The organism is Stenotrophomonas sp. YJH_SMC_65, from assembly GCF_059369475.1.
The window spans coordinates 166,089-223,759 of sequence record NZ_JCAFSR010000003.1 but is presented as its reverse complement, the minus strand read 5'-3'; the positions used below and the strand labels follow the sequence as shown (position 1 = coordinate 223,759).

The following is a 57,671-nucleotide window of genomic DNA, read 5'->3' as shown; positions in this document are numbered from 1 at the left end:
AGCCCGGTGCAGTACAACGGCATCGCGGTGGGCTCGATCACCGAACTGAACCTGGTGCCGGACGACCCGCGCCAGGTAGTCGCGCGCATCCGCCTGAACTCCAACACGCCGGTCAAGACCGATACCCGCGCCAAGCTGGCGATCACCAGCCTGACCGGCCCGTCGATCATCCAGCTCAGCGGCGGCACGCCGCAGTCGCCGGCGCTGACCACGGTCAACAAGGACCCGGCACCGATCATCCCGACCACGCCCTCTGCGCTGCAGAACATCACCGACGTCGCCAACCGCATCGTCGAGCGCATGGACCAGATCCTCAGCGACCGCAACGTGGCCTCGATCAACGCGACGCTGGCCAACCTGGAGACGATCAGCGGCGGCCTGGCCGACCGTGACCAGGGCACGCAGGCGCTGCTGCTCAGCGCGCGCGATGCCGCCCGCAGCCTGGACACCACGCTGAAGACCACCAACGGCACCATCGAGCGCCTGGACAGGAACCTGGTGCAGCAGCTGCCTGGCATCATCGACAAGCTCGACGCGACCCTGGCCAAGCTCGACTCGGCCGCCGGCAACGCCGATTCGATCCTTGGCGAGAACCGCGCCGCGATCAACAGCTTCGCCAACGATGGCCTCGGCCAGCTGGGCCCGACGCTGACCGAACTGCGCGGCCTGATCCGCGACCTGCGCCGGGTCAGCGACCGCCTCGAGAACAACCCCGCGCGCTACCTGCTGGGCCGCGACGCACCGAAGGAGTTCGAACCCAAATGAGCCCGACCACCCTTCCGCGCCTGCTGCTGGCCGCTTCGATGGTCACCCTGCTGGGGGGCTGCTCCATCCTCGGCAGCAGCGAGAAAACCGCGGTGACGCTGTACTCGCCGTCCGTGCAGGTCAAGGCGGACCCGGCGTGGCCGCAGGCCAGCTGGCAGCTGGTACTGGCCAAGCCCAGCGCCGCGCGCATGGTCGACAGCCCGCGCATCAATGTGCGGCCGACACCGTCGCAGCTTGAGATCTACAAGGGTGCCAGCTGGGCGCAACCGGCCACCGACATGATCGAAGACACCCTGCTGCGTGGCTTCGAGGATTCCGGCCGCATCCGCGGCGTGGCCCGCAGCACCGCCGGCATCCGCGCCGACTACAAGCTGTCCACCGATGTGCGCCGCTTCGAATCGGATTACCAGGGCCAGGCCACGCCCACCGTGGTGATCGAGGTCAACGCCAAGCTGATCCATGTCGCCGACCAGCGTGTGGTCGCTGACCGCACCTTCCGCCAGGCGCAGCCGGTCGGCAGCACCGACGTACCGGCGGTGACCGCCGCGTTCGAGCGTGGCCTGCAGCAGCTGGCGCAGGACGTGGTGGGCTGGACGCTGCAGAGCGGGCAGGCCGACCAGCCGACCGTTGCGCGCTGATCGCAGCATTCGCCGGGCATGTGGTTACGGGGTCAGGTCCCTTTCGGGCTGGAAAGGGACCTGACCCCTTCTTCGTCAACGCGGCGAAATCCAACGGAAGGTCAGGTTGATCCGCTCGCCGTGCACCCGCGCCATCTTCGGCAGCGCGTGCTGGTAGAAGCGCTGGGTCTGTCCGGCCATCAGCAGCAGGTCGCCGTGGCCCAGCACGAATTCAGCCTTGCGTGCCGGGTCGTCGCGGCGTCGCAGCAGGAATCGGCGCGCCGCGCCCAGGCTCAGCGACGCGATCACCGGGGCCGGACCCAGCTCCGGCTCGTCATCGCTGTGCCAGCCCATGTAGTCACCGCCACCGCGGTAGCGGTTCAGCAGCACGCTGTTGAAGCGGCCGTGGCCTTCGGCTTCCAGGCGCCCGCGCATGGCCTGCAACACCGGCGGCCAGGGGCGCGGCACGAACTCGGCACCGGAATAGCGATAGCGGGCCTGCGGGTCGCCGATCCAGCAGCTCAGCCGCGGCGAGTCCACCCAGTTGCCGAACATGCGGATGCGATGGGTTTCCCAGGGCACTTCGGCCTGCAGCGAATACAGGAGCTGGTCGGCCTCGGCCGCAGCCAGCCATCCCGGCAGGTGCAGGACATCGGCATCGGGCAGGTCGTGGGGGAACAGCATGGTCACACGCTAGCACGCCGCCGTTTGCCGTCATGGCCGCCAGCACCGAAAATGGCGCCATGACCGTTGCCCAGATGCTGATTCCGTCCTACCGCCCGCTGTCGCGAGGCCTCGCCCGATGAGCCTGCGCCAGTCGCTGTTCCCGTTGCTGCGCGCCGTGTTCCGGGCCTTGCCGTTGCCGCAGGCGCAGCGCGACCGGTTGCGCACCCGGCTGTTGGCACGGCATGGCGACTGGGTGCCGCCGCCCCCCAAGGGGCAGCAGGATGAGGGGGGCGCGCGCGCCAATGCCCAGCTGCGCTGGCGTGCCGATGAACCGGCGATCGGCCACGTGCCATGGCGTGAGGGAGCATTGCCGTCACCCATGCCGGCGACGCTGGTCGCTTTCTACCTGCCGCAGTTCCATACCTTCCCGGAGAACGACGCCTGGTGGGGCAAGGGCTTTACCGAGTGGCGCAACGTCACCCGCGCCCTGCCGCAGTTCGAAGGTCACATCCAACCCCGCCTGCCGGCCGACCTCGGCTTTTATGACCTGCGCAACCCGCAGGTGATGCGTGACCAGGCACGCTTGGCTGCGGAGTACGGCATCGGCGCATTCTGCTTCTACTACTATTGGTTCAGCGGCCGCACCCTGATGGAGGACCCGCTGCGTCAATGGCTGGCCGATGACAGCATCGACCTGCCGTTCTGCCTGTGCTGGGCCAACGAGAACTGGGCACGACGCTGGGACGGCCGCGACGACGACATCCTGATCGGCCAGCAGCACAGCGGAGAGGACGATCTGGCCTTCATCGCACATGTCGCGCCCTACCTGCGCGACCGCCGTGCATTGAAGGTCGAGGGTCGGCCGATGCTGCTGGTCTATCGCCCGAACCTGCTGCCCGACGCCCGGGCGACTGCCGAGCGCTGGCGCCGCTGGTGCCGCGACAACGGCGTGGGCGAGATCCACCTGGCCTACGTCCAAGGCTTCGAGCGACCGGATCCGCGCGATATCGGCTTTGATGCCGCCGTCGAATTCCCGCCGAACATGAGTAACCCGCGCTCGTTGTCGGCACAGCAGTGGCTGCTCAATCCTGCCTTCAATGGCGATGTACGCGACTGGCGCGAACTGGCTGCAGAAATCGCAGCGCGGCCGCTTCCGGATTATCCGCTCTATCCCGGCGTGAACCCGGGCTGGGACAACGAGGCGCGTCGTTCCGGCCGCGGCCGCGTGTACCTGCACGCCTCACCCCGTGGCTACCGCGACTGGTTGCGCACCACGATCCATGAACGCCTGGCCCTGGCGCCTGCGCGCCAACGCATGGTCTTCATCAATGCCTGGAACGAATGGGCCGAAGGCGCGGTGCTGGAACCGGATGCCCGGCTTGGGCATGCCTGGCTTGACGCGACGCGCCAAGCGCTGTCCCCGGCTTCGCCCGCCGGCCCCCTGCGGGCCTGCCTGCTGATTCTCATTGATGATCCCGGGCTGATCGCTACAGCTTGCGAGGCCGCCAGCGGCCTGGGCGTGAGCTACCGTGTTTTCATTCCAATGGCGCAGCGCCCTCATGACGCTGCGGTCGATATCATCGGCCATGCGGGCAATGCCCTGTCCAGCATCGTGCAGGTCCTGGAGGCTTTTGGTCCGGATCCATCGTTGCTGGCCTGCTGGCTGGACCTCCGCGGAAGCAGCGAGACAAGACCTCAGCTACCAGGAACGGCCGATCTCGACGCTGTGCTTCAACAGTTCGATGAGCAACCTGCGCTGGGCATGTTCGCGGCATCCACTCCGGAGGCCATCGCCGTTTCACGCCGTCATCTCCGCTGGGCGGCGCGGCTGGGGATGGCCGACGCCCCTACGCCGCAGACAGCAGGCACGATGTGGCTGCGGGCGTCGGCGTTGCGGTCACTGCTGGATGCGCACTGCTATCCCAGTGAGCTGGACAACGACAATGCACTTGATCCGGTCATGCAGTTGCTGCCGGACCTTGTTGCCAACGCCGGCTACGTCGTCGGAGGCGCACAACGCCAACCCTGAGGCTGGCGCTGCGCGGCAACATCATTGTCCTCAACGCCGGAACGCGACGCCGGTCTTTTCCTTCAGCTCTTCATCGCTGACACCCGGCGCGGCCTCCACCAGCAACAGGCCCTTTTCAGTCACGTCGAACACCGCCAGATCGGTGATGATGCGGTCGACCACGCCCACGCCGGTCAACGGCAGCGTGCATTCGGCCAGGATCTTGTGCTCGCCGTTCTTGGCAGTGTGCTCCATCAGCACCACAACGCGCTGCACGCCGGCGACCAGGTCCATTGCCCCGCCCATGCCCTTGACCATCTTGCCGGGCACCATCCAGTTGGCCAGGTCACCCTTGTCGGTGACCTGCATGGCGCCAAGGATGGCCAGGTTCACATGGCCACCGCGAATCATCGCGAAGCTGTCGTGGCTGCCGAAGTAGCTGGCGCCGGCACGCGCCGTAACCGTCTGCTTGCCGGCATTGATCAGGTCCGCGTCGACTTCAGCGTCGGTCGGGAACGGGCCGATGCCGAGCAGGCCGTTCTCCGACTGCAGCCACACATCCACGCCTTCGGGAATGTGATTGGCAACCAGCGTCGGCAGGCCGATGCCCAGGTTCACGTAGGCGCCATCGATCAGCTCCTGGGCGGCGCGTGCCGCCATCTCGTCACGGGTCCACGCCATGTCAGTTGCCCTCCGCGCGGATGGTGCGCTGTTCGATTCGCTTCTCAGGATGCGCGTTGTGCACGATGCGGTGCACATAGATGCCTGGCAGGTGCACCTGGTCCGGGTCGATGGCACCGACCGGCACCACCTCCTCCACTTCCACGATGCAGACCTTGCCGGCCATCGCACAGGCCGGGTTGAAGTTGCGTGCGGTCTTGCGGAACACCAGGTTGCCGGCCTCGTCGGCCTTCCAGGCCTTGACCAGTGCCACATCGGCGCGCAGCGCCGTCTCCATCACGTAGTGCTTGCCGTCGAACTCGCGGGTTTCCTTGCCCTCGGCAACCACCGTGCCATAGCCGGTGGCAGTGAAGAATGCCGGAATACCCGCACCACCGGCACGCAGGCGCTCGGCCAGTGTGCCCTGCGGGTTGAACTCCAGCTCCAGCTCACCAGCCAGAAACTGCCGTTCGAATTCCTTGTTCTCGCCCACGTAGGACGAAATCATTTTCTTGATCTGCCGGGTTTCCAGCAGCTGGCCCAGTCCGAAGCCATCGACACCGGCATTGTTGGAGATCACGGTCAGGCCCTTGACGCCACTGTCGCGCAGCGCAGCGATCAGCGCCTCGGGAATGCCACACAGGCCAAAGCCGCCCACGGCCAGGGTCTGTCCATCGGCGACCACCCCCTGCAGGGCCTCCGTCGCACTGGCGAAGCGCTTGCCGCGCTTTCCGCCGGAAGTCGATTGCTGCATTGCTCTACTGCCCTGCACGTTGAGGATGACCGCATTCTAGCCGGAGGCAACGAAAGAGCTGGATGCGCCGCAGCATTGCCGAGGCATCGCCAAGGGCTGCGTTGCATGGGGGTTTCTCCTGCCGGTGGTGGGCGCGGCGCCCGGCTCGCCCGCACTGATGGCCCGGACCTGCAACGAAGAGGGCCTGCTTCGCGGGACGGACGCGTGGCCGCTGGAAAAGGGTGAACGCTGCCTGTCAGATGTCGCGGCACGCAGCCATGCGGCGACAGGCGCGTCGCCAGGGTGAAATGCTCGGCCAGAAGTTCCTGGCGGGGGGAAGCAACCGCGCCACAAGCCTGCGTCATCCCTGCAGCTGTCCGCGTCCGGCCATCGCCCGCCGGTCCTGCTCCGCCACGTCAAGTACGCCAGCAACGGCGTGATCGCGTTTGGCTGCCAGTGGCAGGAACTCCTGGGGCTGCTGCTGGCTCCCGGCCACTTGACGCAGGCTGGCCTGGCCGTGATCGCCCAGCCAGCGGCCGTTTACCCGCTTGCCAAGCGGTACGGGCGCCCCCGCGTACCCGATACCCCCAGCCAATCACCGGGAGTTGCGGAATGGAAACGATTCCCATACAGGACAAAGGCTACAATCAGTGGCTAAGCTCACATTGGATCTGACCGATGCCCCTGCCCGCCTTCAAGGCCTATGACATCCGCGGCCGCGTGCCGGAAGAACTGAACGAAGACCTGGCACGCCGGATCGGCACGGCCCTGAATGCACAGCTCGCTCCGGGCCCGGTGGTGCTGGGCCACGACGTCCGCCTGACCAGCCCCGCGCTGCAGGACGCGCTGGCGGCCGGCCTGCGCGGTGCCGGCCGCGAAGTCATCGACATCGGCCTGTGTGGCACCGAGGAGGTCTATTTCCAGACCGATCACCTGGGGGCTGCCGGCGGGGTGATGGTCACTGCCAGCCACAATCCAATGGATTACAACGGCATGAAGCTGGTCAAGGAGAACGCCCGGCCGATCAGCTCCGATACCGGCCTGTTCGCGATCTCCGATGCGGTCGCCGCCGATTCATCCGCGGCACAGCCGCCTTGCGCCGGCCAGATCGCCCAGCATGACAAGAGCGCCTACATCCAGCACCTGCTGAGCTACGTTGACACCAGCAAGCTCAAGCCACTGCAGATCGTTGTCAACGCCGGCAACGGCGGCGCCGGTGCCATCGTCGACCTGCTGGCACCGCACCTGCCGTTCGAGTTCATCCGCATCTGCCACGAACCGGACGGCAGCTTCCCCAACGGCATTCCCAATCCACTGTTGCCGGAAAACCGCGCCGCCACCGCCGACGCCGTGCGCGAACATGGCGCGGACTTCGGCATTGCGTGGGATGGCGATTTCGACCGCTGTTTCTTCTTCGACCACAACGGCCGCTTCATCGAGGGCTACTACCTGGTCGGCCTGCTGGCCAAGGCAATCCTCGCCCACCATCCGGGTGGCAAGGTCGTGCATGACCCCCGCCTGGTCTGGAACACCGTGGAGATGGTCGAACAGGCCGGTGGCGTGCCAGTGCTGTGCAAGAGTGGCCACGCCTTCATCAAGGAAAAGATGCGCGCGGAGGATGCCGTGTACGGCGGCGAGATGAGCGCCCACCACTACTTCCGCGAGTTCGCGTATGCCGACTCGGGCATGATTCCGTGGCTGCTGATCGCCCAGCTGGTCTCCGAAAGCGGCCGCTCGCTGGCCGACTGGGTTGAAGACCGCATGGCCGCCTACCCTTGCAGCGGTGAGATCAACTTCAAGGTTGCCGATGCCAAGGCTGCGGTCACACGCGTGATGGAACACTTCGCCGCGCAGTCGCCCGCGCTGGACTACACCGATGGCGTCAGCGCCGATTTCGGCGACTGGCGCTTCAACCTGCGCAGCTCCAACACTGAACCGCTGCTGCGCCTGAATGTGGAATCGCGGGGAGACGCTGCATTGATGCAGGCGCGTACCGACGAGATTTCCTCCCTGCTGCAGAAATAATCAAAGGAAGGCCATGAGCACTATCCAGCCTGTCATCCTGTCCGGTGGCTCCGGTACCCGTCTGTGGCCGCTTTCGCGCGAAGCCTATCCCAAGCAGTTCCTTCCGCTGGCCAGCGAACAGACGATGCTGCAGGCCACCTGGCAGCGGGTGGCGCCGATTGCCGCACGCGGCCCGTTGGTGATTGCCAACGAGGAACACCGCTTTGTTGCCGCCGAGCAGCTGCAGCAGGTTGGCGCCGAGCCAGCCGCGATCATCCTTGAGCCGGTCGGCCGCAACACGGCACCGGCGATCGCGGTGGCCGCGCTGGAAGCCACCCGCGACGGCGGCGACGCGCTGCTGCTGGTGCTGCCCTCCGATCATGTGATCAACAACGAGACTGCATTCCGCAGCGCCGTCCAGGCCGCCGCCGCTGCTGCCGAAGCCGGAAAGCTGGTGACCTTCGGCATCGTGCCGACCGGCCCGGAAACCGGCTACGGCTATATCAAGGCCGCCGATGGCCAGGGCCTGCGCGCGGTCGAGCGCTTCGTCGAGAAGCCCGACCTGGGCACCGCCACCCGCTACGTCAGCAGCGGCCAGTACTACTGGAACAGCGGCATGTTCCTGTTCAAGGCCTCGCGCTACCTGCAGGAGCTGGAACGCTTCCAGCCCGCCATGCTCGCCGGCAGCCGCCAGGCCTGGCAGCAGGCGCGTCGCGATGCCGATTTCACCCGCCTGGACAAGGAGGCCTTCACTGCCGTTCCGTCCGATTCGATCGACTATGCGGTGATGGAGAAGACCGCCGATGCCGTGGTGATTCCACTGGATGCCGGCTGGAACGATGTCGGCTCGTGGACCGCGCTGCGCGATGTCTCGCAGCAGGACGGCGATGGCAACGCCCACCAGGGCGACGTGATCGCCATCGACTGCCGCAACACCTATGCCTACGCACAGCGCCTGGTGGCGCTGGTGGGGCTGGATGACGTGGTGGTGGTGGAAACCGACGACGCGGTGCTGGTCGGCAAGGCGGACCGCATGCAGGAGGTCAAGACCGTAGTGGCGCAGCTGAAGGCCGAAGGCCGCAGCGAGGCCACCTGGCACCGCAAGGTCTATCGCCCGTGGGGTGCCTACGATTCGATCGACAACGGCGAGCGCTTCCAGGTCAAGCGGATCACGGTCAAGCCCGGCGGCACGCTGAGCCTGCAGATGCATCACCATCGCGCCGAACACTGGATCGTGGTCAGCGGCACCGCTGAAGTGACCCGTGGTGACGAGGTGATCCTGCTCAGCGAGAACCAGAGCACCTATATTCCGCTGGGCGTGACCCACCGCCTGCGCAACCCGGGCAAGCTGCCGCTGGAACTGATCGAAGTGCAGTCCGGCAGCTACCTGGGCGAGGATGACATCGTGCGGTTCGAGGATACCTACGGGCGCAGCTGAGGTTTGCCCGGGGTCGGATCCCGTTGCTGCGCAACGGGCTCTGACCCGTTCCTGATCGGCCCGGCAGCGCTGCGTCGCCGGGCTTGGCCCGGCGCTACGGCCGTCAGGCCAGCTCCGCCATCACCCGCTTCAGGCCATCCTGCCAGCTCGGCAGCACGACGCCGAAATCCTGCTGCAGCTTGCGGTTGTCCAGCACCGACCAGGCCGGGCGCCTGGCCGGGGTCGGATACTCGGAACTGGGAATCGCCTCGACCGTCGGCACCTTGGCCAACACGCCGCTGGCCAACGCCTCGGCAAATATGGCCTCGGCAAAGCCATGCCAGCTGGTCTGGCCGCTGGCGGTCAGGTGCCAGGTACCCGACAACTGCCCAGGATGCTGCAGTGCCTGCGCGGTGACATCGGCGATCAACGCGGCCGGCGTCGGTGTACCGATCTGGTCGGCCACCACCCGCAACGCATCGCGCTCGGCGCCCACGCGCAGCATGGTGCGCAGGAAATTCGCGCCGTGCGAGGCATACACCCACGCCGTGCGAAAGATCAGATGGCGGCCACCGGCCGCACGCACCGCGTCCTCGCCATCGCGCTTGCTGGTGCCATACACGCCGAGCGGTGCGGTCGGCTGGTCCTCGCGGTAGGGCGCGCTGCCCTGTCCATCGAACACGTAGTCGGTGGAGTAATGCACGAACGGCACGCCATGCGCCGCACACCAGCGCGCGATCACGCCCGGTGCCTGCGCGTTGGCGGCGAAGGCCGCATCGACGTCCTGTTCGGCGTGATCAACAGCGGTGTAAGCCGCCGCATTGACCACTACCAATGGCTGCACGCGGTCCAGCAATGCCGGCAGGCTGTCGGGCTGGCCGAAATCGGCCGTTTCACAGGTACTTCCGTCGGGCAGTTGGCCGCTGCGCGTGGTTGCAATCACCTTCCCCAGCGGCGCCAGCGCGCGCAGCAACTCCTGGCCCACCTGCCCGTTGCCACCGAACACCAGCACGGTCATGGCACGTAGACCGGCAGGCGATCTTCAGCAATGTCCTTGAGGAACGGCGCGTTCTCGTCCTTGGCCGACAGCGTTGGTGTGCTCACCGGCCAGTCCACCGCGATGTCGGCGTCGTTCCAGCGGACACCTGCATCGAAGTCCTTCAGATAAACCTCGGTGCACAGGTAGCTGAACACCGCACGCTCGGACAACACGGCAAAGCCATGGGCAAAGCCCTCCGGAATCCAGAACTGCTTCTTGTTCTCCGCGCTCAGCACCACCGCTTCCCACTGGCCGAAGGTCGGCGAACCGCGGCGGATATCCACGGCCACGTCGTAGACCTCGCCTTCCAGCACGCTGACCAGCTTGCCCTGCGGCCGCGGCCACTGGTAATGCAGGCCGCGCAGCACGCCCTGTGCGGACGTCGACACGTTGCTCTGCACGAAACGGTCCGGCAGGCCCAGCGCGGCGAAGCGCTCGGCATTCCAGGTTTCGAAGAAATAACCACGGGCATCGCCGAACACCGCCGGCTCGATCACCGCGCAGCCGGGCAACCGGGTTTCAATCACTTTCATGGAACGACTCCACGCACGGCGAGCTTATGCAGGTATTCACCGTAGCTGTTCTTGATCAACGGCGCGGCCAGCGCTTCCAATTGTCCAGCGTTGATCCAGCCCTTGCCGAACGCGATTTCCTCGGGACAGCAGACCTGCAGGCCCTGACGGGTCTGGATCGTCTCGATGAAGTTGGATGCTTCCAGCAGCGACTGGTGGGTACCGGTATCCAGCCACGCATAGCCACGGCCGAGCGCCTCCAGGTGCAGGTCGCCTTCGGCCAGGTAACGCTTGTTGAGATCGGTGATCTCCAGTTCGCCACGCGGTGACGGCTTCAATTCGGCCGCGTAATCGCAGGCCTTGCCGTCATAGAAGTACAGGCCGGTCACCGCATAGTTGGAGCGCGGCTTTTCCGGCTTCTCCACCAGATCGATCACCTTGCCGCCCTGGTCGAACTCGGCCACGCCATACCGTTCCGGGTCATTGACCCAATACCCGAACACGGTCGAGCCGTGCACGCGCTCGTCAGCACGCTTGAGCACCTCGCGCAGGCCGTGGCCGTGGAAGATGTTGTCGCCCAGCACCAGGCAGCTCGGCTTGCCGGCGACGAAGTCGCGGCCGATCAGGTAGGCCTGGGCCAGGCCATCCGGACTCGGCTGCACCGCGTACTGGATGTCCATTCCCCACTGCGAACCGTCGCCCAGCAACTGCTGGAACAGCGCCTGCTCGTGCGGGGTGTTGATGATCAGCACTTCGCGGATGCCCGCCAGCATCAGTACGCTGAGCGGGTAGTAGATCATCGGCTTGTCGTACACCGGCAGCAGCTGCTTGCTGACACCCTTGGTGATTGGATATAGGCGGGTGCCGGAGCCACCGGCGAGGATGATGCCCTTGCGCTGGGTCATGGTGTCTCCTGGGTTCAGTCCGTGGTGCCGATGCGCTGCAGGCGGTAGCTGCCGTCGAGCACGCCGTTGACCCAGTCCTGGTTGTCCAGGTACCAGTCGACGGTGAAGGTGATGCCCTGCTCGAAGGTGTAGGCCGGTTCCCAGCCCAGCTCGTTCTTCAGCTTGGAAGCATCGATCGCATAGCGGCGGTCATGGCCAGGACGGTCGGTGACATAGGTGATCTGGCTGCTGCGCGGCTTGCCGTCCTCGCGCGGACGGCGCTGGTCCAGCAGTGCGCAGATCGCCTGCACCACTTCGATGTTCTGCCTTTCCGAGTTGCCGCCGACGTTGTAGGTCTCGCCGACCTGGCCCTTGGCCAGCACGGTGCGGATCGCTTCGCAGTGGTCGGACACGAACAGCCAGTCGCGCACCTGCTTGCCATCGCCGTACACCGGCAGCGGTTCGCCAGCCAGCGCCTTGGCGATCACCAGCGGGATCAGCTTCTCGGGGAAGTGATACGGGCCGTAGTTGTTGGAGCAGTTGGTGGTCAGCACCGGCAGCCCGTAGGTGTGGTGGAACGCACGCACCAGGTGGTCCGAAGCGGCCTTCGACGCCGAGTACGGCGAATTCGGGGCGTACGGGGTGGTTTCGCTGAACCTGCCGGTCTCGCCCAGGGTGCCATACACCTCATCGGTGGACACATGCAGGAAGCGGAAGGCCGCCCCTTGTTCGGCCGGCAGCGCCTTCCAGTAGTCGCGTACCGCTTCAAGCAAACCCAGGGTGCCCACCACATTGGTCTGGATGAAGGCGCCTGGGCCGTCGATGGAACGGTCCACGTGGCTTTCGGCGGCGAAGTTCAGCACTGCATCGGGCTGGTGCTCGGTCAGCAGGCGGGCGACCAGCGCGCTGTCGCCGATATCGCCCTGCACGAACACATGCTGCGGGTTGCCGTCCAGGCTGGCCAGGGTCTTCAGGTTGCCGGCGTAAGTCAGTGCATCGAGGTTGATGACCTTGACGCCGCGTGCGACGGCCTCGAGAACGAAGTTACCGCCAATGAATCCGGCACCGCCGGTGACGAGCCATGTGGGCACTACCTGTTCTCCTGATTGGTACGGGTTGGGACGTGTCTGCAGCGAAGGGTTCGGAGGACCACGGGATATCAAGCGTTGATCCGGCTGGGCAAGCGTAGCCTGCCCGCGGCGGCAATGATGAACAGCGCCCCTGGGACCAGTGGCAGGAGGTAGCGTCCCTGCCCCTCGAACAGCAGGATCGACACCATTCCCAGGCCAAGTGTGGCCACGGCAAGCCAATGAACGGGCTGCCAGCGGCGCAGGTGGAGGCAGATGCGCAGCAGCGCAACCATCGTCCAGGCCGTCAACGCAATGTTGAGTGCCAGCGTCAACCTACCCAGCCACACCGGAGCACCGCCTCTCTCCAGGAACGGCCAATGCAGGAGGCTGCCGACATCGAACGATCCGCGCACGCGCAGCAGCGCCAACTCCAGGAAGCGGCCGGGGTGTTCGGAAATCCAACGGCGGCCAATTGCTGAGCCAATCACGTCGGCCGCAGGCGTCCAGTGGCGGAGCTTCCAGTCCTCGCTTTCTCCGCTGAAGAACCCTTGGGGAAATCCAGCATCGGCGAACCGGGCCTTGTCGTCAGCCTGGAGGGGGACATCCTTCAAGGGCATCCACCCGCCATGCGCATTGGCATCGTTGTTGTTGACCATCAGCACATACCCGCTGTTTGCACTGACGGGCACAAACTGGCCGAAAAGAACTGCGTTGCGCAGGGTCCACGGCCCCAGTACCAGCAGAAAACCCAGCACCACCATGCTGATCCGCCGCCAGGTGGCGATGCGCATCCCATCACGCAGGAGCAACGCCAGTGCCACGGCTCCCGGCAACGGCAGCATCTGTGGCCGGTTCAACGCGGTAAGTGCCAGCACGGCTCCCAGCAGCAGCCATCGGCCCGGAAAACGCACGACCGCCACAAGCATGCCGAACACGGCAAGGAACAGTGACAGCGATTCGGTACCCAGTACATTGCTGTAGGCGACCAGCGCCGGATGGAATGCCAGCACTGCCAGAGAGGCAACCTGCCAAGCCGGGCGCAGCTGGAGGCGCACCCCCAGACCGACCCACGAAACCAGCGTGCCGGCCCAGAGCAGGACATTGAGAATCTTGCCCGCGCCCACGTTCACGCCGGTGAGCATGAACCAGGCGCCGAGCACTCCGGGGTACAACGGAGGCTGGGACACATAGGGAATGCCTGAAATCCGGAAGCCGCCACCGCTGGCAACGCTGCTGGCAACCTCCAGATAGCGGCCGAAATCGGCAACGGGCTGCAAGGGGATCCATTGCACGAACAGCAGGCGCATGGCCACACCAGCAACGGCAATCGCCAGCAGCAGGCGGTATGGAGGGGGCGAGGTCAATGAAGGCATGTGGCGGGGCAGCGGAACCGGCCGCTAGAGTAGCCACTCAGGCGACGTGGATACAGGACGCCGTTTCACCATACGCATTCGCATGGTCGACAAAGGCCAGTTAGAATCGGGGTCCCACCCCCGAACCGGTTGCTGTGCGAGGACCGGACGTTCTCTCCGTTATTGAAGGACCCCGTACCAGATGAAAATCCTCGTCGCGTACAAGCGCGTGGTGGACTACAACGTCCGCATTCAGGTCAAGCCGGACGGTTCCGGCGTGGTCACCGACGGCGTCAAGCTGTCCCCCAACCCCTTCGATGAAATCGCCCTGGAAGAGGCCCTGCGCCTGCGCGACAAGGGCATCGCCAGCGAAGTCGTGGTCGCCACCATCGCCCCGGCCGATGCCCAGGCGCACCTGCGCAACGGCCTGGCCATGGGCGCCAACCGCGCCGTCCATGTGGTCACCGACCAGGCCATCCAGCCGCTGACCGCCGCGCGCACCCTGCTCAAGCTGATCGAGAAGGAACAGCCGGACCTGGTGATCCTGGGCAAGCAGGCGATCGACGACGACGCCAACCAGACCGGCCAGATGCTGGCGACGCTGTGGGGGCGCCCGCAGGCGACCTTCGCCAGCAAGCTGGACATTGCCGACGGCAAGGCCACGGTGACCCGCGAAGTCGACGCCGGCCTGGAAACGCTGGAAGTCGATCTGCCGGCCGTGGTCACCACCGACCTGCGCCTGAACGAGCCGCGCTTCATCAAGCTGCCGGACATCATGAAGGCCAAGGCCAAGCCGCTGGAGACCCTGCAGCTGGCCGACCTCGGCGTTGAAGCCGCCGACACCTTCAAGACCACCCAGTACGCCGCGCCGTCCAAGCGCAGCAAGGGTGTGATGGTCAAGGACGCGGCCGAACTGGTTGCCGCACTCAAGCAGAAGGGGTTGCTGTAATGAGCAGGATTCTCGTCATCGCCGAGCACCACGACGGCAAGCTCAACGCCGCCACCGCCAAGACCGTCAGCGCTGCTGCCGCCATCAGCGGCGCCAGCATCGACGTGCTGGTGCTGGCCACCGATCCGGCTGCCGTGGCTGCCGAGGCCGCGAAGATCGCTGGCGTCGCCAAGGTCCTGACCGTGGCCAACGCTGCCAACGCGCAGGCCATCGCCCAGGTGCTGGCACCGCAGATCGCGCAGCTGGCCAAGGGTTACACCCACGTGTTCGGCCCGTCGACCACCTTCGGCAAGGACCTGATGCCGTGCGTGGCCGCCCTGCTGGGCGTCAACCAGGTTTCCGACCTGATGAGCGTTGAAGGCAGCCACACCTTCAAGCGCCCGATCTACGCCGGCAACGCGATCATCACCGTGGAAGCCCCGGCCGACCAGATCGTGGTCGCCACCGTGCGTGCCGCCTCGTGGCCGGAAGCCGCCCAGGGCGGCAGCGCGACCATCGAGGCGGCCAGCGTCGATGCTGCCCTGCCGACCCACACCCGCTTCGTCGGCCTCGCCGCTGGTGCCAGCGACCGCCCGGACCTGCAGAGCGCCAAGCGCGTGGTCTCCGGTGGCCGTGGTGTCGGTTCGGAAGAGAACTTCAAGGTCATCTTCCAGCTGGCCGACAAGCTCGGTGCCGCCGTCGGTGCCTCGCGTGCTGCGGTTGATGCCGGCTACGTGCCCAGCGACCTGCAGGTCGGCCAGACCGGCAAGATCATCGCCCCGGAACTTTACGTGGCCGTCGGCATCAGTGGCGCCATCCAGCACCTGACCGGTATCAAGGATGCCGGCACGATCGTCGCGATCAACAAGGATCCGGATTCGCCGATCTTCGAGATTGCCGATATCGGCCTGGTGGGCGATCTGTTTGCAATCCTGCCGGAGCTGGAAAAGGCGCTGTAGTCGAAACCTGCGTAGCAACTCGCAGGGTGGGCAGACATTGCCCACCCTGCCACTCGTCAAAACATGTCGGCATATTGCAACACGCCTTTTGCGCTGTCTTGATTCTGTAGCATTTCCCCTCCCATCGCTCCAACCGGAGGGAGAGAATGCAGATGGCGATGAAATGCCTGTTTTTTGCGGCATGGATCGGAATGCTCGCGTTGCTTGCGCGACATTGCACACATGGACAGCGATGGAAGCTGCTGGTCACTGCGCTCTGCGGAGCACTGCTGGCGATCTGGCTTTTCATTGATGCACTCAGTGGCAACGGCATCGATTACGCCGTGATCTATCATCTGCGCGCAGGCATGCGCGGCGCAGGCGCCGCTGATTTCAGCTTGCCCATCGGCCTGCTTTCGGCAGCACTGGTGGCATGCCTGGCCCTCGCTTTCATGCCCCGCCTGCATTCGGCACGGAGGTGGGCACCCGCCGGTCCCCTGTTCGCGGCTTCTCTGCTGGCGACGCTGGTTTTCAATCCGATCGTCTACGACGTCGCGACACTGGTACGCCAGGATCGGCAGGCACGTCTTGCACCGGCACAAGGGGACCAGTACGTACGTCCCGACGCCCCGCTCGGGAATCACCGCAACGTGGTGATTCTCTACGCCGAAAGCTTCGAGCGCACCTATCTCGATGAGTCGCGATTCCCTGGCCTTGCGCCAGAGTTGAACAAGCTGCGCAGCGAGGCCGTGGATTTCCGGCACGTGGACTCGCGCGAAGGCGGCACGTGGACGATCGCCGGCATGGTCAGTTCCCTGTGCGGCGTCCCCCTTTCCCTCAGCCAGGACGCCAATGGCTATGCAAGCATCGGCCGCTTCCTGCCTGGCGCGTACTGCCTGACCGATCACCTGCGCGAGCGCGGATACGACGTCGAGTTCATCGGAGGCGCCGCTTCTGATTTCGCTGGAAAGGGACAGTTCCTCGCCAGCCACGGCTTCGGCACGGTACGCGATCGCTCCTATTTCAAGAGCCTGAAGCTGGGCGACAACCGTTTCTCGCCATGGGGCGTCCACGATGATGTCCTGTTGGATGCGCTCTGGGACCGCTTCGCTGCGCTCTCGCAGCAGACCACGCCTTTCGCCCTCGTCGGCCTGACTCTGGATACACATCATCCAAGCGGACACATCCCCCATGCCTGCCTCGATGTCGCCTATGAGGGGCTTGGCCAGCGCAGGCCGATGCTCGACGCAATCCATTGCTCGGACCGACTGGTTGCTGATTTCGTACGCCGCATCCGCGCCAGTCCCTACGCTCGCAATACAATCATTGTTGTTGCATCGGACCATCTGGCCCTGCCCAACGACATTGCCGACCTGCTGCGAGATGCTGATCGCAGCAACCTTCTTCTCATGTTCGGCAGCGACCTGCGCGCGAGGCAGGTTGATCGACCCGCGACCACCCTCGATACGGGCGCCTCACTGCTTGATGCCCTGCAAGGGGGAGTGGCACTCGGCTTTGGCCGCTCACAGCTTTCCGTGAAGGGCGCAGGTACTTCATTGAGTGTCCGACCCGGTCGGGAACCAGATGCCAGCGAGGACCACCTGCCAGGTTTCATGGCCTATTCCAGCACGCTATGGGAGCTGGGCCGGATCGACGATCACCTGCAGTTGGTGGATGGCGTCATCCAGTTGGGTAAGCAGACGCTGACTCCGCCCTTGGCCATCGCTGCCGATGACCGCGGCCGAATTGCCCAGCTTGGCACGAACGGCATCCGCTCTGGCCACCTTCTGGCCGGCGGTGATTCCCAGCAGGTCCTCTACATTGATCGTTGCTTTGCGTTCGACGAACGGCAGCCCGCCGATGAGTGGTGCCTGTGGGGGAGCGCTGACGGAACGGCTCGCGTGGTGTCACAACAATCGCTCAAGGCCGGCGCGTTGGTGCCGGAACTGCTGCAGGCTGCACGCGAAGCGCCCCCGGCGTCCCAGCTGCGCAACGATTTCATCATCCGCACCCACTTCGATGCGAGCCATACGATCGTCGGTGAAGCGATGGATGGAAAGCTGTTCTCGCAGGGTGCGGAAGGGACCTTGGCCTATGGCGCCTACCAGGATCTGTGCGCAGGCAACTACACCCTCAGCCTGCAGGGCGTGGCCCACCCCGCCAACGGTGCCTGGGCCGATGTCGTTGCCAGTTACGGGGCACAGACCTACGACCGCCATGCGCTGCTGGACACGGCCGATGGACGTGACGGGACGATGCTGGAAGCCAGGTATGTATTCCCTGAAGACCTGCCCCTGGCTGAAGTCCGTGTCGGCGTATCGCCAGACGCTGCGGTGCGACTGGATGGCTATACCCTGCTGCCTGCCTACGAGGCACTGCCTGTGGGATCGTCGGTGGATTTCAGCGCCGATGCCAGCAATCGTTTCATTTCCTGTGGCTGGCACGGTCCCTCTCCCCAAGGGCGCAGCGTTCGTGGCGCGGCCGCCTCGCTACGACTGCGCCTGCCATCCGAGCCCGCCCGGCTGCAGGCAGTCCTTTCACTGTCGGCGCAGTCACCTCGCGAGCTCACGGTGCTGGCCAACGACGCCCCGCTCGGCTTGCTTCAGATCGAAGCAGGGACGCGTGAATACCCCATCGACCTGGCAGGCCTGTCCAGCGCCGCCGGCGGGCAGCTCACCTTGACGCTGGTGCCTGGACAAACGACCTGCGCTACGGAGGACTGCGAGCTGATTACCCTGCACCGTCTGCACTTGGCCCCGGCTGCGACGGCTCAACCGGCTGCTCCAGCCTGTCCCGGGATGCGCTGCCTTCACGCCCCCGCGCTGGTACCTGAATCTGTCGCAATGTAACTCCCCCTCGTATACTCCCCGCACTATTGGATGAGGGGAACTGCGGCATATGTCGCATCACAATGATGTACCGGCTGGATCCGGTGAGTTGACGCCGGGAGCAGCCCTGTGCGTCGATCTGGACGGGACGCTGCTGCGTAGCGACCTGCTGTACGAATCACTGCTGGCCCTGCTGGCGCGCAACCCGCTGTTTGCTTTGCTGGTACCGTTCTGGCTGCTGCGCGGCAAGGCCTATGTTAAGCGCCAGCTCGCTTCCCGGGTGGCCTTGCAGGTTGAAACCCTGCCATACGATGAGCGTGTCGTGGCCATGCTGCGCGCGACACCGCAGCGTCCGCGTGTCCTGTGCACCGCCTCGGACCGGCTGTTGGTCCAGCCGATCGCCGATCATCTCGGCGTTTTTGACGAGGTCATCGCCAGCGATGGGGCCCGCAATCTGGCCGGGCACGCCAAGGCTGAAGCCCTTGTCGAGCGCTATGGGAAACGGGGGTTCGACTATCTCGGCAACCACCGCGTTGACCTGCCGGTCTGGAAGCACGCCGCAGGTGCTGTCGTCGTCAACGCCACCGGATCGCTGGCAAACCAGGCCCGCGCGCAAACCCGGTTGATCGACCACCTGCCTGGACAGCCCGGAGGGCTCCGCACCTGGATCAAGGCCCTGCGGCTGTACCAGTGGCTGAAGAACCTTCTGGTACTGGTTCCACTGCTTACCGCGCACCGTCTGTTCGAACCAGAAGCCGTAGTAAACGCGGCGCTCGCCTTCCTTGCCTTCGGCCTGTGCGCATCCGGCGTTTACCTGCTGAACGACCTGCTGGATCTGGCGCCAGACCGGCAGCATCCACGGAAGCGGAAGCGACCATTCGCGGCCGGGACCTTGCCCCTGTTTCATGGCCTGGTCGCCACCCCCTTGTTGACACTGGCCGGTTTCGCACTGGCGCTGTGGACAAGTCCTGCGTTTGCACTGGTCCTGCTGATCTACTTCATCACGACCCTGGCCTATTCGTTCACGCTCAAGCGCATCGTGATGATCGATGTCGTGGTGTTGGCGGCGCTTTACACCGTGCGGATCATCGGCGGCGCTTTTGCAATCGATTCGCCACGGTCATTCTGGCTGCTCGCGTTCTCGATGTTCATTTTCCTCAGCCTTGCCCTTCTCAAGCGCTATACCGAACTAACCGCGGCTGCAACGCAGGGAAAGCAGAAAGCCTCCGGTCGCGGATACTCCGTGGCCGATCTGCCGCTGGTGCAGTCATTCGGGACAGCTGCGGGCTACATCGGCGTTCTGGTCTTCGCCCTCTACATCAACAGCCCTGACAGCCTCAGACTGTACGCCACGCCCCAAGTGCTCTGGCTGCTCTGTCCTGTGCTGCTGTACTGGATCAGCCGTGCCTGGTTTGTCGCCCACCGGGGCGACATGCATGATGACCCCATCGTGTTCGCAGCGCGCGACCGCGTCAGCCAGGGCGTCGGCCTCGCCGGGCTGATCATCGTAATGGCGGCGACACGCCACTGGTAATGCCTCCTCATCATTCCAAAGTTGATCGCATGTATCTCAAATTCATCCCACTCATTCTGTTCTCCGTAGCCCTCAATGCGAGTGCGCAGCTTTTCCTTCGCAAAGGCATGCCGAATGTTTCGCTGGTGACCAACCAGGGCGTGCTTGAGCTCGCACAGGGCGCCATCCGCGTTGTCCTCAATCCGTGGGTCTTCAGCGGACTGTCGTGCTATGCGATCAGCATCGTGCTTTGGATGTACGTCCTCTCCAAGGTCCAGGTGAGTTTCGCTTATCCCTTCCTGAGCGTGGGATACGTGATTGTCGTTGGTGCTGCATATCTGTTCTTCCGTGAACCGGTCAGCGTAATGAAGCTGGCTGGAATCGCGCTGATCTGTGCTGGCGTCGTTCTCGTCGCGCGTGGGGGCTGAGCCGTGACCAAGCATATTGTCATTGGTGGCTCAGGCTTCACCGGATCGCATCTCGTCCGGACCCTCCTTGCACAGGGCCAGCAGGTTCAGACCGTTGACCTGCTGCCTCTGCCTGCAGAATTCTCCGGCAGGGTCGTCCATCACCAGCTGGATATTCTGGATACTGCGGCGCTGTCGCGCGTGCCATTGGATGAAGGTGATGTCGTCCACCATCTTGCGGCAAGGCAATTCCATAACGCCGTGCCGGCAAAAGAACAGGACGCCTGGTTCGCCGAGGTCAACGTTACCGGTACAGCCAATGTACTGAAGTGGATGCGTAAACTGCGCCAGCCACGCTTGATCTATACCAGCACGGACATGGTGTACGGGCTGCCGGAATCGCTGCCTGTACCTCCAACGCACCGACGCAACCCGTTGGGGCCGTATGGACGCAGCAAAGCGGCGTCGGAACAGCTGTGCGAACAAGCACGAACCGAGGGCTACCTGATTACCGTCCTGCGTCCACGCATGATTGTGGGCCCCGGACGCTTTGGCATCCTGATCAAGCTGTTCCGGCTGATGGACCTTGGCCTTCCCGTGCCAACCATCGGCAGCGGTCGGAACCGCTACCAGATGATCGCCGTGGAGGATGTCGTCAGCGCAATTCTTGCTGCGGTCGAGAAGGGATTCCCCGCCGTCGCACTGAGCTTGGGATCGGGCGATGCACCACCAGTTCGCCAGTTGCTGCGCAATACGATCAAGCGTATCGGCTCGCGCTCGATTGTAGTGCCGGTACCCGCCAAGCCGTTGAAGATGACCCTGTCGCTTCTGGAAAAGCTGGGCAAACCGCTGCTGCATCGGGAGCAGTATCAGATCGCCGACATCAACTACGTGGTCGACATTGCACCTACGCAGGAAGTTCTGGATTGGCATCCCACACGCAATGACGAGGACATGCTCGTTGCAGCGTACGCACATTACCGGAAGCAGATCTGAATGATCTGCATGGAGGGACCTGGATGGGGTCGCCTCCGTATCACTGGCCTCGCCGGAGAAAAGTCCGGCGAGGCGGGATAGAGATCAGCGCGGCAAACCACCACGATGCTGCCCCAGCAAGGAAATGGCGATGACCTCCTTGCACGGGAGCCGCTGCGATCTACGTCGGGCCGGACGCACTGGCGGCGCCTGATCAGTCATCGCTATAGACGATGACCGCGCCACCCTTTGCATCCTGGAAGAGCCTCAGTCGCCCTTCACCCAGCCCGGTTTCATTCACGGCGTCACCTTCCACCGCCATCGCGCACACTTCTGCCTCGTGCGTCCGGCAATCAACAAAACTCCTGGCCCCGGTAGCCACCACCACCGAATTCATCAAGTATTCGTTGTTGAAAGTGGCAGCTGGCTCTTTGCCACCCGGCATGCGGCCGGAAACCGCCAGTACTGAATACCGGTCTGCCGGCAATGGCAATAGCGTGTGGATCTTCTCAAACAGGAAGGAGGTCGTTTCCACCTGGGTCTGGAGGAACGTACGGGCCTGTGCCTGGAATCCAATACCGCCCGCCAGCAGGAGGAGGAATACGACCGCCCGTGAGATACGATTCCCGCCTCCAAGAAGGCCGAAAAACAGCGCCAGTCCAAGTACCAGCGCGATCAGGCTGCGCGTGGTAATTACTGGTGCCAACGGAATAGAGAATGCGTGGAACGCCGCAGCGACCATTGCGAGCGTCAACAGGATCTGGATTGAACCCTTCCGGCGAACGGCGAATGGAACGAGCAGCAGCACGGTTGCCAACAGCAACCAACCATCCAGGTTCGAGGCCTTGCCAATGGAAGCTACACACTTCCCGAATGATCCAATGACGTAGCTTACGTTCTGCCATAAAGAGGGAAGATCCTTGGCCGGATGTGGCGATCGCCAGTCATCCACCTGCGGACCGAAATGCCCTGCCAGCAGCAGCAGCATCATCGACATGACCAAAGCGCCGAGTACCGCCCCTCCCACCCAGCTGAGCGTGTGTTGCAACCACAACCTCCATCGATCTCGAGCACTCCGCTGTTCGGACGCGAATTCGCCGATGAACAGGAGCGGGACCAGGAAGTAGTAGCTCTGCATCGTCCCGAACAGAAGGATCCCGAGCGCCGCATAGACCGCAACCGGTGCTATCGCCACTCGCCGCGTGACCACCTCGGCCAGGATCAGGACTGCAACTGCCGAGAACGCAGTGGCCGGCCACATGCTTTGTTCCACGACTGGCGGAGAGATCGAAACGACGGCCGAAATGATCAGTGCCAGTGCAACCGACAGGCCTGCGCGGCGCGCAATGCGATAGACCAGCAAAAGATGTGCGGCGATATACGCGGCGAACCAAGCCGACGCGTCAATACTGACAAGCACATCCTTGAAGATGTAGTTCAGCCACCGGCCATCCTGCAACAGCTTCAGCTGGAAATAGTGGTTGTAGTGAACTTCATCGTGACCGAACACATGCAGATTCGATAGTTGGCTATAAGCGGATGCCACGAGCAGCATGGACAGAAGCGCAGCCACCATCTTGAATCCGCCATGGCTCGGGGCATCAGTGCACATCGAGTGCAGCTGCGACCGCGCCCGCCCAGCCAAGTTACTCCAATCCATATCTTCCCCTAACTCCAGATTCGCCCAACTGAATTTGACCGGCCTAGCATCATCCAGGCCGAGGTACCGATGGCGGTGAACGGGCCCAATCGGCTCTTTGACTGCCCTGAAGACGTCGTATCCCGTGCGGAATGCTACTCGACTGGATGATGGCCAAGCCAATCCTTTGTGAGCCAACGGCATGGTTGGGCAGGCCCGCGCGGCTACCTGCAGCCGATCCAGCGAGCGATAGGGCACATTGCCCCATGGACAGTCTCGTGCATCACAGGACTTCACTCCCGATCAGGAATGCAGCAGCAGGTGCCTGAGCCTTTGCACGAATTGACGATGGTCATAGTGTTCCGCCAGGAACAGGCGCGCCTTGGTAGACGCGGCTGACCAAGCCTGGTCGTCTTGATCCAGCGCCTGGATGGCAGCAGCAAACTTCGACGGGTCATCGGTAGTCGGCAGTATATCCTCGACTCCAGCCAGGCCCTGCGCGGCCGCACCGGTCAAGATGATTGGAACACCCTGCCCTATTGCCTCGATCACCTTCCCCTTGACCCCGCCGCCGAAACGCAACGGTGCGATGACCAGGCGCGTAGACGCGTAACAGCGCTCCAATGCAGCATCATCGATGCGACCGAGAATACGCACCGTGTCAGAGGCATGCTGGGGCACACGGTAGTTCTCCATACCGGAGCCCACCACGGTGAGGACCGGCGCCTGTCCCCCCCGCTGAAGCAAGGGCAGCACCTTGTGCAGAAACCAGTCCAGACCATCTGCGTTTGGTGCATGCGCCATGCTGCCAACGAACAGCAATCCCGATCTTTTGCCCGGGCCGGGCGTGTGCTGCATGGATCCTGCATCCACGGTCCACAGCGGGAACATCTCGCCGTTCCCGGCCAAGCCGCGATCAGCAAGGTAACGGTTCACTGTTTCAGCCTCATCTTTAGAGGGATACAGAACTACGTCGGCATTTCTCCACGCCCGCTGTTCCACCACTCTCATCAACAGACACTGCCAATGATCGGCAAGGGTGGCCTTGGACGTAGCACGCATCAACTGCAACCGCAGATAGTGGATGTCGTGCCCGTAATAGAGATGAGTACCGGCAATCGCCGCGCGCAGGACCGGTAGATACATGGCCGCGATCAGTGGGCGGCTTGACACCGACCCGATGAAACTTCCTCCGAACGTCGCCAACCATCCGTCCAGTGCCCCCGTTTCCCGTCGACTCAATGGGGTGATGCCTCTCCCTTCAAGGGCAGCTCTCCCAGCTGCGGAGGGCTCAATCGTTGCCGACCAGAAGACGACCTCCATGCCGGCATCGACCAACAGGTCAGCGAAGCATGAGATCGCGCGCGATCCCGCATCACGGTCAATCTCGGGAAAATCATGGTCCACGAGGAGCACCCGCGGGCGTTCCGTCGACGGAACCTCCGCGGGTGTTCCTGTGGACCGTGACATCGACCAGCGACCGTACAACCCAGGGCCGAACATCAGCATGGCTTCCAGCAGCCGTCGCTTGACCTTGCCCCACCCCATTGCCGTCTCTGCCTCGCTCAATGCCAGGACTTGAGGTCCACGAAGAACTCCGGATACCCCTTCCACTTGTCGCGGAAGTAGGCTGCGTTGCGGTTGAACAGCCGCTTGTAGCGCTCGCTGCCCTCGCTGGCACCGGTAGTCTGGTGCGGCTGGTGACGGACACCGGCCAGGTCACGGAACGCCACCGAATAACCAGCCTTCTTCACCTGGAAGCAGATGTCCGTGTCTTCGAAGCACGTAGGGTCGTAGAACACATCGAAGCCTTCCAGACGCTCGAACAGGTCACGGGCAATGAACATGCAGCTGGTCCCCAGGAAACCCACGTCATCGCGGTATCCCTTGATGCGGGCCTCGTTGTTCATGCCGCGATTGGGAAGGTAGTCGGAGATGGGTCCACCCAGGTCATCACGCGTGGCGTCGAACCATCCTGCATTCCAGCCGATGGTGCCGACACCGGGGTTGGCCGCCAGGATGTTCACGGCTTCACTGAAGCAGGACGGAGAGGTCAACCACTGGTCGGAGTCGAAGAACGCAATATAACGGCCGGTGGAATGCTTGACGCCCAGGTTGCGACCCGAGGAGCATCCATTCTCACTGTTGCGCACAAGCTTCACCTTGGCATGCCCTGCGTACAGCGATTCAACCAGTTCGGCGCCGCCATCGCTGGACTGGTTATCGACAACCACGATTTCCTGCAGCCATTCCCCGGCGTGCTCCAGCAACGTGCTCACGCAGCGCTCAATGATGCGGCGGTTGTTGTGGATCAGCACAACCACGCTTACCGACAGCGGATACTCCGGTTGCATCAACTGCTCGACATGGCCCAGCCAGGCGTGGCGGGCGATGAATGCGTAGTCTTCCGATGCAGTGGCGCCGGCCAGCTGTGCGGAAAGCTGCACGGCATCCACCCGATGCAGGTTGGGCGACGGTGCGAATGACGGCAGCGCATCGACAAACACCGGCTTCTCCAGCAGCAGCGCCGCCATTGACAGGTCGGCAAGGCGCGTGCGGTCCCCGGCCCCGCCGACGATGACAACCGCATGCGCGCCGGCGATCAGCGGAGCCATCTGCTGCGGCTGCCACGACCAATCGAGGGCACGTACCTGGCGGCTGTCGCGGCCATCCACGTTCATTCCCGTGACATGGAAAACGAGATCGGGGGACGCCTTCAGCGCGGCATCAAGCCAGGCGTCGCCGTCTCCGCCGAGGACAACGAACAGGACATGTTGTCGCCCGTCCTCATATGCCTGCGGCAGCCCATGACTGCGGTAGGAGTCGAAGATTTCATTGTCTCCAGCCGCGCCCAGGAAGCGCGACGGCAGGCCATCGACCTTCTGCTCCGGGGTTCCGGTGACAACGCGATCAGTAAGGACGCGCAGTTCCGCGGAGAGAGAATCCGCACCGAGTGCAGCGAGGTCGACGATCACTTCGGCACCGCGTTCACGTGCCGACCGGGCCAGGCCCAGCGCCTCCGGCGATGCATCGGCAAGCAGAACGCGAGTACCCTCGGCACGCACTTCCTGCAGCCAGGCGTGCGCATCGACAGCAAGACGCGCCGGCAGGCCGCTGCCGTCGTCCGGCCAGGCACTTCCATCCACCGCGGTGATGCGCACGAAGAAGCCGGCACGATCGCCCGCCTTCGCGAAGTGCATCGCCCGGTTGGGCCAGCCGTCGGTGGTCAACGTGTTGGCGATCACCAGCAGGCGTTCGCGGCGAACCGGTCGCACCATCGGCGGTGGCGGTTCCACCATCTGTTGCGTGGCAGCGGTCTGAGGAACACCCAGCGTCTTCATGCGTCGCGGGATCTGTTGCAGTGCGACCTTCAACCCGTGCCGCCTCCAGACCGAAGCCAACTTGAAGGGGGCGGCCAGCAGGCGCACTAGGTCGCGGCGAAGCAACTGCAGGAACCTACGCAGGCGACGCCAGAGATTCAGCGCATCTGCGGTCTCCTGACGGCTGCGCGCCAGCTCGGCCTGCACCTGTTCGATTTGCTGCAGCAGGATCGCAATGTAGACCTCCTTGTCATCAATATAGGCCTGCTTGCCAGCCAACTGCTGCTGGATCTGCTGCAGCATCTGCGCACTTTCCTCCTTGACCTGCTGCAGTGCCTGCGCACTTTCCTCCTTGATCTGCTCCAGTGCCTGCGCACTTTCCTGCCTGATCTGCTGCAATGCCTGCGCATTCTCCTGCAGCTGGCCTTGAGCCGCATCCAGGCGGACCATGTCTTCATTCATCTTCTTTTGCTTCTCGACAAGTTGCTGCGTCAGGTTTGTGTTCTGCGTCGTCTGCTCGGCAAGCTGATGGTCCCGGAACAGCAGTAGATCGTGGGCGCGTTGGCTCTGCTGCCGGGTCTGTTCAAGCTCGACCAGTGCCTGTTGCAACCACAGTGACAACCAGTCTGTGGAGGTTGCGTCGAAGCGAAGGGGCACCGGCGGCAGGGAGGAGCAGCCGTCGAGCAGCTGCAGGTGCGCGCTGGCGGACACTTCCAGGCTGTCCACCACCTGCGGATCCGGCCGCCAGGCTTCGGTGACCAGCGATTCGATCGCCTGCACGAAGCGCTCCGGGCCATCGTCGGTCGACAGCCTCAGAATCGACGGCATTCCAGCCATCGCATGGGCATGCGACAGCTTGTCGTCGTACTCAAGGCCTGCGGTGGGCTTCCCCGCCAGCAGGGCAAGGATACTGGCATGCAGGCGCATGGACAGCACCGCGTCAGCGCTGGCGATTGTCTGCCAGGTCGCATCCGTTGTTGCCGGTGCGATCAGTTCATCATTGCTGCGCCCGGGTAGCTGCTGGCGCAGCGATTCGATCAAGGGCAGGTCGGACGTCGCGCCACTGCCTTCGGTATGGGCCTGGAACGCCACCCATTGGATCCGCCATCCTGCAGGAACTGCAGTGCGCAACGCCTCCACCAGGGACGTTTTCCACTGCCCCTTGTCCCATTCACGCACCACCACCGCCAGTACCTTGCTCTGCGGCTGGCCTGCATCATGCGCAGCCTGTTGCGCCGGCAATGGGTGATAGCGGCGGAACAACCATCCCGGATCGGCGGCAACGAGGATATCCCGATCCACGCCGATCTGGCGCAGCAGTGCCTTGGATGATTCATCCCGGACGGATACGGCGGCCGCATGCTGGAACAACTCGCGCACCAGGGTGCGTGCGCCCTCTGAACTCAGCGGCCCAACCCCCTGCCCCCATACGATTGTCGGCACTCCCAGTTGCCGCGCGAGCAGCATCGGCCGTGCATAGCCGGAAATGTCGTTCGCATAAGGGAGGTACACCGCATCGAGGTTGAAGGGATGATGGTCCTGGAAGATGCCGCCGCCCCCCATCACCAGTACGTCGCAATGCATCAATGCACGAGCGATGTCCCCGACATTGGCAAACTGCACGGCATCCACACCATGCATGCGGCGGGTCAACGAGGGATCGATGCTGGCAACCACCGGCTCGCCGCCCAGTTCGCGGATGCGACGGACCAGCAGGTCCAGCAGCACCTCGTCGCCCACGTTGGGTGCCCCATAGAAACCCACGACCAGGGCCCTGAATACTGGCTTGGAGTGCGTCATCATGCAGTTCTCACTGGTGCGGTGAAGCGAGGGGCGGGAGCAAGCCAGCCATGACCGGAATGGGGCTGAGGCAATACATCCACATGGCCCGCGTAGGGCACGCGTGAGTGACGGTGGTACTCGCCCGTGTCGAGGTCACCGATGCCCAGTGCCAGCACATAGCGGTTGCCGGTGACATTCAACGTCAACTGCCAGTCGAAAACATAATCGCCCGGTTCCGTCGGCAGCGGCGAAAGGCTCATGTTCTGGGTGGTGCCAGCCCACAGGGCGATGTCATCCACGCTCTTCAACTGAATTCCATAGCAGGGCTGCTCGATACGCCGGCGTACATGGATGGCGACCTTCACCAGTACTTGTTCGCCATGGCCGAACGTCGTCCTTGGCTGCCCCTGCAGGTCGAGAATCTCCACGCCGGTGATTTCGCTTGCCGGCAATGCCGCAGCGTCTGCAGGCAGGCCATCGTCCTGCAAGCTGGCAAGGGCCTCGTCCGCATAGATCACGGCTCCGCCTTCTTCGTCCACCAGGTCGTCGGCATACTTCTTGACAACCTCGCGGCACGGTCCGTCCAGCACGACCCGTCCGCGACGCAGGTAGATGCCCCGGTCGCAGTATTCCAGCAGGGTATTGGTGGAGTGGGTAACCAGGATGATGCTGACGCCTTCAGACTGCATCTTGCGAATGCGGGTAAGGCACTTGGTCTGGAAGGCGGTGTCGCCCACTGCCAACGCTTCATCCACAACCAGGATATCGGGTGACACGTGGATCGCCACGGCGAACGCGAGCCGTACGAACATGCCCGAAGAGTAGGTCTTGACAGGCTGGTCGATGAATTCACCGATATCGGCGAATTTTTCAATTTCAGGCATGAGGCGGGTCATGTCCGCCGAACCCAGGCCGATGATGGCACCTGCCAGGTAGACGTTGTCGCGCCCGCTGAATTCCGGGTTGAAACCAGCGCCCAGTTCCAGCAGCGCCGATACCCGCCCGTTGACGGTCACGCTGCCGGTATTGGCCTGCAACGTACCGACCAGGATCTGCAGCAGCGTCGACTTGCCGCTGCCATTGCGGCCGATGATTCCAACAGTTTCGCCCGGCGCGATGTCGAAGTTGATGTCGTCCAACGCATGGAACACGCGCGCCGGCTGCGGCTGCATGCCCACCAGGCGCCGGAGCCGGTTTGCTGCCGGCTGCAACAGGCGCTGCGCCGGACGGTCGAAAATGCGGAAGACCTTGCCGACACCACGTACCGAAACCACCGGCGCAGCCGTCAACGGCGTATCTGCTGCCTGCATCACATCACCCCCGCATGCCGATAGGCGGCTCGCTTGGCGTCCAGGCTTGCCTGCTGTGAATACTCGCGCGCCATGAGATCCTGCCCTGCCGCCGACAGAGCTGCCAGTCGCGCTCGGTCCTGCGCGCATTCCAGCAATGTACGGGCAAACCCTTCTGCGTCATCACGCACCAGGATGTCCACGCCGTCGGTCGCGCCGATGCCCTCGCACCCCTTGCTGGTGCTGAGTACCGGGATGCCGGCAGACATCGCCTCGACGATCTTGACGCGGATGCCGCCGCCGGACAGCAGTGGCACCATCAGCAGATGCGCTTTGTCCAGCAGCGATTGCAGGTCGTCGACGAAGCCATGCACGAGAACGTTGCGCCCGTCATGCAATGCCTGCAGCGCCTCCGGAGGATTGCCGCCGCAGAAGTGCAGAACAATCTTCCGCTCCTGCAACTGGCCTGCCAGCAGCGGATGGATCTTCTCGGCAAACCAGGTCACCGCCTCCGCATTCGGGTACCAGCCAAAGCCTCCCATCCACAGTACGTGGAAGACATCATCCGGCTTGTCTTCAAAACGCGTGGTACCCAACGGAAAGTGCAGCGGCATGAGGTAGCGCGGGACCTTGTCGGTAACCCGCGACATGTCATGGCGAGAGATGAAGGTCATCGCCGAGAACCCGAAGGCATTGTCGATCTCGACAGCCTTCGCGGCTCGCCGGCTTCGGCTGGCAACCCATTCCATGAAACGCAGCTTCCATCCGGTCAGGCCTGCCGGCATCCAGAACGGAAAAATGTCAGCTTCGATGTTGTGGCTCAGCAGGATGCCCGGCACCTGTGGCAAGAATCGACGGAAGAACGCCAGATGGGTCGAGTTGACCTCGATCGCATCGATGCCCTGTTCCCGGACGATGCGACGTGCAGCCGCAACGGCACTGCGGCTGTAGTAGCTGGCATCGATGAAAGGCAGACCCTGCAGTGCCTGCCGCGCCATCGACAGGGCTCGCTGCACCTTGGGCAGCTCGAACGGCATCTTCGGACGAGGCTCGAGATGGACCGACCGGAACACTTTGTCGTAGAGCGCGCGATGCTGCTCGACTTTGCGTCGGTCGGCGTCGCCGCCGACGTAGCAGAACAGGTGGTAGTCGATCTCCTCGGCGAACGGCAGAACTGCGTTCACCGCATAGATGTCGCCCCCCGTCACCGCCGGCAGCGAAGGCGCCAGCATGAACACGAGGACTTGTTTCTTAACCTGCGGTTTCATCGAAGATATCCGAATCAAAATACGGTGAGAACCTGGTGAGGTACTGGATATCCCGGTTGCGTTCACCGATCTTTCGGGCGGGTACGCCACCCACCACCTCATACGGTGCCACGTCGCGTGCCACGACCGCACCCGCCGCAACCACGGCACCTTCGCCGATGGTCACGCCCGGCAACAAGGTGGCGCGGGCACCGATCCAGGCATGGTCCTGGATGGTGACCACGCCGCCAATCGCGGGAAAGGTCGGTGCGTTGTGGTCATGGTGCAGGCTGAGGATGCAGGTCTGGAAGGAAACATTGACGTTGTTTCCAACAACCACGCCTACCCGGCCATCCAGATACACCTCCCGGTTGATCACGCAGTTGTCACCGATGCTGACGTGCGCGCGCACCGGATAACCGGTGACGAACCAGCGCATGCTGACGTGCGTGTCCTTGCCGATCGCCACCTTGAGCACGCGGGTCAGATAGAACCGGCGAACACATTCGATCGGAAAGCGGGCAACGACATTGTTGCCGAGGTAGTACTTCAGCCCCATAAGCACATAGAAGAAACGCTGGCGAAGAAGCCATTGCTTCAGGCGACTCATCGTGCAAGCTCCTTCTTAAAGGACATCAGCGAATCCACACTTGGTGCGACGGAACCAGACCATTCCCAGCAGGCAGACCACAGACGCGGCAGCAAACTGCCCCGCCAGCTGCCACCAGTCCGGCAGCTGACCGAACACCGCGACGGCACGGGCCTGCTCGATGATCGTCGTAAGCGGATTGGCCAGGAAGAGCGGGCGGATGTACTCGGGAATCTTGGTGACCGGGAAGAACACTGGCGAAATGAACAGCAGGATCTGCGAGAAAACACCCACCACCTGGTTGACGTCCCTCAGGTAAACGCCCACAGACGCCAGTATCCAGCTGATGCCCAGCGCATACAGCACCAGGGGGACCATCACTACCAGAATCAACGGAAAAGTGACCGGAACACCGTTCCCGACGAACACCAGTGCAAGCGCCAGAACGCTCAGACTGATGAACCAATGGAACAGCGCCGATGAACAGGAAACGATCGGCAGAATGCCGATCGGGAACACGACCTTCTTGACGTAGTTGACGTTTCCCGTGATCAATCCCGGCGCGCGGTTGATGCATTCGGCGATGAATCCATGGAGGATCAGGCCGACGAACAACAGGATCGCAAAATCCGCCTGACGCTGTGGCTGATCGCCCCAGCGAACTTTCAGGATCACCGAGAAGAACAACGTGTATACGCTGAGCATCAACAGCGGATTGACGAAGGACCAGAACAAGCCGAGCACTGAGCCCTTGTAGCGGCCACTGACTTCACGCCGGGTGAGCTGGAAGATGAGACCAGCCAGATTCGAGGCACTCATGCGTCAGACACCATGGACAATCCGACGGTCACTGAAGTGCCCTCTCCAGATCCACCTGCAGATCCCCCAGCTCCTCCACGCCCACGCTCAGCCGCACCAGCGCATCGCTGATGCCCAGCTGTTCGCGGCGCGCGACCGGAATCGAGGCATGGGTCATCACCGCCGGATGGTTGACCAGGCTTTCAACACCGCCCAGCGACTCGGCCAGGGTGAACAGTTCGGTCTTCTCGCAGAAGCGCTTGGCCGCCTCGAACCCGCCCTTGAGCACGATCGAGACGATGCCGCCGTAGCCGGCCATCTGCTTGCCGGCCAGTTCATGCTGCGGGTGCGAGGCCAGGCCCGGGTAGATCACCTTCTCCACCGCCGGGTGCTTTTCCAGCCATTGGGCCAGCGCCAGCGCGTTGGCGCAGTGTGCCTTCATGCGCAGCGGCAGGGTCTTCAGGCCGCGCAGGGCCAGGAAGCTGTCGAAGGGGCCCTGCACGCCCCCCACCGAGTTCTGCAGGAAGGCCATCTGCTCGGCCAGTTCGGCGTTGTCGCCGACCACGACCATGCCACCGACCATGTCCGAGTGGCCATTGAGATACTTGGTGGCCGAATGCAGGACCAGGTCCGCACCCAGTTCCAGCGGACGCTGCAGCATCGGCGAGGCGAAGGTGTTGTCGACCACTACGATCAGGCCATGGCGCTTGGCGATGGCGGCGACCGCGGCGATGTCGACGATCTTCAGCATCGGGTTGGTCGGGGTCTCGATCCAGACCATCTTCGTCTTCGACGTGATGGAGGCTTCGAATGCCGCCAGATCGGTGAGGTCGACGAAGCTGAAGTCCAGCCCGGCGGTGCGGCGACGCACGCGCTCGAACAGGCGGAAGCTGCCGCCGTAGATGTCGTCCATCGCCACCACGTGGCTGCCAGCGTCGAGCAGCTCGATCACGGTCGAGCTGGCCGCCATGCCCGAAGCGAAGGCAAAGCCGCGGGTACCGCCTTCCAGCGAGGCCACGCAGCGTTCATAGGCGAACCGGGTCGGGTTGTGGGTACGCGAGTACTCGAAGCCCTGATGCTCGCCCGGGCTGGACTGGGCATAGGTCGAAGTGGCGTAGATCGGCGGCATCACCGCGCCGGTGCTGGGGTCGGGCGACTGGCCGCCGTGGATGGCCAGCGTGGCCAGGGCCAGCGCGCGGTCCGGGGAAGAAGCGTTGGACATGTCGTTTCCTGATTGGCGCCGATGACCGGCGCCGTCGAAGGAGCGGGAGTCTATCAGCGCGGCCTTAACGAGCTTTGACGCGGATAAACCGGGATTCAGCAGCGATCTGCGGCGATAAACGCCTTACTGAACGCGCCGACGCAGATAATTCAGCAGGTCGATGCGGGTGATCAGGCCGAGGAAGGCGTCGCCGTCCATCACGATCGCCACCTGGCCGCGGTCGAACACCGGCAGCAGGGCCTCGATCGGCGACTTCACGTCCAGCCGGTCCAGCTTGCTGACCATCGCGGTGGCCACGGTGTCGCGGAAGCGCGCCTCGTCGCCATAGACATGCAGCAGCACGTCGCTTTCGTCGACGATGCCGACCAGCTTCTCGCCGTCCATCACCGGCAGCTGCGAGACGTCGTACAGCTTCATGCGCTGGTAGGCGGTGGTCAGCAGGTCGTTCGGGCCGATCACCACGGTGTCGCGCTGGCCGTACGGGCGCAGGATCAGGTCGCGCAGGTCGCCGTGCTGCGGGCGCTGCAGGAAGCCGTTGTCCAGCATCCAGTAGTCGTTGTACATCTTCGACAGGTACTTGTTGCCGGTATCGCAGACCAGCACCAGCACCCTCTTCGGCGTGGTCTGCTCCTTGCAGTACTTCAGCGCCGCCGCCAGCAGGGTGCCGGTGGACGAACCGCCCAGGATGCCTTCCTTGCCCAGCAGCTCGCGCGCGGTGTGGAAGCTCTCGGCATCGCTGATCGCATAAGCCTTCTTGACGCGGCTGAAGTCGGAGATCGAGGGCAGGAAGTCCTCGCCGATGCCTTCCACCAGCCAGCTGCCCGACTTGTCGTTGAGCACGCCGTCGTTGATGTATTCGGCCAGGATCGAGCCGACCGGATCGGCCAGCACCAGCTCGGTCTTCGGCGACAGCTTGGCGAACGCGCGCGACAGGCCGGTCATGGTGCCGGAGCTGCCGCAGCCGAACACGATGGCGTCGAGGTCACCGCCCATCTGCTCGAGGATTTCCGGGCCGGTGCCGAACTCATGCGCGGCCGGGTTGTCCGGGTTGCCGAACTGGTTGATGAAGTAGGCGCCCGGGGTCTGCTCGGCGATGGTCTTGGCCAGGTCCTGGTAGTACTCCGGATGGCCCTTGGCGACGTCTGAACGGGTCAGGCGCACTTCAGCGCCCATCGCCTTCAGGTTGAAGATCTTCTCGCGGCTCATCTTGTCGGGAACGACGAGGATCAGCTTGTAGCCCTTCTGCTGTGCCACCAGCGCCAGGCCCAGGCCGGTGTTGCCGGCGGTACCTTCAACCAGGGTCGCGCCCGGCTTCAGGTCACCCCGCTGCTCCGCCGCCTCGATCATCGACAGGCCGATGCGATCCTTGATCGATCCGCCCGGGTTGGCGCTCTCCAGCTTCAGGTAGAGCTCGCAGACGCCGGTGTCCAGGCGCTGGGCCTTGACGATCGGGGTCTGGCCGATGAGTTCGAGGACGGAAGAATGGATGGGCATTCGGAGGACTTTCGATTCGCGCCACGCAGGGCCGGACCGATGATTATCCGACGGATGGCGCTGAATGTCAGGTCGGTGCAGGCATGCCGCCCGCCTGCCCCATGAAGGGATGCGGGCGGCCCCGGATCGACGAGGAGACCGGTACCGCCCGCATCGGTGAGTTGTGCCTGCTGGCCAAGGCACCACCGCCTGTGGTGCCTTGGCGCGGCCGCCTCATCGGCGGTGCCGCGATGCCGGGGCGGGGTCGCCCGGCGGGGCCATCGATGGCCGGGTCACGCCGTTCCGGGCGCGACGGGGTGCGTCAAAGCGTGGGGGACGTCGTTGGGAGCGGTGTTTCGTACATTCGCAGAAGGCGTTGCTTGGCCAGCAGCTTCTCACGCTTCATGCGACCCAGGGTGACATCATCGATCGGGAGTACACCCAACTCCGCGTCCATGCACTTCTTGTTCAACTTGCGGTGCTGGTCATGGAGTGCCCTGAACTCCGGATCACGCGCGCGACGGGCGTCGATCTCGCTCTGGGGCTGATCTTCAAACATGATGGACCTCCTTCGACAGATACACGAACGCCCCGGCCGCAAGGCACGGGGCGTTGTTCATGGAGGAGCGCCGGTCGATGGCCACCTGGACGCCTGCAACGACCTGCGGCACTGGCCTGCGCACGTCGATCTGCTGCGGTTCGCGCCCTGCTTGCATCGGCCCGGCCCTCCCATCGTCCGGTCCGCGGCATTGCGTCCCGGACGATTGACCCTACGCCTGCTCAAGGCGGGGTACAAGACCCCTGCGTCAAAAAGACCGAACCCCGCCGGGGCGGGGTTCAGGCTGAATGCTCATTGCAACGAAAAACAAACAATATCAATGCATTACGGGGCGATGATGACCTCGGCCGAACGGGCCCGGGTGGAGGCTGCCTTCTTGCCGCTGACCTGGATCCGGTTGCTGGCGACACCAGCCGCGACCAGGGCGTCGCGCAGCGCTTCGGCCCGCTTCTGACCCACGCCGTTGGCATTGTCGTAGGCCTCGATGCGCAGGCGGCCCTTCTTGCCGATGTTCAGGTACTCGGCCAGCGCCTTGGCCTGGTTGCGGGCCCCACCGGACAGGCTGGAGGCACCTGCAGCGAACGCGTCGCCATTGAAGGTGAAGACTTCGCCTCGCCCATCGAACTTCGAACCCGGCAGTTTCTGCCCGGAGACCAGCTCGGCCTCCTCACGGGCCAGCTTGGCGGCGTTCTGCTGGGCAGCGCTGAGCCGCTGCTGCTGCTTGCCGGCCACGCTGGTCAGGGCGTTTTCGGCGTCCTGGCGGGCCAGGGTTTCGGCCTCGGCGGCCTGGCGCAGGCGTTCGGCCTCCTCGGCCTGCATCTGCGCCTGCATGCGCAGCTGCTCGGCTTCCTGACGGGCGCGGGCAGCGTCGCGGCGGCTGGCCTCGATCAGCAGGTCGCTGCGGGTGCGCTCCAGGCGGTCGACCTCGCGCGCGGCCATCGCGGTGCGCACGGCCGTCTCGGCAATCTCCACCCGGCGCTCGGCCAGGTAGGTGGCCAGCTCCTGGTCACGGCGCTTGGCCTTGTCCAGGGTCGCGATGGCCTGCTGGGCCTGCATGCGCTCGAAGGCGCCCAGCTCAGCGGTATCCGGGTTGGCCTGGATGGCCATCAGGCGCTGGCTCAGCTGCGCCACCATCGGGTTGTCGGCGGCCACGGCCAGGGTCGGCAGCGCCAGCAGCGCGGCCAGGGTTGCGGCGGTCATCGGCTTCACCGGCGGTCCTCCCCGGTCGACAGCTGGCGTTGCAGCTGGTTGACCTCGTTGCGGCGCAGCTGCAGCTGCGCGGTGACGGTGGCTTCCTCGCTGCGGACGCGTGCCAGGTCGGCATCGGCGGCGGCGCGCAGGGCCATCGCCGGGGCGTTCTTCCGTTCGCGGCGGTCGCCGGCGGCGCGCTGGGCCTGCTCCAGCCCCTGCCGGGCCAGACCGATCAGGTCCGGGGCGTACTGGTCGGCGTCGGCCTGGGTGGCCTTGTCGACCGCCTGCCGGGCCTGCGCCAGTTCCAGGGCGGCGTCCTGCGCCCAGGCGGGGGCAGACAGTGCGAATGCAAACGCCATCACATACAGGCCATGGCGCATTCGTGCGAAGCTAAGTCGTTTCATTGGGGAGGCCGTACCGGTTGTCGGTTCGCGGCCATTGTCGTCAAGCCGACACCGTGCTGGCAACGGGCGTCGGCCGTTTCGTTGGGGAAAATTCGCAATGGATATCGGCTACTTCCTGAAGCTGATGACCGAAAAGAACGCTTCGGACATGTTTTTGACCACCGGGGCACCGGTCTACATCAAGATCGAGGGGAAGCTCTATCCGCTGGGCAACACCGGCCTGCCGCCGGGCATGGTCAAGAAAATCGCCTACTCGCTGATGGACGAAGGCCAGGTGCCGCAGTTCGAGCGCGAGCTGGAGCTCAACATGGCCATCGCCCTGCCCGATGCCGGGCGCTTCCGCGTCAACGTGTTCAAGCAGCGGGGCGAGGTCGGCATGGTCATCCGCGCCATCCGCAGCCGTATCCCGAGCATCGAGGAGCTGAACCTGCCGCAGGTGCTGAAGGACGTCATCATGACCCCGCGCGGGCTGGTGCTGGTGGTGGGGTCCACCGGTTCCGGCAAGTCCACCTCGCTGGCGTCGATGATCGACCACCGCAACAGCACCACCACCGGTCACATCCTCACCATCGAGGATCCGATCGAGTACCTGCACAAGCACAAGATGTCGATCGTCAACCAGCGCGAGGTCGGCCTGGACACCCACGCCTTCCACAACGCGCTGAAGAACGCGATGCGTGAAGCGCCGGACGTGATCCTGATCGGCGAAATCCTGGATGCGGAAACGATGGAGGCGGCGATCGCCTTCGCCGAGACCGGGCACCTGTGCCTGGCCACCCTGCACTCCAACAACGCCGACCAGACCATCGAGCGCATCCTCAACTTCTTCCCGGAAAGCGCGCACAAGAACGTGCTGATGAACCTGGCGCTGAACCTGCGTGCGGTGATCAGCCAGCGCCTGGTGAAGAACAAGGAGGGCCGACGCCTGCCGGCCACCGAGGTGCTGATCAACACGCCGATGATCCGCGACCTGCTGCGTCGCGGCCAGGTGCACGAAATCAAGGCCGCGATGGAAGCCTCGCTGGAAGAAGGCATGGAGAGCTTCGACCAGTGCCTGTTCCGGCTGGCCAAGGCCGGCACCATCGAGCAGGAGGAAGCGCTGCGCGCGGCCGACTCGCGCGATGGCCTGGCCCTGAAGTTCCGTTTGTCCGAAGGCAGCAGCGGCGAGCACGACCCGTACGCGGACTTCTCGGCAGGCGCACCCAGCATCACCCACGGCTTCTGACCCCACGAAAAAGGGGACGGAGGGGATTAAGTCGTAAGTGCATTTGCGACTTAATCCCCTCCGTCCCCTTTTTTCTGAAGCGTTCATGGGCGGTCTCATCCAATGAGACCCCTCATCCGTAGGTTTCCTCAATGGAAACCATCCGCAAGCTGGCCATTCTGGCCGACGCCGCCAAATACGACGCGTCCTGCGCCTCCAGCGGCTCGGGCAAACGCGATTCGCGCGCCAGTGGCGGTATCGGCAGTACCGAGGGCATGGGCATCTGCCACAGCTACACGCCCGACGGCCGCTGCGTTTCATTGCTGAAGATCCTGCTGACCAACTTCTGCATTTACGACTGCGCCTATTGCGTGAACCGGGTCTCCAGCAACGTGGCCCGCGCGCGCTTCAGCGTGGACGAGGTGGTCACGCTCACCCTGGACTTCTACAAGCGCAACTACATCGAGGGCCTGTTCCTGTCCAGCGGCATCATCCGCAATGCGGACTACACCATGGAGCAGATGGTGGAAGTGGCCCGGCAGCTGCGCGAAGAACACCGCTACGCCGGCTACATCCACCTCAAGACCATTCCCGAGGCCTCGCCGGAACTGCTGGCCAGTGCCGGGCGCTATGCGGACCGCCTGTCCATCAACGTGGAACTGCCGACCGAAGCCGGCCTGAGCGCCTTGGCACCGGAGAAGACGGTGCATTCGATCCGTGGCGCGATGGGCGAACTGCGCTGGCGCATCGAGGAAGCCAAGGAAGCTCGCAAGGCCCCCGCAGTGGTGGCGCCGACGGCCAGTCGCAGTGTTCGCCCGCGCCCTCCCCGTTTCGCACCGGCCGGGCAGAGCACCCAGATGATCGTCGGCGCGGACGGGGCAAACGACCAGCAGATCCTGGCCAGCGCCGACAGCCTGTACGGCAACTACCGCATGCGCCGGGTCTACTACTCCGCATTCAGCCCGATTCCGGACGCCAGCCGGCAGCTGCCACTGCAGCCGCCACCGCTGCAGCGCGAACATCGCCTCTACCAGGCTGACTGGCTGCTGCGCTTCTACGGCTACGGCGTGGATGAGATTACCGATACCACCCAGGACGGCATGCTCGACCTGGATATCGACCCCAAGATGGCCTGGGCGATCCGCCATCCCGAGCGCTTTCCGGTCGATCTGAACCGGGCACCGAAGGAAATGCTGCTGCGCGTGCCCGGCCTTGGCGTGCGCAACGTCAAGCGCGTGCTGATGGCACGCCGCCACGGGCGGCTGCGCGTGGCCGACATCGCGCGCCTGAAGGCACCGATGAGCAAGCTGCTGCCGTTCGTGCTGCTGGCCGACCATCACCCGCGCAAAGCACTGGATGATCCGGCGGCGCTGCGCGCGCAGCTGGCCCCGCCTCCGCGCCAGGGTTCGCTGTTCGATGCAACGTCTGCATCCTGACGCGCAGCGCTGGTCGCTGCGGGTGGATCCGCCGTGGTCGCTGCAGGCCTGGCGCGATGCTGCGCGCGAAGCGTTGCTGCGCGGCGTGGCGCCACCTCAACTGGACTGGCTGGAAGGGAGCGACTCCTCGCTGCTGGATGCGCCGGCCGTGCAGCAGGCGCCGATGCTTGCCGATGCCGGAGCACCCAACGTTCCACGTGACTTCCTGGAACTGGCGGCCACCTGCCTGTGCCATCGCGATCCCCAGCGCCTGGCCGTGCTGTATCGCCTGCTGTGGCGCATCGCCCATGGCGAGCGATCAGTGCTGGGCAACCCCGCCGACGCCGATGTCCTGCGCGCGACGGCCCTTGCCCAGGCCGTCCGCCGTGACACGCACAAGATGAAGGCATTCGTGCGCTTCCGCGAGGTACCTGGCCAGCCTGATGCGTTCATCGCCTGGTTCGAGCCGCAGCACCACATCGTCGACCGGGTCGCGCCGTTCTTCGCGCGCCGCTTCACCGGCATGCGCTGGGCGATCCTGACCCCTTCGCGCAGCGTCGCCTGGGATGGGCAGGCGCTTGCCTTCGGCCCCGGTGCACGGCGCGAAGATGCCCCGGCCGAGGATGCACGCGAGTCGCTGTGGCAGACCTACTACGCCAGCATCTTCAATCCGGCGCGGCTCAACACACGGATGATGATGCAGGAGATGCCGGCAAAGTACTGGCGCCACCTGCCTGAAGCACAGTTGCTGCCACGCCTGGTGCGCGACGCGGCCGACCGCGTGCAGGAAATGCATGACCGGCCGGCACAGGCACCGCAACGCAGGATTCCCCCGCGTGCGAACGCTGCGACGCCGGCAGCCGATGCCAGCAGCCTGGACAATCTGCGCGGACAGGCCATTGCCTGCCGCCAGTGCCCGCTATGGGAGCAGGCCACGCAGACCGTGTTCGGGCAGGGGCCTGCCGATGCGCGGGTGATGGTGATCGGCGAGCAGCCCGGTGATACCGAGGATCTGCGCGGGCAGCCGTTCGCAGGACCTGCCGGCCAGGTGCTGGACCGCGCACTGGCGGAACTGGGAATCGATCGCGCCCAGCTGTACCTCACCAACGCGGTGAAGCACTTCCACCATGAGCGGCGCGGCAAGGTGCGGCTGCACAAGCGGCCGGAAAGCCGCCACATCCAGGCCTGCCGCCCCTGGCTGATGGGTGAGATCGCACGCGTGCGGCCCCAGGTGATCGTATGCCTCGGCGCGACAGCCGCAGCCTCGGTATTCGGTCGTGGTTTCGACCTCGCACGCGACCGCGGACGCTGGCACACCCTCGAGGACGGCACGCGCGGCTACGCCACGGTGCACCCGGCATGGGTGTTGCGGCAGACCGACGATGCGCGCCGCGAGGAAGCCTACCGGGTGTTCCGCGATGACCTGGCCCGTTTGCGGCAGAAAGGGGACGGAGGGGATTAAGTCGTAAGTGCATATACGACTTAATCCCCTCCGTCCCCTTTTTTTCAGGCGGCGTCGGGCTGGTTTTCCGGGCGTGCGCGGTCGAAGGCATCCACTGCCTGGCAGGCCGCTTCGATGCGGCGCAGGGTCGGGTACGGTGCCAGGTCCAGGCCGAAGCGGTGGGCGTTGTACAGCTGCGGCAGCAGGCAGATATCGGCCAGGCCGGGACGGTCACCATGGCAGAAGGCGCCGGTGTCACGACTGTTGACCAGCAGGGCTTCCATCGCCGCGAAGCCCTCGGCGATCCAGTGCAGGGTCCACTGCGTGCGCGCATCGGCCGGCACCTGCAGATCGCGCTCCAGGTACTGCATCACCCGCAGGTTGTTGATCGGGTGGATGTCGCAGGCCACCAGCTGGGCCAGCGCCCGCACCCGCGCGCGGCCGGCGGCGTCGGCCGGCAGCAGCGGTACCTGCGGAAAGCGCTCGTCCAGGTATTCGAGGATCGCCAGCGACTGGGTCAGCACATGCCCCTCATGCAGCAGGGTCGGCACCTGCTGCTGCGGGTTGAGCGCCCGATAGGCATCCCGGTGCTGCTCGCCACCGTCGCGCACCAGATGCACCGGCCGGGCCTCCCAGGCCAGGCCCTTCAGCTCCAGACCGATGCGCACGCGGTAGGCGGCGCTGGATCGCCAGTAGGTGTACAGCACGATGCCGTCGTCGACCGGGATCTCCATGGCCGCCTCCATGCTCAGGGCCTGGCCGCCTGTTCGATGCGCTGCTCGATCGCACCGAAGATGCTGTTACCGGCGGCATCGAGCATCTCGATGCGGACCACGTCGCCGAACGACATGAACGGCGTGCTCGGCTTGCCATCGCGCAGGGTTTCGACCACGCGCTGCTCGGCGAAGCACGACGCACCCTTGCTGGTGTCTTCATTGGCGATGGTGCCCGAGCCGACGATGGTGCCGGCGACCAGCGGACGGGTCTTGGCCGCATGCGAAACCAGCTGGGCGAAATTGAACTGCATGTCCACGCCCGCTTCCGGCGCACCGAACCACTGGCCGTTGATGTGGGTCAGCAGCGGCAGGTGCACCTTGCTGTCCTGCCACGCGGCACCCAGCTCGTCAGGGGTGACGAACACCGGCGACAGCGCCGAGCGCGGCTTGGACTGCAGGAAGCCGAAACCCTTGGCCAGCTCGCCCGGGATCAGGTTGCGCAGCGAGACATCGTTGACCAGGCCGACCAACTGGATATGACCGGCTGCCTGTTCCGGGGTCGCCGCCATCGGCACGTCGTCGGTGATCACCACGATCTCCGCTTCCAGGTCGATGCCGTAGTCCTCGCTGACCACCTTGACCGCATCGCGCGGGCCGTAGAAGCCGGCGCTGGTGGCCTGGTACATCAGTGGATCGGTGTAGAAGCTCTCCGGCACCTCGGCGCCACGGGCACGGCGCACGCGCTCGACGTGCGGCAGGTAGGCGCTGCCATCGACGAACTCATAGGCGCGCGGCATCGGCGCGGCCAGTGCCTGCGGGTCGAGGTCGAACACGCCATCGGCATCGCCGGCATTGAGCGATTCGTACAGAGCGTTCAGGCGCGGTGCCATGTGGCTCCAGTCCTCCAGGGCCTGCTGCAGGGTGGCGGCAATGCCGGTGGCGCGCACGCCGTGGCGCAGGTCACGCGAGACGACGATCAGGGTGCCGTCGCGGCCGCCTTCCTTCAAAGAACCAAGCTTCATGGGTGGGTGTCCGGAGTCGTGGGCAAACAAGTTTCAAGTGTAATCAAATCTGCGGCGACGCCAAGCTGCAGCGCGGCATCGGCCCACCCTACCGTAGTGGGGGGGTCGGCAGGGCTTGCAGCCCTGCACCTGCTCAATGCAACAGCAACGGCAACGTCAAAAGCGGCTCTGGCTTTCTACTGGTTGGGCGGGGCGGTGTGGGTGGGCAGGACACGCCGTAAACCCGTCCATGGGGGCTCGATGGCGCCATCCATGGCGCCAACGGTCCTGCCCACCCACACCGCCCTACCCCCGACAGATCCCCGCGGCGGCTGTTGGTGGGTGCCGACCGTTGGTCGGCACATCTGTCAGATATCGAATGAAATTCCGGGGCCAGATCCGTTTTCCTCCGGAAAACGGATCTGGCCCCAAGAGCATTTCCGACAGACCGCAGCAAACTGTCGAAGGCGGGGTGGGTCCGGTTGAGGGGGTGTGAGCGGCATGGATGCCGCGACCAAGCCCCCATGGATGGGTTTACGGCGCCCCCCTCAACCGGACCCACCCCGCCAACCCTCAGGAAGCCAGCTTTTGACGTTGACGTGGCTCTGGCCTCCGCGGGTGCAGGGCTGCAAGCCCTGCAGACACCCCCTACCTGAACAGGCCTTTTTGCGCGAAGTCTCGAACATCGTTTAGACTTGCAGGGTCTGCAGCGGCCGTCCGTTTCCCTCCGGGATCGCCGGCGACCAGGGTCCGCCCTCTTCGCCCGCCCCCACTCCGACGCCGTTCGTCACGCATTCCAGCCTGCGCTTCGTGCCGGCTGCACCCAATTCTCGCAGCGCGGTTCACGGGAACGCTCCGAGTCAGCCGATCAGTTTGATCTGCCCCCGTCTGTCCGCTCGGACAGGCGTTTCTTGTACTTGGAGCAAACTCAATGTCTTTTGAATCGCTGGGCCTGGCGCCCTTCCTGCTGCGCGCGCTCGCCGAGCAGGGCTACGAAAACCCGACCCCGATCCAGCAGCAGGCGATCCCGCTGGCGCTGGCCGGTCGCGACCTGCTGGCCGGCGCACAGACCGGCACCGGCAAGACCGCCGCGTTCGGCCTGCCGCTGCTGCAGCACCTGGGCACCGCCTCGCAGGAGGTACGTGCCGGCCCGCGCAAGCCGCGCGCGCTGATCCTTGCCCCGACCCGCGAGCTGGCCACCCAGGTGCATGACAGCCTGCGTGGCTACAGCAAGTACCTGCGCATCCCCAGCGCCTGCATCTACGGCGGCGTCGGCATGGGCAACCAGCTGGACATCCTGCGCCGTGGCGTGGACCTGCTGGTGGCCTGCCCGGGCCGCCTGATCGACCACCTTGAGCGTCGCAGCGTCGACCTGTCCGGCATTGAAGTGCTGATCCTGGACGAAGCCGACCGCATGCTCGACATGGGCTTCCTGCCGTCGATCAAGCGCATCCTGGCCAAGCTGCCGAAGCAGAACCGCCAGACCCTGCTGTTCTCGGCCACCTTCGAGGACAACATCCGCCAGTTGGCGCTGGAGTTCATGCGCAACCCGGAACAGATCCAGGTGACGCCGAAGAACACCGTGGCCGAAACCATCACCCACCGCGTGCATCCGGTCGACGCCGGCCGCAAGCGCGACCTGCTGCTGCACCTGCTGGCGCAGGACAGCCGCGAGCAGACCCTGGTGTTCGCCCGCACCAAGCATGGCAGCGACAAGCTGGCCACCTTCCTGGAAAAGTCGGGCATCAAGACCGCGGCGATCCACGGCAACAAGAGCCAGGGCCAGCGCCTGCGTGCGCTGGGTGACTTCAAGGCCGGCCGCGTGACCGTGCTGGTGGCCACCGACATCGCCGCGCGCGGCATCGACATCAACGAGCTGCCGAAGGTGATCAACTTCGACCTGCCGATGGTGGCCGAGGACTACGTGCACCGCATCGGCCGCACCGGCCGCAACGGCGCGACCGGCCAGGCGATTTCGCTGGTGGCGCAGGATGAAGTGAAGCTGCTGCGCGCGATCGTGCGCCTGCTGGGCCGCGACATGGACATCCGCGATGTGCCGGGCTTCGAGCTGCAGACGCCGATCCGCTGGGGCAACAGTGCGCCGGGCAAGGCGGAGCACGATACCGGTGAGCGCGCACCGCGCAAGAGCCACGCGCGCCGTCCGCACGGCGATGCGCCGCGCCATGCGCATGCTGGCCCGAAGAAGGTCGGTGGTGGCCGTCGCGAGGGCGGCGGCAACGGCCAGCAGCGTGCGGGCGCGGGTCAGGGCCAGCGCCGTGGCGGTGGCGGCAATGGTGGCGGCCGTGGTCGCGGCCAGGGTGGCAACGGCGGCGGTCGCGCCGGCTGATCCCAGCTGACAGGGAGGGTGCTTCCCGCTGCGCGGGGGCTTCTTACCGAGGGACGGCGCTGACGCGCCGTCCTTTTTTGTTGCTGGCTACCGGGTGACAAAGCACGCGGTGGCAGTACCGAGGGCGGATGGACATGGGGGCAGCGCAGAACACGCTGTAAATACGTCCATGTAAGCTCGATGGCGCCATCCATGGCGCCAACGGTTCTGCGCTGCCCCCATGCCCATCCGCTTCAAGCATTGCCTGCGCCTTCTTGTCCCGCCGGGTAGCCGGGAGAAGAAAGATCAAATTCAAATTCAAATTCAAATTCAAATTCAAATTCAAAGGCAAAAGCCGAAGTCGCAATTCCTGGCTTTGCTTTTGCTTTTGCCCTCGCTCCCGCCTTGGGGTCTGACGCGTCCGCGCCCGCTGGAAACTGTCTTGGGGAGGCCGGGCGGGCTGCGCAGGACCGTTGGCGCCAAGGATGGCGCCATCGAGCCCCCAAGGACGGGTTTACGGCGTGTCCTGCGCAGCCCGCCCGGCCTCCCCCACACGCATCAATCAAGGCGCGCAAACCCTCAACCCCGCGCTTTACTCGGATTCACCAGATTCCCGAAGAAGATCGCGTTGATCAGCAGCCGGTCCGTGCCATGCCAGTACTTGCGATGCGTCGGATCATCGGCGAACAGCACCACGTTACCCTGCCCCTGCGCCGACACCAGCAGCCACGCGCTGCCCGCCACCCGCGTGCGGTTGCGCTCGGACAAGTAACCGTTCACCCGCGGCGGCGTGTCGATGCGTACCACCGTCGAGAACGGGTTCGCACTCGGCTGCAGCGTCACCGTGTTTTCCTTGTTGATCGCCAGTTGCCGGCGCGGCACGCCGAACGCCAACGGATGGCTGGTATCCACGTCGGCACTGAGGATGTTGCCGCTGACCCGCTCGATCGCAGCGATGTCGCGCTGGTCGCCGAACGCACGGCGGCTCTCGTCGGCAGTCTCTTCTTCCTTGCCGAGCTTCTCGCCGTCGGCCAGCTTCTGTTCGATCGCCCACTTCGAGGCGCTGCCGTAGGTCACCAGTGAACCTCCGGCCTGCACCCAGCGCTTCAGTGCGGCCACCGCCGTGGCATCGATGCCGGTGTAGGTGCCGCCGGACAGCACGATCGTGGTGTAGCGGTCCAGCGGCACCTTGCCCAGCTGCTGCGGGTCCAGCTTGCTGGCAGGCAGGTGCAGCTGCTGGTCGAGCAGGAACCACGCCGAACCGATCTCGGTGGCGGCCACGCCCTCGCCCATCACCAGCGCGACCGTGGGCTTGCGCAGCGCCTTGACGCCGTCACTGCCGAGGTCGATGCCTTCGCGGCTGCGGCCGCTGGGCAATGCGTGCACCTGCACACCCGCCTCGCGCGCGGCCGACGTCACTGCCTCAAGCAGCGCTGCGCCCTGCAGCGATTGCCCGGCCACCGGAATCACCAGGCTGCCGGCGGCGAAGCTGACCTCGCCCTGCGCGGTCGCGGTGGTGAACGGCTGGAATGCCGCACGTGCGCTCACGCCCTTGCCCTGCAGTGCAGCCAGCGCGCGCCCGGCGTTGTAGTCGCGCCAGTCGATCGCGTAGGCAAATCCGGCCTGGCTGCCCAGCACCGCGCCCTGCGCCGCCGGCAGCGCGGTCACGCGTGCACCGCCTTCGATACGGCTGCGGCTACCGGCGAAGGCCACGCCGTAGGCCGGTGCGATTGCATAGCTGGTGCTGCCGTAGAACACATCACCCTTGATCGGCGGCGTCTCGGCAAAGATCGAATGCACCAGGCGGAACTGCGCCTGTTGGACCGGCACAACGTAGGCGCTGCCGGCATCGAAGCGCTGGCCATCGACAGTGACGGCACGATCCAGCGCGCGCACGTCGATGCGATGCAGCAGCAACAGTTCCAGCAGGCGGCGGGTCAGTGCCGGGTCATGCGCATCACCGAACACGAAGCTCTTCACCGGCTGCTGTGCGGCCTGCTTCAGCGCGCTCTGGAAGAACTGCTTCTGCAGGTCGAACAGGCCGCTGCGCTCGGTCACTGCGCCACGCACCGTGCCCAGCCCGGTGGCGACCTGGTTGCGGATGGTGAACGGGAACGTCAGCAGGCCATTCACCGATTCCTGCACGCGGCCGCGCGAGCTGGCCTGTTCGACGGTCACGCCGACGGCACCATGGAAGTCCGGGTAGGTCGAGCCGTATACCGGCGAGAAGTTGTCGAAGTTCTCGCCGGTGTAGTACAGCGAGCCCAGCGCATCCAGCGCCTGCGCGTGGTACCTGGCCAGGGTCTTGTTGAATTCGTACGACGCCGCGGGAATCAGCGGACTGTGCATGCTCTTCGGCGAGGGCTCGAAGTAGTAGGTGCTGTCCTTGCCCATTTCGTGGAAGTCGATCTGCACGTTCGGGTACCACTGGTGGAACACCTCCACCTTCGGCCGCGAGTCCTGCTGGGTCAGGGCCAGCCAGTCGCGGTTGAGATCGGTGAAGTAGTGGTTGGTGCGCCCTTGCGGGAACGGTTCGACGTGCTCCTTGTCGGCCGGGTCGGCCGAGGCCGGATCGGAGGCCCACGCGTTGTGCCAGTTGGCGGCACGATCGCGACCGTCCGGATTCTGCGCCGGGTCGAACAGCACCACCGCCTGCTGCAGCCACTGCTGGGTTTCGGCGCTGCGGTTGGCAACCAGGTAGTAAGCCGTCAGCATCGCCGCCTCGGCACTGGAGGTCTCGTTGCCATGCACGCTGTATCCCAGCCACACCACCACCGGGCTGTCGCCCGCCGCACTGCGCGGCTGCGCCGGATCGGCCAGGGTCGCGTGCTGCTGGCGGATCTGTTCCAACCGCGCGTGGTTGCCTGCGGCAGTGACAGTGGCGATCAACAGCGGGCGGCCCTCATAGCTGCGGCCGATCTCGCGCACGCTGATCCTGTCCGAGCGCCGGGCCAGTTCCTGGAAGTACGCCACCAGCTGGTCGTGCCGGGTGTAACGGCTGCCGATCGGATAGCCGAGGAACTGCTCCGGCGTGGGCACGGCGGTATCGAACGCCGCTGCATCGGCAGCCTGCGGAAAGAAGTAGGTGCTCTGTGCCTGTACCGGCTGCGGCTGGAACAGTGCGGTGGCGGCGGCAAGCAGCAACGGAAGAACGGCACGACGATGCAAGGACACAGTGACTCCCCTGGAACACAACGGCAGGCGGTCGCGCGACCGGTCCCTTGGGGAGACCGGTCGCAGCGGGTGGATCAGAAGCGGTAGTCGAAGCCCAGCGTGAAGTAGCGGCCGCGCAGGTCGTACTGGCTGAAGTCGTACGGCGCGCGGATGCCCGGGAACGAGGCATCGTACGGCGGCGTCTTGTCGGCCAGGTTCTGCACCTTGGCGTACACCGTCAGCTTGTCGATGCCGGTGTAGGCCAGGTACAGGTCGTACTGGCTGTAGCTGCCGACGCGCTGCTGCACGGCCTTGGCGGCGGTGCTGGCCTCCTGGCGGTAGCTGCTGGTGTAGTACCAGGTCACCGCGGCGTTGAAGTCGCCGTATTTCCAGTCCAGGGTGGTGGTGGCCTTGTCCTTGGGCAGGGTCGCGCCGAGGTTGCTGCCGGCGTAGTCGACCAGCGGGCCGCCGACCACGGTCGGGCGACGGTAGTCGCGCACGTGGGTGTAGGCGGAGGACACGGTGAAGTCGCCGAGCGCAGCGGTCGGGATGCGCTGGCGCAGCTCGACGTCGATGCCCGAGGTCTTCAGCTCGCTCAGGTTCTGGTAGCGGTTGTAGACGGCCTGCAGCTTGCCGCGCTCGTCGCGCTGCACGGCGCCGGCCACGTTGTCGTTGACCAGGGTCTGGGTGTTGTTGGTGCCGACCAGGTTGTCCAGCTGGATGCGGTAGTAGTCCACGCTCAGGTTGGTGTTGGCCCATGGCGACAGCACCACGCCGAAGTTCACGCTCTTGGTGCGCTCGGGCTTCAGTGCGTTGTTGCCAACGGTGAAGAAGGTCGGATTCTGGCGCGAGCCCGGCACGTCCGGATCACGCGGGTCGGCCACGCTGCCGTAGGCGATGCTGGTGCTGTTGGAGTTCTCCGACAGCGACGGTGCACGGAAGCCCTTCGACGCCGAGGCACGCACCAGCAGGAAATCGAGCGGCTGCCAGCGCAGGCCGATCTTCGGCGAGAACGCATCGCCGAAATCATCGTAGTGATCGGCACGCGCGGCGGCGGACAGTTCCAGGGTCGAGGCCAGCGGCACGTTCACTTCGGCGTAGGCGGCACTGACCTGGCGCTGGCCATGTACTTCGGCGATGGCCGGGCGCACCTGCAGGCCGGCATCGATCTGCCACGGGTTGTTGGAATCGAGCTTCTCGCGGCGCCACTCGGCACCGGCGGCGAAGCCGATCTCGCCGGCCCAGGTGTGGCCCAGGCTGCCGGAAATCTTCGCGTCGACGCCCTGCAGCTTGGACTCGGCCGGGCGCAGCGTGGCGATGTTGATCGAATCACGTACCGACTGCGGCGTGGCCGCCGGATTCAGCAGGTTGTAGCTGCCGGTGGCCAGCGCATCGGCCAGCGCCCAGCGATTGGCGAAGCCGCCGGACACGCTCTCACGCTCGCTGCTGCGTGCGCCGAATGCAGCCACTTCCCAGTCCCAGTTCGCAGTGGTGCCACGCAAGCCGAACACGCCGCGATAGGCGGTGGAACGGTTGGTCTTGATCGTGCCGCCGAGGTCGAAGAAGGTGTATTCGATCGGGATCGCACGGCCGTACGGGTTGTACGGATTGTTGGCCGGCAGCAGCGACGACACCGGTTCGGCCAGGCCACTGTTGGCGTTCAATGCGAAGCGGCCGCTCTCCAGGGTGAAGAACGGGCTGCTGCCGAACCACGCGGCACTCTTGATCTGGCTGTACAGCACTTCGCCGAAGGCTTCGACGTTGTCGTTCAGGCGGAAGGTACCGTTGGCATAGGCCTGGTAGCGCTTGGTCGAGGGGATCAGCGTGGTGAACGGGGCCTGGTTGAAGCCGCAGGTGTCGCCGGCCAGGCCGTCGATCGGCGCGCTGGCGACGCGGGTGGTACCGACCGGGCAGTTGCCGTTGGCGTCGAGCATCGGCACCGACACGCCGTTGACCAGGTAGCGCGCGCCCTTGGCCGACCAGCCGTTCCAGCGGCCACCGGGCTTGTCGGTGTAGATGCCGCTCCTGGTCAGGTTGCGTTCGTCCTGGTCCAGACGTTCGCGGTTGTAACCCTGCAGGCTGAAGAGGATGTTGTAGCCATCGGTGTCGAGATCACCAAGGCCGCCGACGAACTTCAGGTTCTGCTCGTGCAGGCCGCCCTGGTCGGCACCGCCGAAGCTGCCGCCGATCTCGGCGCCTTCGAAGTTTTGCCGGGTGATGATGTTGACCACGCCGGCCACGGCGTCGGAACCGTACACCGCCGAGGCGCCGTCCTTGAGCACTTCGATGCGCTCGACCGCGACCAGCGGCAGCGCGTTGAGATCGACGAAGGTGTCAGACAGGCCACCGGCCGGGAAACCATAGTTGGCCAGGCGGCGGCCGTTGAGCAGCACCAGCGTGTTCTTCTGCGACAGGCCGCGCAGGCCGATGCCGGCCGAGCCGGAGGCCCAGCCGTTGTTGGTGGTTTCGTTGCTGGCGTTGCCGGTGTTGGCCGAGATCGAACGCAGCACATCGGCCACGGTGGCCTTGCCGGTCTGTTCCAGCTGCTGGCGGCCGATCACCTGCACCGGGTTGGAGGCCTCGGTATCGGTGCGCTTGATGTTGGAACCGGTGACACGCACGGCGGCCAGGGTGCTGGCTTCGCCACTGGCGTCGGCGGAGGTTTCGGCGGCGGCAGACAAAGGCGCGGCCAGAGCGACGGCCAGGGCCGCCACGAGCAGGGTGTGCTTGGGCATGACGATGTGGGGGAGGTGGTAAGGGCGATGAAGTTCCGCAGTAGTCCATGCCTGGCCCGGGTCCGGCCAATAACATCTCTTCATACGGATATAAGAGAAACTATCATCTCTTCATCCGGATGGAAAGAGTCACTTCACGAAAGCCCGGCATCCGCTCAGGATGGCCGGCCACCTGCGGCGTACAATTGCGTCATGGAAATCTTCAAAGTCTTCATGCTCGAGGCGGCGCACCGCCTCCCCAACGTACCGCCGGGGCACAAGTGCGCGCGCCTGCACGGCCACTCGTTCCGGGTGGAACTGAAGGTCGAGGGCGAGCCGGGGGCGCAGACCGGCTGGATCATGGATTTCGGTGACGTGAAGGCGGCCTTCCAGCCGATCTACGATCGCCTGGACCATCACTACCTCAACGACATCCCCGGTCTGGAGAACCCGACCAGCGAGAACCTGGCGGTGTGGATCTGGAACGAGCTCAAGCCCGGCCTGCCGGCGCTGAGCGAGATCACCGTGCACGAAACCTGCACGTCGGGGTGCCGTTACCGCGGCCCCATTGCCTGATCAACCCATTGATCTGAAAGGTGTTTCAAAGGCGCCCTGGGCGCCTTTGTTATTTTTGTTGCATTGCCGCATCAAGGGCGTATGCTGCAATGCATCAAGCCACTCCCTGACGCCCCCCATGGCCGCCGCCTTCAGCGATCGCTTCAGTGATGCCACCCGCCAGCTCGCCGCCGCGGCAACGCGCGCGAACCGGTTGGCGTTGGAGAACGCGGAAAGCATGTTCGGCGTGCAGCTGAAGGTGATGGAGCGCAACCTGACTGCGACCGGCGGCTGGCTGGGTGAACTGGCCCGCGGCGAGGATGCGGCCGGGACGCTCTCCAAGGGCGCGCAGCTGTGGCAGGACAACCTGCAGCGGCTGGGCCAGGCCCAGCAGGACGTGGTCGGTCTCGGCCTGCAGGCCAGCAAGGCTTGGTCCGAGCTGGTGCAGGGCTACAACGAATCAACGGCGGACGCGAACAACCACTGACGCGACGCAACACTCATTGCGTGGGTCCCTCCCCCCACGCAATCCGGACCCGGCAGATCCCTCCCTCTGCCGGGTCTTTTTTTGCCTGGCGTCTGCATTGAAGAGCGCTTCCTTGTCTGGATTCGCCGCGAACTGAAGGGCCCCGCCGGGGCGGGCAGGGGTCTGGGCAAATGTCCCCCGGCGCCGGCCGTTGGCCGTCACCTCCTCCTTTACTTTGCCCAGACCCCTGCCCGCCCCGACGAGGCTCGGCTTACGGCAGGTAAAGCGCAGCGCTCGTGGCAGCCTTTCAATGAGGCGCCGACGAACTCCCAACGCAGGGCGGACGCCCTTGCGTACGAAGTAAAGGGGGAGGTGACGGCCAACGGCCGGCGCCGGAGGACATTCGTACGCAAGGGTCTCCGCCCTGCGCCGCGCAGAATGCATCCGCCACACGCATGTCTTCGTCCTGATCCGCCGCGAACCGATGGGCCCTGCCCGCCCCGACGAGGCTCGGCTTCCGGCGAGGAGATCACAGCGCTCGCGGCCGCCTTTCAAGGAGGCGCCGGCGAACTCCGAACGCCGGGCGGAGGCCCTTGCGTACGAAGTAAAGGGGGAGGTGACGGCCAACGGCCGGCGCCGGAGGACATTCGTACGCAAGGGCATCCGCCCTGCGCCGCGCAGATTGAACCCGCCGCACGCGATGCAGGAACGGCTCAGCGCCCGCGACCACCGTGCCAGTGCTGGTGCCACGCCTGGAACATCAGCACGTTCCACAGGTGTGTGTGCCACTTGCGCTCGCCTCGCAGGAACGCCTCCCAGACACCACGCACGCGCGCCACATCGAAGCAGCCCTGGTTGCGCAGCAGCTCCGGATCCAGCAGCGCCTCCGCCCAGTCGCGCAACGGACCGGCCAGCCAGCGCGCCATCGGCGGGCCGAAGCCGCGCTTGGGGCGATACACCAGCGGTTCCGGCAGGTAGCGCGCCAGCAGGTGCTTGAGGATCCGCTTGTGCTCGCCATCGTGGTACTTCAGGTGCTGCGGCAGCCGCCAGGCCAGGCGCACCACCTCCATGTCCAGCAGCGGTGCACGGGTTTCAACACCCGCCGCCATGCCCGCGCGATCAACCTTGGCCAGGATGCCCTCGGCCAGGTCCATGCGGAAATCCAGCAGCTGGATGCGCGCCTCGGCCGGCAGCGCCGTGTCCTGCTGCTGGAAGATCGTCACCGGTTCGCGCGCACCCAGCACCACCTGCGCCGGCTGCCGCCAGCGGGTCACGCGCTGCAGGTAGTGGCCTTCCACATCATTGGCAGCCACCTCGGCCACCAGGGCGCGCCAACCACCGAGGCGGCCGCGCTCGACGTTCATGCGGTTGCCGCTGCGCCGCGCCAGGTCGCGTACCCAGTCCGGCAGGCCACCACACAGGCGCGCATTGCGCAGCGCGCGGCCATAGCTGGGATGCCCGAAGAACAGTTCATCGCCACCGTCACCGGTCAGTGCCACCGGCTTGCGCGCCCCCAGCAGTTCACTGGCCAGCAACGTCGGCAGCTGTGAAGCGTCGGCAAAGGGTTCGCACCAGACCTGCGGCAGGCGCTGCAGCAGGTCCAGGCCCTGGCGCGCGTCCATGCGATGCAGGTGGTGCTGCACGCCCAGATGGCGCGCGACCTGCGACGCCCAGTCGCTCTCGTCATGCCCCGGATCGTCGAAGCCGACCGTCCACGCTTCGATCGGCAGGGTCGATTGTGCCTGCATCATCGCCGTCACCAGCGAGGAGTCGGTACCGCCGGACAGGAACGCGCCGCACGCCAGGGGCGAGTGCATGCGTGAGGCGATGGCCTTCTGCAGTACCGCTTCAAGCTGGTCGGTGGCCTGTTCCAGGCTCGGCGCCGGCTGCAGCGGCTCCTGCAGTGCACTCTGCATCGCGTCGCGTGCGCACCAGTAACGCGCGCCGCCCTGCGCGGCCTGGCTGGAGCAACCCGCGGCATGGTCGCTGACATCGATACGCAGCATCGCGCCCGCCACCAGTTTGTGGATGCCACGGTAGATGGTGTGCGGCGCCGGCACATAGTCGTGGCGCAGCAGCAGGCTCAGGGCATCCTGGTCGATGCTCGGCGCGAAGCCGGCGAAGGCCTGCAGCGCCTTCAACTCCGAGGCGAACAGGAACTGGCCCTGGTACCAGCCGTAATACAGCGGCCGCTCGCCCACCGGATCACGGGCCAGCCACAGCACGCGCGACTCCCGGTCCCAGACGCTGAAACCGAAGGCGCCTTCGATGCGCGACAGCGCCCGCTGCACGCCCCATTCGACGATCGCCTGCAGCAGCAGCCGCGCATCGCTGCAACTGCGGGGCAGATCGCGCAGCTGCGCCTGCAGGTCGCCGCGGTTGTACAGGCGGCCGTCCAGGCACAGCACGTAGCGACCGCAGTCCGAGCTCAGCGGCTGCAACGGCGTATCGGTCGGCGCCCGGCAATGGCCCAGCGCGAGGCCGGCCTCGGCGTCGGTCCAGTAGCCGATGCGGCCACGCCCACGCTGCTGCAGCGCGCGCAGCATCGGGGCCAGCTGCTGCAGCAGCTGCTCATCCTCGGCGGGCGGCAGCCAGGCCCCGACCACGCCGCTCATCGGAAGCCTCCGCACTGGCAGCGGCGGGACAGGTTCGGCAGGCAGGGGGCGGCGGGCGACATGGGGACGGCACGCGGAGCGGAGGAGACTCCATGCTCGGCGCGGGGGCGCGCGGCGTCAGTCGCTTTGCTGTCAGCGATCGTCACCAGCCGTATCACGAAGGTAACGTTTTGTAACAGCAACAGGCTATGCTGGCCGCCAAGTTGTTGCCGGGACTGAGACCCGGCCCGCGCGCCAGCAACCCCGGCTGAATGGCGCCCGCCCCCGAGACCCGGGCGGCCCGAAGGCTGGGATAGCATCGCCGCGCTCGTGCCGTGGCGGTACGTTTGCGCCCACGGAGGCCTTGGAAATGCTGGATATCGTACTGGTCGAAGACGATGCCCGCCTGGGAACGATGGTCAGCGACTACCTGCAACGGCATGGCTACCAGGTGGCCCACGAGCGCAGCGGCGAGCGCGCCGTGGCCCGGATCCTGGCGGAGAAGCCGGCCCTGGTGCTGCTCGATGTGGGCCTGCCCGACCAGGATGGTTTCGAAGTGTGTCGGCAGATCCGGCCCCACTATGACGGCATCATCTGCGTGCTGACCGCCCGTACCGACAACATCGACCAGGTGCTGGGCCTGGAACTGGGGGCCGACGATTACATCGGCAAACCCATCGAACCGCGGGTGCTGCTGGCCCGCCTGCGCGCCCACCTGCGCCGCCACCGCCGGGTCGAACCGCGTGACGGCAGCCTGCGCTTCGGCGAGCTGAGCATCGACCCGTCCACCCGCAACGTGCACCTGCAGGGCAGCCTGCTGGAGCTGACCACCGCCGAGTTCGACCTGCTGTTCCTGCTGGCCAGCAATGCCGGCCAGATCCTGGACCGCGACGCGCTGCTGCGCGGCCTGCGTGGCATCGCCTTCGATGGCCTGGACCGCTCAATCGATGCCCGCATCTCGCGCCTGCGCCGCAAGCTGGGCGACAACCCGGAGCAGCCGGAACGGATCAAGACCGTCCGTGGCCGCGGCTACCTGTTCAGCCGCTCGGCATGGGGATGAAACGCACACCGTCGGCGATGCGCGGCCACGCCTTCCATTTCCTGCGCTACGGCATCGGTTTCCTGGTCGCCCACCTGTTGTTGATCGTGCTGGGCCTGTGGGCCTGGGACGCCCTGCTGGAAGACCGCACCGAAGCCGGCCTGCAGGCCGAGATGCGCGGCACGCACGCGCTGCTGCAGCATCGCTTCGCCGAAACCCCGCGCGAGCAGTGGCCGGCACTGGCGCGCGAACTCGACGCCGATTTCGCCTACGCGCTGCGCATGGTGCCGCTGGCCGAGGCGGTGAAGGCGCTGCCGGCCAGCCAGCGCCCGCCGTTCAACAACGGCCGCGTACAGATCGACCTGGAGCACATGCGCAGCCTGCAGCGGATCGGCGACAGCGACTACGCCGTGATGCTGGGCCCGTTGGACGAGGCGCTGCCGGACGAAGGCTGGCAGGACAGCGAAGTATCCGGTGTGGCGATCCTGCTGCTGATCCTGATGGTGGCGGTGGCACTGCCGATGTACGTGATGGTGTACCGGCTGTGGCGCGACGTCTCGCAGTTGGCCCAGGCGGCCCGCCGCATGCGCGACGGCCAGCTGGACACGCGTGCGCCGCGCGCCGGCACCGCGCTGGTGCGGCCGCTGGCCAACGCCTTCAACCACATGGCCGAGCAGCTGCAGCAGCTGCTGGAAAGCCAGCGCGTGCTGGCCCAGGCGGTCGCGCACGAGGTGCGCACGCCGTTGGCACGGATGCGTTTCGGCCTGGCCGACCTGGAAGACACTGCGCTCGACGATGTGCAGCGCGATGCGCTGGGCGGGCTGCGCACCGACGTCGATCGGCTGCAGCACCTCACCGATGCCGGCGTCGAATACGCCGCACTGGGCCGCTGCCATCAGCTGACCCGCCAGCGCCTGCAGCTGGCGGCGCTGGTGCGCGGCGTGGTGGCCCAGTTCGCACCGTTGCCGATGCCGGTGCAGCAGGCGTTGTCGCCGGTGGGCCTGGTCAACGTCAACCGGCACATGCTGGAACTGGCGCTGCGCAACCTGCTCGGCAATGCGCTGCGTTACGCGCGTCGGCAGATCCGCATCGCCAGCACGGTCAATGACGGCTGGCTGTGCCTGCAGGTGGAGGACGACGGCCCCGGCATCGCACCGGAACTGCGCGGCCAGGTGCTGCAACCCTATGTGCGGCTGGACCCGGGCAGCCCCGGCTTCGGCCTCGGGCTGGCGCTGGTGCAGGTGGTGGCCGACAAGCATGGCGGCCAGGTCGAGGTGACCGATTCGGCGCTGGGCGGCGCCTGCATCCGCCTGCACCTGCCGCTGGAAAACGGCGGTGTCGTGGAGGCCGAGGCAGCCTGCTAGACCGCCGTTTCCGCGCGCGGCAAGGCAAACACGAACAGCGCGCCCCGTTCGCTGTCGCGCAGTTCGATGCGGCGGCCATGCAACTGCACGATGCGCTGCACGATCAACAGGCCCAATCCGCCGTTGTCGCCACGCCGCGCGCCGAGCGCGGCCGGTGCCTGGAACAGCTGGGTACGCAGCGCCGGGGCTACCCCGGGGCCATCATCGGCGACGCAGACCTCCACGCTGTCGGCGGTCGCGCGCAGGCGCACCTCGATCTGGCCACCCTCGGGTGCATGGCGCAGCGCGTTGTCGAGCAGGTTGGTCAGCACCCGCTCGACCAGGCCCAGGTCCGCACGGACCAGCGGCAGGCCGGGCGGAAACGCCGCGTGCAGCTGCTGGCCACGCGCCTGTGCCGCCAGTTCGAACTTCTGCAGCACGTCCTGCAGCAGCTCCGGCAGCGCAAACACTTCCCACTCCAGCCGCACTTCGCCGTGCTCCAGCCGCGCCAGTTCGAACAGCGCGCGCGCCAGCCGGCCGACCTTGGCGCTCTGCGCCAGCGCAATGCCGAGATAGCGGCGGCGCTCATCCGGTGACAGCGTGGCGTCCTTCAACGCCAGCGTTTCCAGGTAGCCGTGCAGCGACGACAACGGCGTGCGCAGGTCGTGCGAGATGTTGGCGACCAGTTCACGGCGCTGCAGATCCTGCTGGCGCAGCTGCTGCCACTGCTCGCCCAGCCGCTGCGCCATCTGCGCGTGCGCATGTTCCAGGATCACCAATTCGTCGCGCTCACCAGCGCGCAGCGGCTCCGGCGGCGGCAGCGGCGTCGGCGCATCGATGTCAAAGGCCTGGATCCGCCGGGTCAGCCGCCGCAA

At 65.3% G+C, this 57,671-nt stretch carries 45 protein-coding genes (2 of these 45 cut by a window edge); 19 read left to right on the top strand and 26 right to left on the bottom strand.

Annotation, left to right across the window (positions count from 1 at the left end):
* Positions 1-765: the 3' portion of an MlaD family protein gene (locus tag AC5P7A_RS07025; protein WP_014645865.1), read on the top strand. The gene continues 162 nt to the left of window position 1, outside the view; 765 of the gene's 927 nt are visible here — the last part of the coding sequence; its start codon lies off the left edge, out of view; the stop codon is at positions 763-765.
* Positions 762-1,403: an ABC-type transport auxiliary lipoprotein family protein gene (locus AC5P7A_RS07020; protein ID WP_014645864.1), complete on the top strand. Its 642-nt coding sequence runs from the start codon at positions 762-764 to the stop codon at positions 1,401-1,403. Before AC5P7A_RS07025 ends, AC5P7A_RS07020 begins: the two co-directional genes overlap by 4 nt.
* 75 nt (positions 1,404-1,478) lie before the next feature.
* Here AC5P7A_RS07020 and AC5P7A_RS07015 read toward each other — a convergent pair whose 3' ends face one another.
* On the bottom strand, positions 1,479-2,066 hold the full coding sequence (locus tag AC5P7A_RS07015; RefSeq protein ID WP_014645863.1) for an alpha-ketoglutarate-dependent dioxygenase AlkB family protein: 588 nt from the start codon (positions 2,064-2,066) through the stop codon (positions 1,479-1,481).
* A 118-nt stretch (positions 2,067-2,184) separates the two neighbouring features.
* Here AC5P7A_RS07015 and AC5P7A_RS07010 point away from each other — a divergent pair, with 118 nt between their 5' ends.
* Complete coding sequence (locus AC5P7A_RS07010; RefSeq protein WP_495219985.1) at positions 2,185-4,077, top strand: glycoside hydrolase family 99-like domain-containing protein; 1,893 nt, start codon at positions 2,185-2,187, stop codon at positions 4,075-4,077.
* A 30-nt stretch (positions 4,078-4,107) separates the two neighbouring features.
* Here the strand turns inward: AC5P7A_RS07010 and AC5P7A_RS07005 are convergent, their stop codons facing one another.
* Together AC5P7A_RS07005 and AC5P7A_RS07000 are read right to left on the bottom strand one after the other, a co-directional pair.
* Positions 4,108-4,737 (bottom strand): CoA transferase subunit B, encoded by a 630-nt coding sequence (locus AC5P7A_RS07005; protein ID WP_053494810.1) that lies wholly within the window; start codon positions 4,735-4,737, stop codon positions 4,108-4,110.
* 1 nt (position 4,738) lies between these two features.
* Positions 4,739-5,470 (bottom strand): CoA transferase subunit A, encoded by a 732-nt coding sequence (locus tag AC5P7A_RS07000; RefSeq protein ID WP_053494809.1) that lies wholly within the window; start codon positions 5,468-5,470, stop codon positions 4,739-4,741.
* A 657-nt stretch (positions 5,471-6,127) separates the two neighbouring features.
* On the opposite strand from AC5P7A_RS07000, the gene AC5P7A_RS06995 reads away from it, so the two are divergent.
* Together AC5P7A_RS06995 and AC5P7A_RS06990 are read left to right on the top strand one after the other, a co-directional pair.
* Positions 6,128-7,474, top strand: coding sequence for a phosphohexomutase domain-containing protein (locus AC5P7A_RS06995; protein ID WP_053494807.1), 1,347 nt, complete (start codon positions 6,128-6,130; stop codon positions 7,472-7,474).
* Between the two features lie 13 nt (positions 7,475-7,487).
* The gene (locus AC5P7A_RS06990; protein ID WP_053494806.1) at positions 7,488-8,891 is read left to right on the top strand and encodes a mannose-1-phosphate guanylyltransferase/mannose-6-phosphate isomerase; all 1,404 of its coding nucleotides are present in this window, start codon (positions 7,488-7,490) and stop codon (positions 8,889-8,891) included.
* Between the two features lie 103 nt (positions 8,892-8,994).
* Here the strand turns inward: AC5P7A_RS06990 and rfbD are convergent, their stop codons facing one another.
* The 5 genes from rfbD to AC5P7A_RS06965 form a co-directional block, all read right to left on the bottom strand.
* The gene (gene rfbD / locus AC5P7A_RS06985) at positions 8,995-9,888 is read right to left on the bottom strand and encodes a dTDP-4-dehydrorhamnose reductase (protein WP_053494805.1); all 894 of its coding nucleotides are present in this window, start codon (positions 9,886-9,888) and stop codon (positions 8,995-8,997) included.
* Positions 9,885-10,442 (bottom strand): dTDP-4-dehydrorhamnose 3,5-epimerase, encoded by a 558-nt coding sequence (gene rfbC, locus AC5P7A_RS06980; RefSeq protein ID WP_227864101.1) that lies wholly within the window; start codon positions 10,440-10,442, stop codon positions 9,885-9,887. Before rfbC ends, rfbD begins: the two co-directional genes overlap by 4 nt.
* On the bottom strand, positions 10,439-11,326 hold the full coding sequence (gene rfbA, locus AC5P7A_RS06975; RefSeq protein WP_053494803.1) for a glucose-1-phosphate thymidylyltransferase RfbA: 888 nt from the start codon (positions 11,324-11,326) through the stop codon (positions 10,439-10,441). Before rfbA ends, rfbC begins: the two co-directional genes overlap by 4 nt.
* A gap of 14 nt (positions 11,327-11,340) precedes the next feature.
* The gene (gene rfbB / locus AC5P7A_RS06970) at positions 11,341-12,396 is read right to left on the bottom strand and encodes a dTDP-glucose 4,6-dehydratase (RefSeq protein WP_111205543.1); all 1,056 of its coding nucleotides are present in this window, start codon (positions 12,394-12,396) and stop codon (positions 11,341-11,343) included.
* A 68-nt stretch (positions 12,397-12,464) separates the two neighbouring features.
* The gene (locus AC5P7A_RS06965) at positions 12,465-13,682 is read right to left on the bottom strand and encodes an ArnT family glycosyltransferase (protein WP_111205544.1); all 1,218 of its coding nucleotides are present in this window, start codon (positions 13,680-13,682) and stop codon (positions 12,465-12,467) included.
* Positions 13,683-13,929: 247 nt separating this feature from the next.
* On the opposite strand from AC5P7A_RS06965, the gene AC5P7A_RS06960 reads away from it, so the two are divergent.
* From AC5P7A_RS06960 to AC5P7A_RS06935, 6 genes are all read left to right on the top strand, one after another.
* Positions 13,930-14,676, top strand: coding sequence for an electron transfer flavoprotein subunit beta/FixA family protein (locus AC5P7A_RS06960; RefSeq protein ID WP_014035896.1), 747 nt, complete (start codon positions 13,930-13,932; stop codon positions 14,674-14,676).
* Positions 14,676-15,614 (top strand): electron transfer flavoprotein subunit alpha/FixB family protein, encoded by a 939-nt coding sequence (locus AC5P7A_RS06955; protein WP_126411700.1) that lies wholly within the window; start codon positions 14,676-14,678, stop codon positions 15,612-15,614. The genes AC5P7A_RS06960 and AC5P7A_RS06955 overlap by 1 nt, the downstream gene beginning before the upstream one ends.
* A 146-nt stretch (positions 15,615-15,760) precedes the next feature.
* Positions 15,761-18,442, top strand: coding sequence for a sulfatase-like hydrolase/transferase (locus AC5P7A_RS06950; protein WP_053494799.1), 2,682 nt, complete (start codon positions 15,761-15,763; stop codon positions 18,440-18,442).
* A 106-nt stretch (positions 18,443-18,548) separates the two neighbouring features.
* The gene (locus AC5P7A_RS06945; protein ID WP_495220024.1) at positions 18,549-19,955 is read left to right on the top strand and encodes a UbiA family prenyltransferase; all 1,407 of its coding nucleotides are present in this window, start codon (positions 18,549-18,551) and stop codon (positions 19,953-19,955) included.
* 29 nt (positions 19,956-19,984) lie between these two features.
* Entirely contained in the window at positions 19,985-20,362 is a 378-nt protein-coding gene (locus AC5P7A_RS06940) for an SMR family transporter (protein WP_053494798.1), read from the top strand.
* A 3-nt stretch (positions 20,363-20,365) separates the two neighbouring features.
* Positions 20,366-21,337 carry an NAD-dependent epimerase/dehydratase family protein gene (locus AC5P7A_RS06935; protein WP_069118022.1) on the top strand — a complete coding sequence of 324 codons (972 nt, stop codon included), beginning with the start codon at positions 20,366-20,368 and terminating at the stop codon, positions 21,335-21,337.
* A 193-nt stretch (positions 21,338-21,530) separates the two neighbouring features.
* Here AC5P7A_RS06935 and AC5P7A_RS06930 read toward each other — a convergent pair whose 3' ends face one another.
* The 12 genes from AC5P7A_RS06930 to AC5P7A_RS06875 form a co-directional block, all read right to left on the bottom strand.
* The gene (locus AC5P7A_RS06930) at positions 21,531-22,892 is read right to left on the bottom strand and encodes a glucosyltransferase domain-containing protein (protein WP_188239221.1); all 1,362 of its coding nucleotides are present in this window, start codon (positions 22,890-22,892) and stop codon (positions 21,531-21,533) included.
* Between the two features lie 366 nt (positions 22,893-23,258).
* Positions 23,259-24,524 (bottom strand): glycosyltransferase, encoded by a 1,266-nt coding sequence (locus AC5P7A_RS06925; protein ID WP_164167055.1) that lies wholly within the window; start codon positions 24,522-24,524, stop codon positions 23,259-23,261.
* The gene (locus tag AC5P7A_RS06920) at positions 24,521-28,075 is read right to left on the bottom strand and encodes a polysaccharide pyruvyl transferase family protein (RefSeq protein WP_495219984.1); all 3,555 of its coding nucleotides are present in this window, start codon (positions 28,073-28,075) and stop codon (positions 24,521-24,523) included. Before AC5P7A_RS06920 ends, AC5P7A_RS06925 begins: the two co-directional genes overlap by 4 nt.
* Entirely contained in the window at positions 28,075-29,367 is a 1,293-nt protein-coding gene (locus AC5P7A_RS06915; RefSeq protein ID WP_053494792.1) for an ABC transporter ATP-binding protein, read from the bottom strand. The genes AC5P7A_RS06920 and AC5P7A_RS06915 overlap by 1 nt, the downstream gene beginning before the upstream one ends.
* On the bottom strand, positions 29,367-30,614 hold the full coding sequence (locus AC5P7A_RS06910; RefSeq protein WP_053494791.1) for a glycosyltransferase: 1,248 nt from the start codon (positions 30,612-30,614) through the stop codon (positions 29,367-29,369). The genes AC5P7A_RS06915 and AC5P7A_RS06910 overlap by 1 nt, the downstream gene beginning before the upstream one ends.
* Positions 30,598-31,203 carry an acyltransferase gene (locus AC5P7A_RS06905; protein ID WP_069118025.1) on the bottom strand — a complete coding sequence of 202 codons (606 nt, stop codon included), beginning with the start codon at positions 31,201-31,203 and terminating at the stop codon, positions 30,598-30,600. The genes AC5P7A_RS06910 and AC5P7A_RS06905 overlap by 17 nt, the downstream gene beginning before the upstream one ends.
* Before the next feature lie 15 nt (positions 31,204-31,218).
* Positions 31,219-32,001 (bottom strand): ABC transporter permease, encoded by a 783-nt coding sequence (locus AC5P7A_RS06900; protein ID WP_053494789.1) that lies wholly within the window; start codon positions 31,999-32,001, stop codon positions 31,219-31,221.
* Positions 32,002-32,029: 28 nt separating this feature from the next.
* Positions 32,030-33,202 carry a cystathionine gamma-synthase gene (locus tag AC5P7A_RS06895; protein ID WP_053494788.1) on the bottom strand — a complete coding sequence of 391 codons (1,173 nt, stop codon included), beginning with the start codon at positions 33,200-33,202 and terminating at the stop codon, positions 32,030-32,032.
* Between the two features lie 123 nt (positions 33,203-33,325).
* Positions 33,326-34,696: a pyridoxal-phosphate dependent enzyme gene (locus AC5P7A_RS06890; RefSeq protein WP_014645842.1), complete on the bottom strand. Its 1,371-nt coding sequence runs from the start codon at positions 34,694-34,696 to the stop codon at positions 33,326-33,328.
* A 301-nt stretch (positions 34,697-34,997) separates the two neighbouring features.
* A complete protein-coding gene (locus AC5P7A_RS06885; protein WP_005407964.1) occupies positions 34,998-35,234 on the bottom strand; it encodes an HP1242/YdcH family protein in 237 nt (78 codons plus the stop codon).
* Positions 35,235-35,558: 324 nt separating this feature from the next.
* Complete coding sequence (locus AC5P7A_RS06880) at positions 35,559-36,443, bottom strand: OmpA family protein (protein WP_080281838.1); 885 nt, start codon at positions 36,441-36,443, stop codon at positions 35,559-35,561.
* Positions 36,440-36,805 carry a DUF4398 domain-containing protein gene (locus AC5P7A_RS06875; RefSeq protein WP_005415160.1) on the bottom strand — a complete coding sequence of 122 codons (366 nt, stop codon included), beginning with the start codon at positions 36,803-36,805 and terminating at the stop codon, positions 36,440-36,442. The genes AC5P7A_RS06880 and AC5P7A_RS06875 overlap by 4 nt, the downstream gene beginning before the upstream one ends.
* 121 nt (positions 36,806-36,926) lie before the next feature.
* Here AC5P7A_RS06875 and AC5P7A_RS06870 point away from each other — a divergent pair, with 121 nt between their 5' ends.
* From AC5P7A_RS06870 to AC5P7A_RS06860, 3 genes are all read left to right on the top strand, one after another.
* Entirely contained in the window at positions 36,927-38,054 is a 1,128-nt protein-coding gene (locus tag AC5P7A_RS06870; RefSeq protein WP_049416904.1) for a PilT/PilU family type 4a pilus ATPase, read from the top strand.
* 131 nt (positions 38,055-38,185) lie between these two features.
* Positions 38,186-39,469 (top strand): putative DNA modification/repair radical SAM protein, encoded by a 1,284-nt coding sequence (locus AC5P7A_RS06865; protein ID WP_495219983.1) that lies wholly within the window; start codon positions 38,186-38,188, stop codon positions 39,467-39,469.
* Entirely contained in the window at positions 39,450-40,910 is a 1,461-nt protein-coding gene (locus AC5P7A_RS06860; RefSeq protein ID WP_495219982.1) for a UdgX family uracil-DNA binding protein, read from the top strand. The genes AC5P7A_RS06865 and AC5P7A_RS06860 overlap by 20 nt, the downstream gene beginning before the upstream one ends.
* Positions 40,911-40,954: 44 nt before the next feature.
* Here the strand turns inward: AC5P7A_RS06860 and maiA are convergent, their stop codons facing one another.
* Both maiA and AC5P7A_RS06850 read right to left on the bottom strand, forming a co-directional pair.
* The gene (gene maiA / locus AC5P7A_RS06855; protein ID WP_032957926.1) at positions 40,955-41,623 is read right to left on the bottom strand and encodes a maleylacetoacetate isomerase; all 669 of its coding nucleotides are present in this window, start codon (positions 41,621-41,623) and stop codon (positions 40,955-40,957) included.
* A 14-nt stretch (positions 41,624-41,637) separates the two neighbouring features.
* Positions 41,638-42,627 carry a fumarylacetoacetate hydrolase family protein gene (locus tag AC5P7A_RS06850; RefSeq protein WP_495219981.1) on the bottom strand — a complete coding sequence of 330 codons (990 nt, stop codon included), beginning with the start codon at positions 42,625-42,627 and terminating at the stop codon, positions 41,638-41,640.
* Positions 42,628-43,537: 910 nt separating this feature from the next.
* Here AC5P7A_RS06850 and AC5P7A_RS06845 point away from each other — a divergent pair.
* Positions 43,538-44,953, top strand: coding sequence for a DEAD/DEAH box helicase (locus tag AC5P7A_RS06845; RefSeq protein ID WP_495219980.1), 1,416 nt, complete (start codon positions 43,538-43,540; stop codon positions 44,951-44,953).
* Between the two features lie 558 nt (positions 44,954-45,511).
* Here AC5P7A_RS06845 and AC5P7A_RS06840 read toward each other — a convergent pair.
* Together AC5P7A_RS06840 and AC5P7A_RS06835 are read right to left on the bottom strand one after the other, a co-directional pair.
* Positions 45,512-48,106 (bottom strand): M14 family zinc carboxypeptidase, encoded by a 2,595-nt coding sequence (locus tag AC5P7A_RS06840; RefSeq protein ID WP_495219979.1) that lies wholly within the window; start codon positions 48,104-48,106, stop codon positions 45,512-45,514.
* Positions 48,107-48,180: 74 nt separating this feature from the next.
* Positions 48,181-50,820 carry a TonB-dependent receptor gene (locus AC5P7A_RS06835; RefSeq protein ID WP_046428687.1) on the bottom strand — a complete coding sequence of 880 codons (2,640 nt, stop codon included), beginning with the start codon at positions 50,818-50,820 and terminating at the stop codon, positions 48,181-48,183.
* A 192-nt stretch (positions 50,821-51,012) separates the two neighbouring features.
* On the opposite strand from AC5P7A_RS06835, the gene queD reads away from it, so the two are divergent.
* The gene (queD, locus tag AC5P7A_RS06830; RefSeq protein WP_414612219.1) at positions 51,013-51,375 is read left to right on the top strand and encodes a 6-carboxytetrahydropterin synthase QueD; all 363 of its coding nucleotides are present in this window, start codon (positions 51,013-51,015) and stop codon (positions 51,373-51,375) included.
* Positions 51,376-51,493: 118 nt separating this feature from the next.
* Positions 51,494-51,841 (top strand): phasin family protein, encoded by a 348-nt coding sequence (locus AC5P7A_RS06825; RefSeq protein ID WP_014035870.1) that lies wholly within the window; start codon positions 51,494-51,496, stop codon positions 51,839-51,841.
* A 692-nt stretch (positions 51,842-52,533) separates the two neighbouring features.
* On the opposite strand, the gene asnB is transcribed toward AC5P7A_RS06825, so the two are convergent.
* Positions 52,534-54,435, bottom strand: coding sequence for an asparagine synthase (glutamine-hydrolyzing) (gene asnB / locus AC5P7A_RS06820; RefSeq protein WP_329768442.1), 1,902 nt, complete (start codon positions 54,433-54,435; stop codon positions 52,534-52,536).
* A 349-nt stretch (positions 54,436-54,784) separates the two neighbouring features.
* On the opposite strand from asnB, the gene AC5P7A_RS06815 reads away from it, so the two are divergent.
* Together AC5P7A_RS06815 and AC5P7A_RS06810 are read left to right on the top strand one after the other, a co-directional pair.
* Positions 54,785-55,474: a winged helix-turn-helix domain-containing protein gene (locus AC5P7A_RS06815; RefSeq protein WP_014645829.1), complete on the top strand. Its 690-nt coding sequence runs from the start codon at positions 54,785-54,787 to the stop codon at positions 55,472-55,474.
* A complete protein-coding gene (locus AC5P7A_RS06810) occupies positions 55,471-56,817 on the top strand; it encodes an ATP-binding protein (RefSeq protein WP_069118028.1) in 1,347 nt (448 codons plus the stop codon). The genes AC5P7A_RS06815 and AC5P7A_RS06810 overlap by 4 nt, the downstream gene beginning before the upstream one ends.
* Here AC5P7A_RS06810 and AC5P7A_RS06805 read toward each other — a convergent pair.
* Positions 56,814-57,671, bottom strand: partial view of a sensor histidine kinase gene (locus tag AC5P7A_RS06805; RefSeq protein ID WP_032959213.1) — the 3' portion only. Its footprint extends 612 nt past the window's final position; 858 of the gene's 1,470 nt are visible here — the last part of the coding sequence; the start codon falls outside the window, past its right edge; it ends in the stop codon at positions 56,814-56,816. The genes AC5P7A_RS06810 and AC5P7A_RS06805 overlap by 4 nt on opposite strands.

Coding starts and splice junctions, on each gene's coding strand:
- AC5P7A_RS06900 (WP_053494789.1), bottom strand. CDS start 32,001: ATGAGTGCCTCGAATCTGGCTGGTCTCATCTTCCAGCTCACCCGGCGT.
- AC5P7A_RS07005 (WP_053494810.1), bottom strand. CDS start 4,737: ATGGCGTGGACCCGTGACGAGATGGCGGCACGCGCCGCCCAGGAGCTG.
- AC5P7A_RS06940 (WP_053494798.1), top strand. CDS start 19,985: ATGTATCTCAAATTCATCCCACTCATTCTGTTCTCCGTAGCCCTCAAT.
- AC5P7A_RS06865 (WP_495219983.1), top strand. CDS start 38,186: ATGGAAACCATCCGCAAGCTGGCCATTCTGGCCGACGCCGCCAAATAC.
- AC5P7A_RS06965 (WP_111205544.1), bottom strand. CDS start 13,682: ATGCGCCTGCTGTTCGTGCAATGGATCCCCTTGCAGCCCGTTGCCGAT.
- AC5P7A_RS06875 (WP_005415160.1), bottom strand. CDS start 36,805: ATGCGCCATGGCCTGTATGTGATGGCGTTTGCATTCGCACTGTCTGCC.
- AC5P7A_RS06950 (WP_053494799.1), top strand. CDS start 15,761: ATGCAGATGGCGATGAAATGCCTGTTTTTTGCGGCATGGATCGGAATG.
- AC5P7A_RS06890 (WP_014645842.1), bottom strand. CDS start 34,696: ATGCCCATCCATTCTTCCGTCCTCGAACTCATCGGCCAGACCCCGATC.
- AC5P7A_RS06990 (WP_053494806.1), top strand. CDS start 7,488: ATGAGCACTATCCAGCCTGTCATCCTGTCCGGTGGCTCCGGTACCCGT.
- AC5P7A_RS06895 (WP_053494788.1), bottom strand. CDS start 33,202: ATGTCCAACGCTTCTTCCCCGGACCGCGCGCTGGCCCTGGCCACGCTG.
- AC5P7A_RS06850 (WP_495219981.1), bottom strand. CDS start 42,627: ATGAAGCTTGGTTCTTTGAAGGAAGGCGGCCGCGACGGCACCCTGATC.
- AC5P7A_RS06905 (WP_069118025.1), bottom strand. CDS start 31,203: ATGAGTCGCCTGAAGCAATGGCTTCTTCGCCAGCGTTTCTTCTATGTG.
- AC5P7A_RS06915 (WP_053494792.1), bottom strand. CDS start 29,367: ATGCAGGCAGCAGATACGCCGTTGACGGCTGCGCCGGTGGTTTCGGTA.
- AC5P7A_RS06835 (WP_046428687.1), bottom strand. CDS start 50,820: ATGCCCAAGCACACCCTGCTCGTGGCGGCCCTGGCCGTCGCTCTGGCC.
- rfbA (WP_053494803.1), bottom strand. CDS start 11,326: ATGACCCAGCGCAAGGGCATCATCCTCGCCGGTGGCTCCGGCACCCGC.
- rfbD (WP_053494805.1), bottom strand. CDS start 9,888: ATGACCGTGCTGGTGTTCGGTGGCAACGGGCAGGTGGGCCAGGAGTTG.
- AC5P7A_RS07020 (WP_014645864.1), top strand. CDS start 762: ATGAGCCCGACCACCCTTCCGCGCCTGCTGCTGGCCGCTTCGATGGTC.
- AC5P7A_RS06910 (WP_053494791.1), bottom strand. CDS start 30,614: ATGAAACCGCAGGTTAAGAAACAAGTCCTCGTGTTCATGCTGGCGCCT.
- AC5P7A_RS06860 (WP_495219982.1), top strand. CDS start 39,450: ATGCAACGTCTGCATCCTGACGCGCAGCGCTGGTCGCTGCGGGTGGAT.
- queD (WP_414612219.1), top strand. CDS start 51,013: ATGGAAATCTTCAAAGTCTTCATGCTCGAGGCGGCGCACCGCCTCCCC.
- AC5P7A_RS07000 (WP_053494809.1), bottom strand. CDS start 5,470: ATGCAGCAATCGACTTCCGGCGGAAAGCGCGGCAAGCGCTTCGCCAGT.
- rfbC (WP_227864101.1), bottom strand. CDS start 10,442: ATGAAAGTGATTGAAACCCGGTTGCCCGGCTGCGCGGTGATCGAGCCG.
- AC5P7A_RS07010 (WP_495219985.1), top strand. CDS start 2,185: ATGAGCCTGCGCCAGTCGCTGTTCCCGTTGCTGCGCGCCGTGTTCCGG.
- AC5P7A_RS06920 (WP_495219984.1), bottom strand. CDS start 28,075: ATGACGCACTCCAAGCCAGTATTCAGGGCCCTGGTCGTGGGTTTCTAT.
- AC5P7A_RS06825 (WP_014035870.1), top strand. CDS start 51,494: ATGGCCGCCGCCTTCAGCGATCGCTTCAGTGATGCCACCCGCCAGCTC.
- asnB (WP_329768442.1), bottom strand. CDS start 54,435: ATGAGCGGCGTGGTCGGGGCCTGGCTGCCGCCCGCCGAGGATGAGCAG.
- AC5P7A_RS06995 (WP_053494807.1), top strand. CDS start 6,128: ATGCCCCTGCCCGCCTTCAAGGCCTATGACATCCGCGGCCGCGTGCCG.
- AC5P7A_RS06885 (WP_005407964.1), bottom strand. CDS start 35,234: ATGTTTGAAGATCAGCCCCAGAGCGAGATCGACGCCCGTCGCGCGCGT.
- AC5P7A_RS06960 (WP_014035896.1), top strand. CDS start 13,930: ATGAAAATCCTCGTCGCGTACAAGCGCGTGGTGGACTACAACGTCCGC.
- AC5P7A_RS06845 (WP_495219980.1), top strand. CDS start 43,538: ATGTCTTTTGAATCGCTGGGCCTGGCGCCCTTCCTGCTGCGCGCGCTC.
- AC5P7A_RS07015 (WP_014645863.1), bottom strand. CDS start 2,066: ATGCTGTTCCCCCACGACCTGCCCGATGCCGATGTCCTGCACCTGCCG.
- AC5P7A_RS06815 (WP_014645829.1), top strand. CDS start 54,785: ATGCTGGATATCGTACTGGTCGAAGACGATGCCCGCCTGGGAACGATG.
- maiA (WP_032957926.1), bottom strand. CDS start 41,623: ATGGAGATCCCGGTCGACGACGGCATCGTGCTGTACACCTACTGGCGA.
- AC5P7A_RS06930 (WP_188239221.1), bottom strand. CDS start 22,892: ATGGTGGCTGCGCTTCTGTCCATGCTGCTCGTGGCATCCGCTTATAGC.
- AC5P7A_RS06870 (WP_049416904.1), top strand. CDS start 36,927: ATGGATATCGGCTACTTCCTGAAGCTGATGACCGAAAAGAACGCTTCG.
- AC5P7A_RS06955 (WP_126411700.1), top strand. CDS start 14,676: ATGAGCAGGATTCTCGTCATCGCCGAGCACCACGACGGCAAGCTCAAC.
- AC5P7A_RS06810 (WP_069118028.1), top strand. CDS start 55,471: ATGAAACGCACACCGTCGGCGATGCGCGGCCACGCCTTCCATTTCCTG.